The sequence below is a fragment of the Paraburkholderia sp. J67 genome (assembly GCF_905220265.1).
Lineage (GTDB): Bacteria > Pseudomonadota > Gammaproteobacteria > Burkholderiales > Burkholderiaceae > Paraburkholderia.
Map to the genome: position 1 here is coordinate 57,672 of NZ_CAJMZK010000011.1, position 57,671 is coordinate 115,342.

General features: G+C 65.1%; 44 protein-coding genes and 1 pseudogene (2 of these 45 cut by a window edge). 33 read left to right on the plus strand and 12 right to left on the minus strand.

Features of this window, described 5'->3' with window-relative positions; genetic code table 11:
- The 3 genes from leuC to leuB all read left to right on the plus strand — a co-directional run.
- Nucleotides 1-563, plus strand: partial view of a 3-isopropylmalate dehydratase large subunit gene (gene leuC / locus U5782_RS20730; RefSeq protein WP_322045758.1) — the 3' end only. Its footprint begins 847 nt before the window's first position; the window shows 563 of its 1,410 coding nt (coding positions 848-1,410); the start codon falls outside the window, past its left edge; its stop codon occupies nt 561-563.
- Nucleotides 564-574: 11 nt separating this feature from the next.
- Nucleotides 575-1,225: a 3-isopropylmalate dehydratase small subunit gene (leuD, locus tag U5782_RS20735; protein ID WP_322045759.1), complete on the plus strand. Its 651-nt coding sequence runs from the start codon at nt 575-577 to the stop codon at nt 1,223-1,225.
- A gap of 74 nt (nt 1,226-1,299) precedes the next feature.
- Nucleotides 1,300-2,367 carry a 3-isopropylmalate dehydrogenase gene (gene leuB / locus U5782_RS20740; RefSeq protein WP_322045760.1) on the plus strand — a complete coding sequence of 356 codons (1,068 nt, stop codon included), beginning with the start codon at nt 1,300-1,302 and terminating at the stop codon, nt 2,365-2,367.
- 79 nt (nt 2,368-2,446) lie between these two features.
- Here the strand turns inward: leuB and U5782_RS20745 are convergent, their stop codons facing one another.
- Nucleotides 2,447-2,617, minus strand: a complete 171-nt coding sequence (locus U5782_RS20745; protein ID WP_322045761.1) for a hypothetical protein — start codon at nt 2,615-2,617, stop codon at nt 2,447-2,449.
- An 89-nt stretch (nt 2,618-2,706) separates the two neighbouring features.
- Here U5782_RS20745 and asd point away from each other — a divergent pair, with 89 nt between their 5' ends.
- The 14 genes from asd (at nt 2,707) to U5782_RS20815 (ending at nt 18,993) form a co-directional block, all read left to right on the plus strand.
- A complete protein-coding gene (gene asd / locus U5782_RS20750; protein ID WP_322045762.1) occupies nt 2,707-3,828 on the plus strand; it encodes an aspartate-semialdehyde dehydrogenase in 1,122 nt (373 codons plus the stop codon).
- 206 nt (nt 3,829-4,034) lie between these two features.
- The gene (locus U5782_RS20755) at nt 4,035-6,383 is read left to right on the plus strand and encodes a FimV/HubP family polar landmark protein (protein WP_322045763.1); all 2,349 of its coding nucleotides are present in this window, start codon (nt 4,035-4,037) and stop codon (nt 6,381-6,383) included.
- Between the two features lie 14 nt (nt 6,384-6,397).
- Entirely contained in the window at nt 6,398-7,201 is an 804-nt protein-coding gene (truA, locus tag U5782_RS20760; RefSeq protein WP_322045764.1) for a tRNA pseudouridine(38-40) synthase TruA, read from the plus strand.
- Nucleotides 7,202-7,292: 91 nt separating this feature from the next.
- Complete coding sequence (locus U5782_RS20765) at nt 7,293-7,973, plus strand: phosphoribosylanthranilate isomerase (RefSeq protein WP_322045895.1); 681 nt, start codon at nt 7,293-7,295, stop codon at nt 7,971-7,973.
- A 62-nt stretch (nt 7,974-8,035) separates the two neighbouring features.
- Nucleotides 8,036-9,229, plus strand: a complete 1,194-nt coding sequence (gene trpB, locus U5782_RS20770; protein ID WP_322045765.1) for a tryptophan synthase subunit beta — start codon at nt 8,036-8,038, stop codon at nt 9,227-9,229.
- Between the two features lie 21 nt (nt 9,230-9,250).
- Nucleotides 9,251-10,138 (plus strand): site-specific DNA-methyltransferase, encoded by an 888-nt coding sequence (locus U5782_RS20775; RefSeq protein ID WP_322045766.1) that lies wholly within the window; start codon nt 9,251-9,253, stop codon nt 10,136-10,138.
- 75 nt (nt 10,139-10,213) lie between these two features.
- Entirely contained in the window at nt 10,214-11,029 is an 816-nt protein-coding gene (trpA, locus tag U5782_RS20780; RefSeq protein WP_322045767.1) for a tryptophan synthase subunit alpha, read from the plus strand.
- 128 nt (nt 11,030-11,157) lie between these two features.
- Nucleotides 11,158-12,030 carry an acetyl-CoA carboxylase, carboxyltransferase subunit beta gene (gene accD, locus U5782_RS20785; protein WP_027816929.1) on the plus strand — a complete coding sequence of 291 codons (873 nt, stop codon included), beginning with the start codon at nt 11,158-11,160 and terminating at the stop codon, nt 12,028-12,030.
- Between the two features lie 192 nt (nt 12,031-12,222).
- Complete coding sequence (gene folC, locus U5782_RS20790; protein ID WP_322045768.1) at nt 12,223-13,533, plus strand: bifunctional tetrahydrofolate synthase/dihydrofolate synthase; 1,311 nt, start codon at nt 12,223-12,225, stop codon at nt 13,531-13,533.
- Between the two features lie 49 nt (nt 13,534-13,582).
- The gene (locus U5782_RS20795; protein ID WP_322045769.1) at nt 13,583-14,521 is read left to right on the plus strand and encodes an SPOR domain-containing protein; all 939 of its coding nucleotides are present in this window, start codon (nt 13,583-13,585) and stop codon (nt 14,519-14,521) included.
- Nucleotides 14,522-14,528: 7 nt separating this feature from the next.
- A complete protein-coding gene (locus U5782_RS20800; protein WP_322045770.1) occupies nt 14,529-15,023 on the plus strand; it encodes a CvpA family protein in 495 nt (164 codons plus the stop codon).
- Between the two features lie 128 nt (nt 15,024-15,151).
- A complete protein-coding gene (gene purF / locus U5782_RS20805; RefSeq protein WP_322045771.1) occupies nt 15,152-16,696 on the plus strand; it encodes an amidophosphoribosyltransferase in 1,545 nt (514 codons plus the stop codon).
- Nucleotides 16,697-16,866: 170 nt separating this feature from the next.
- On the plus strand, nt 16,867-18,072 hold the full coding sequence (locus U5782_RS20810) for an O-succinylhomoserine sulfhydrylase (protein ID WP_322045772.1): 1,206 nt from the start codon (nt 16,867-16,869) through the stop codon (nt 18,070-18,072).
- 51 nt (nt 18,073-18,123) lie between these two features.
- Complete coding sequence (locus U5782_RS20815) at nt 18,124-18,993, plus strand: MOSC domain-containing protein (protein ID WP_322045773.1); 870 nt, start codon at nt 18,124-18,126, stop codon at nt 18,991-18,993.
- 15 nt (nt 18,994-19,008) lie between these two features.
- Here U5782_RS20815 and U5782_RS20820 read toward each other — a convergent pair whose 3' ends face one another.
- Nucleotides 19,009-19,815 (minus strand): AraC family transcriptional regulator, encoded by an 807-nt coding sequence (locus U5782_RS20820; protein WP_322045774.1) that lies wholly within the window; start codon nt 19,813-19,815, stop codon nt 19,009-19,011.
- A gap of 62 nt (nt 19,816-19,877) precedes the next feature.
- Nucleotides 19,878-20,219, minus strand: coding sequence for an FKBP-type peptidyl-prolyl cis-trans isomerase (locus U5782_RS20825; RefSeq protein ID WP_065059993.1), 342 nt, complete (start codon nt 20,217-20,219; stop codon nt 19,878-19,880).
- A gap of 237 nt (nt 20,220-20,456) precedes the next feature.
- On the opposite strand from U5782_RS20825, the gene U5782_RS20830 reads away from it, so the two are divergent.
- On the plus strand, nt 20,457-21,218 hold the full coding sequence (locus tag U5782_RS20830; RefSeq protein ID WP_322045775.1) for a HAMP domain-containing sensor histidine kinase: 762 nt from the start codon (nt 20,457-20,459) through the stop codon (nt 21,216-21,218).
- Nucleotides 21,219-21,323: 105 nt separating this feature from the next.
- Complete coding sequence (locus U5782_RS20835; protein ID WP_322045776.1) at nt 21,324-22,778, plus strand: hemolysin family protein; 1,455 nt, start codon at nt 21,324-21,326, stop codon at nt 22,776-22,778.
- Between the two features lie 23 nt (nt 22,779-22,801).
- On the opposite strand, the gene treY is transcribed toward U5782_RS20835, so the two are convergent.
- The 8 genes from treY to U5782_RS20875 all read right to left on the minus strand — a co-directional run bounded on the left by treY (nt 22,802) and on the right by U5782_RS20875 (nt 42,347).
- Nucleotides 22,802-25,690: a malto-oligosyltrehalose synthase gene (gene treY / locus U5782_RS20840; RefSeq protein ID WP_322045777.1), complete on the minus strand. Its 2,889-nt coding sequence runs from the start codon at nt 25,688-25,690 to the stop codon at nt 22,802-22,804.
- Nucleotides 25,687-27,912, minus strand: a complete 2,226-nt coding sequence (gene malQ / locus U5782_RS20845; protein WP_322045778.1) for a 4-alpha-glucanotransferase — start codon at nt 27,910-27,912, stop codon at nt 25,687-25,689. Before malQ ends, treY begins: the two co-directional genes overlap by 4 nt.
- A complete protein-coding gene (treZ, locus tag U5782_RS20850) occupies nt 27,909-29,819 on the minus strand; it encodes a malto-oligosyltrehalose trehalohydrolase (RefSeq protein ID WP_322045896.1) in 1,911 nt (636 codons plus the stop codon). Before treZ ends, malQ begins: the two co-directional genes overlap by 4 nt.
- Nucleotides 29,820-29,897: 78 nt before the next feature.
- Nucleotides 29,898-32,117, minus strand: coding sequence for a glycogen debranching protein GlgX (gene glgX / locus U5782_RS20855; RefSeq protein WP_322045779.1), 2,220 nt, complete (start codon nt 32,115-32,117; stop codon nt 29,898-29,900).
- A gap of 68 nt (nt 32,118-32,185) precedes the next feature.
- On the minus strand, nt 32,186-34,402 hold the full coding sequence (gene glgB / locus U5782_RS20860) for a 1,4-alpha-glucan branching protein GlgB (RefSeq protein WP_322045780.1): 2,217 nt from the start codon (nt 34,400-34,402) through the stop codon (nt 32,186-32,188).
- Nucleotides 34,395-37,826 carry a maltose alpha-D-glucosyltransferase gene (treS, locus tag U5782_RS20865; protein WP_322045781.1) on the minus strand — a complete coding sequence of 1,144 codons (3,432 nt, stop codon included), beginning with the start codon at nt 37,824-37,826 and terminating at the stop codon, nt 34,395-34,397. Before treS ends, glgB begins: the two co-directional genes overlap by 8 nt.
- Entirely contained in the window at nt 37,823-41,329 is a 3,507-nt protein-coding gene (locus tag U5782_RS20870; protein ID WP_322045782.1) for a maltotransferase domain-containing protein, read from the minus strand. The genes treS and U5782_RS20870 overlap by 4 nt, the downstream gene beginning before the upstream one ends.
- 361 nt (nt 41,330-41,690) lie before the next feature.
- Nucleotides 41,691-42,347, minus strand: a complete 657-nt coding sequence (locus U5782_RS20875) for a DUF1345 domain-containing protein (protein ID WP_322045783.1) — start codon at nt 42,345-42,347, stop codon at nt 41,691-41,693.
- A 293-nt stretch (nt 42,348-42,640) separates the two neighbouring features.
- On the opposite strand from U5782_RS20875, the gene U5782_RS20880 reads away from it, so the two are divergent.
- The 5 genes from U5782_RS20880 to U5782_RS20900 all read left to right on the plus strand — a co-directional run bounded on the left by U5782_RS20880 (nt 42,641) and on the right by U5782_RS20900 (nt 47,843).
- The gene (locus tag U5782_RS20880; RefSeq protein ID WP_322045784.1) at nt 42,641-43,234 is read left to right on the plus strand and encodes a sugar dehydrogenase complex small subunit; all 594 of its coding nucleotides are present in this window, start codon (nt 42,641-42,643) and stop codon (nt 43,232-43,234) included.
- A gap of 76 nt (nt 43,235-43,310) precedes the next feature.
- Nucleotides 43,311-44,912 carry a GMC family oxidoreductase gene (locus U5782_RS20885; RefSeq protein ID WP_322045785.1) on the plus strand — a complete coding sequence of 534 codons (1,602 nt, stop codon included), beginning with the start codon at nt 43,311-43,313 and terminating at the stop codon, nt 44,910-44,912.
- A 49-nt stretch (nt 44,913-44,961) separates the two neighbouring features.
- Nucleotides 44,962-46,431 (plus strand): cytochrome c, encoded by a 1,470-nt coding sequence (locus U5782_RS20890; RefSeq protein ID WP_322045786.1) that lies wholly within the window; start codon nt 44,962-44,964, stop codon nt 46,429-46,431.
- A gap of 113 nt (nt 46,432-46,544) precedes the next feature.
- The gene (locus tag U5782_RS20895) at nt 46,545-47,279 is read left to right on the plus strand and encodes a metallophosphoesterase (protein WP_322045787.1); all 735 of its coding nucleotides are present in this window, start codon (nt 46,545-46,547) and stop codon (nt 47,277-47,279) included.
- A gap of 129 nt (nt 47,280-47,408) precedes the next feature.
- Complete coding sequence (locus tag U5782_RS20900) at nt 47,409-47,843, plus strand: hypothetical protein (protein WP_322045788.1); 435 nt, start codon at nt 47,409-47,411, stop codon at nt 47,841-47,843.
- Nucleotides 47,844-47,857: 14 nt separating this feature from the next.
- On the opposite strand, the gene U5782_RS20905 is transcribed toward U5782_RS20900, so the two are convergent.
- A complete protein-coding gene (locus U5782_RS20905; RefSeq protein ID WP_322045789.1) occupies nt 47,858-48,709 on the minus strand; it encodes a LysR family transcriptional regulator in 852 nt (283 codons plus the stop codon).
- A gap of 98 nt (nt 48,710-48,807) precedes the next feature.
- Between U5782_RS20905 and U5782_RS20910 the strand changes: the two genes are divergently transcribed.
- The 9 genes and pseudogenes from U5782_RS20910 to U5782_RS20950 all read left to right on the plus strand — a co-directional run.
- Entirely contained in the window at nt 48,808-49,200 is a 393-nt protein-coding gene (locus U5782_RS20910; protein WP_322045790.1) for a tautomerase family protein, read from the plus strand.
- Between the two features lie 408 nt (nt 49,201-49,608).
- A complete protein-coding gene (locus U5782_RS20915) occupies nt 49,609-50,817 on the plus strand; it encodes a competence protein CoiA family protein (RefSeq protein ID WP_322045791.1) in 1,209 nt (402 codons plus the stop codon).
- Between the two features lie 663 nt (nt 50,818-51,480).
- Entirely contained in the window at nt 51,481-51,819 is a 339-nt protein-coding gene (locus U5782_RS20920) for a hypothetical protein (RefSeq protein ID WP_322045792.1), read from the plus strand.
- A complete protein-coding gene (locus U5782_RS20925; RefSeq protein WP_322045793.1) occupies nt 51,816-53,126 on the plus strand; it encodes a DNA cytosine methyltransferase in 1,311 nt (436 codons plus the stop codon). The genes U5782_RS20920 and U5782_RS20925 overlap by 4 nt, the downstream gene beginning before the upstream one ends.
- Nucleotides 53,127-53,133: 7 nt before the next feature.
- Nucleotides 53,134-54,219 carry a hypothetical protein gene (locus U5782_RS20930; RefSeq protein WP_322045794.1) on the plus strand — a complete coding sequence of 362 codons (1,086 nt, stop codon included), beginning with the start codon at nt 53,134-53,136 and terminating at the stop codon, nt 54,217-54,219.
- A 95-nt stretch (nt 54,220-54,314) separates the two neighbouring features.
- Nucleotides 54,315-55,067, plus strand: a complete 753-nt coding sequence (locus U5782_RS20935; protein WP_322045795.1) for a hypothetical protein — start codon at nt 54,315-54,317, stop codon at nt 55,065-55,067.
- A gap of 1 nt (nt 55,068) precedes the next feature.
- Nucleotides 55,069-56,691 carry a hypothetical protein gene (locus tag U5782_RS20940; protein ID WP_322045796.1) on the plus strand — a complete coding sequence of 541 codons (1,623 nt, stop codon included), beginning with the start codon at nt 55,069-55,071 and terminating at the stop codon, nt 56,689-56,691.
- 365 nt (nt 56,692-57,056) lie between these two features.
- Nucleotides 57,057-57,263: pseudogene (locus U5782_RS20945) on the plus strand (IS110 family transposase); the annotation flags it as partial.
- Between the two features lie 43 nt (nt 57,264-57,306).
- A protein-coding gene (locus U5782_RS20950) for a LysR substrate-binding domain-containing protein (protein ID WP_322045797.1) crosses the window boundary here: on the plus strand, nt 57,307-57,671 show its 5' portion. The gene runs 154 nt beyond the window's last position; 365 of the gene's 519 nt are visible here — the first part of the coding sequence; its start codon is at nt 57,307-57,309; its stop codon lies off the right edge, out of view.

Here is a 57,671-nt window from a genome sequence, read left to right on the forward strand (position 1 = left end):
ACATCGTGCCGCAAGTGACGTGGGGCACTTCGCCGGAAATGGTCACGTCGATCGACGGTCGCGTGCCCGATCCCGAGCGCGAAAAGGACCCGGTCAAGCGCGATGCGATGGAACGCGCACTGCAATACATGGCGCTCGAACCGAACATGCCGATCGAGTCCATCAAGCCGGACAAGATCTTTATCGGTTCGTGCACGAATGCGCGTATCGAAGACCTGCGCTCCGCCGCTTATGTCGTGAAGAAGCTGGGCCGCCGCGTGGCTGCAAACGTGCGTCTCGCGATGGTCGTGCCGGGTTCGGGTCTCGTGAAGGCGCAAGCCGAGCGCGAAGGTCTGGACAAGGTGTTCACGGACGCGGGCTTCGAATGGCGTGAGCCGGGCTGCTCGATGTGTCTCGCCATGAACGCCGACCGTCTCGAGCCGGGCGAGCGTTGCGCGTCCACCTCGAACCGCAATTTCGAAGGCCGTCAGGGCGCGGGCGGACGCACGCACCTGGTGAGCCCGGCCATGGCGGCCGCAGCGGCCATCGAAGGCCATTTCGTCGATATTCGCAAGCTCGGTTGAGGCCACGCATCATGGAAAAATTCATCGTACACACGGGCCTCGTGGCGCCGCTCGATCGCGAAAACGTGGACACGGACGCGATCATCCCGAAGCAGTTCCTCAAGTCGATCAAGCGCACCGGCTTCGGCCCCAACGCGTTCGACGAATGGCGTTATCTCGACCACGGCGAGCCGGGTCAGGACAACTCGAAGCGTCCGCTCAACCCGGACTTCGTGCTGAACCAGCCGCGTTACCAGGGCGCTTCGGTCCTGCTCACGCGCAAGAACTTCGGCTGCGGCAGCTCGCGCGAACACGCACCGTGGGCGCTCGACCAGTACGGCTTTCGCGCCATCATCGCGCCGAGCTTCGCGGACATTTTCTATAACAACTGCTTCAAGAACGGCCTGCTGCCGATCGTGCTGAGCGAAGCAGATGTCGATCATCTGTTCAACGAAACGTACGCATTCAACGGTTTCCAGCTGACGATCGACCTGGAAAAACAGGTTGTGCGTACAACGGACGGTGCGAAGGAATATCCGTTCGACGTCGCCGCGTTCCGCCGCTACTGCCTCTTGAACGGCTTCGATGATATCGGCCTCACGCTGCGTCACGCCGACAAGATCCGCCAGTACGAAGCCGAACGCATCGCGCGCCAGCCGTGGCTGAACAACCGCGTCATCTGAAGCATCTGACGCGCGGCGGCTGACCAGGCAGAAACAGGCGCCGCGCATAACGAAACACAGCGAGGAACACCAGGATGAAGATTGCAGTGCTGCCGGGCGACGGCATCGGTCCCGAGATCGTCAAGGAAGCCGTCAAGGTGCTGAACGCGCTCGACGAAAAGTTCGAGCTGGAAGAAGCGCCCGTTGGCGGCGCGGGCTACGAGGCGAGCGGTCATCCGCTGCCCGAGGCGACGCTTGCGCTGGCGAAGTCCGCCGACGCGATCCTGTTCGGCGCGGTGGGCGACTGGAAGTACGACTCGCTCGAACGCGCGCTGCGTCCCGAGCAGGCGATTCTGGGCCTGCGCAAGCACCTGGAACTGTTCGCGAACTTCCGCCCGGCGATCTGCTATCCGCAACTCACGGGTGCCTCGTCGCTCAAGCCGGAAATCGTTTCGGGCCTCGACATCCTGATCGTGCGCGAACTGAACGGCGACATCTACTTCGGCCAGCCGCGCGGCACGCGCGAATCGCCGGACGGTCTGTTCCAGGGCGCACGCGAAGGCTTCGACACGATGCGTTATTCGGAGCCCGAAGTACGCCGTATCGCTCACGTGGCATTCCAGGCCGCGCAAAAGCGCCAGAAAAAGCTCACGTCCGTCGACAAGGCCAACGTGCTCGAAACCTCGCAGTTCTGGCGCGACATCATGATCGATGTCTCGAAGGAATATGCCGATGTCGAGCTGTCGCACATGTATGTCGATAACGCCGCGATGCAACTGGTGAAGGCGCCCAAGGCGTTCGACGTGGTGGTCACGGGCAACATGTTCGGCGATATCCTTTCGGACGAAGCCGCCATGCTCACGGGCTCGATCGGCATGCTGCCCTCGGCTTCGCTCGACAAGAACAGCAAGGGTCTGTACGAGCCGTCGCACGGTTCGGCGCCGGATATCGCGGGCAAGGGCGTTGCCAATCCGCTCGCGACGATCCTCTCGGCCGCCATGATGCTGCGTTTCTCGCTGGGCCGCGAAGAGCAGGCTCAACGCATCGAAAACGCCGTGAAGAAGGTGCTCGAGCAGGGTTATCGCACCGGCGACATCGTCACGCCCGACTGCAAGAAGGTCGGCACGGTGGAGATGGGCGACGCCGTGGTCGCGGCGCTGTAAGTCGCAGGAAAGGGCATGCCTTCACAGGCGTGCCCTTTTTATTTGGCGCACGTTATGTCGAGTACTTGAAACGTGCGTCCTAAATAGCGGAAAGTGCGGTTTTTGCCGCGCAAATTAACTGTTTCGTGTATATTGCTTTGATGGCGACGATCTCCCCGATCACGACTGTTCCGAACATCCACGGCGAAAAAACTGCCCGTGCGATTTCGCTCGCCATCATCACGAAAACGATTACGAAAACGATCATCACGCGTTGATCGCTCGTCGTGCCCGCTCATCTTCCCCGCGCGGCCACGCCGGGCGAGCGAAGCGGGGAAGTGTCCAAATCAAGGGTTAGTCATGAACGTAGGTCTCGTAGGTTGGCGCGGCATGGTCGGCAGCGTGCTGATGCAGCGCATGCAGGAAGAACGCGATTTCGACCTGATCGAACCGGTGTTTTTCAGCACCAGCAACGCAGGCGGCGCGGCTCCGTCGTTCGCCAAAAACGAGACGAAGCTCAAGGACGCGAACAGCGTTGACGAGCTCAAGAAGTGCGACGTCATCATCACCTGCCAGGGCGGCGACTACACCAACGAGGTGTATCCGAAGCTGCGCGCGGCGGGCTGGAACGGCTACTGGATCGACGCCGCTTCGTCGCTGCGCATGAAGGACGATGCGGTCATCATCCTCGACCCGGTCAACCTCGACGTCATCAAGGACGCACTGGTCAAGGGTCAGAAGGACTTCATCGGCGGCAACTGCACGGTCAGCCTGATGCTGATGGCGCTGGGCGGCCTGTTCCGCGAAGGCCTCGTCGACTGGATGACGGCCATGACCTACCAGGCTGCATCGGGCGCGGGCGCGCAAAATATGCGCGAACTGCTCTCGCAGATGGGCGCGCTCAACGCGGCTGTCGCGACCGATCTGGCGAACCCGTCGTCGGCGATCCTCGACATCGACCGCAAGGTGCTGGCCACCATGAACAGCGACGCGATGCCGACCAGCCAGTTTGGCGTGCCGCTCGCGGGCTCGCTGATTCCGTGGATCGACAAGGATCTTGGCAACGGCATGTCGAAGGAAGAGTGGAAGGGCGGCGCGGAAACCAACAAGATCCTCGGCAAGCCCGCGATGGGCCAGCCGGGTTCGATCCCGGTCGACGGTCTGTGCGTGCGTATCGGCGCGATGCGCTGCCACTCGCAGGCGCTCACGATCAAGCTGAACAAGGACGTGCCGCTCGACGAGATCAACGGCATCCTCGCTTCGGCCAACGACTGGGTCAAGGTCGTGCCGAACGAGCGTGAAGCTTCGATGCGCGATCTGTCGCCGGCTCAAGTGACCGGCACGCTGTCGGTGCCGGTCGGCCGCCTGCGCAAACTGGCGATGGGCGGCGAGTATCTGTCGGCGTTTACGGTCGGCGATCAGCTGCTTTGGGGCGCGGCTGAACCCCTGCGTCGCATGTTGCGGATTCTGCTGGACAAGTGAATGAATTAAACTACGCGCCTAATGACGCGTAGACAGGGCAAAAGCGCCGCGCCAGTCGCGGCGCTTTTTTATTTTCGCGGCCATCTTGCATGGCTTGTGAGCCCGACCCCATGAATTTCCGTTTGATCGACCGCGAGAGCGGTGTGCCAGGGCATCTGATGATCGTTCGACTTGACTCTGTTCCCGCTGATCGAGGAACCCAAAACATGAAGGCGCGGCGCGCCATGCACGCAGCCGTGGCTGCGGCGGTGCTTGCGCTTGCCGGTACGGCCTATGCCGCCAGCCCGGATAGTGCGTCGCCCGCTGAGGCGTCGAGCGCGGCTGCCGCTGCGGCCTCGGGCGCTTCCGCTGCTGCACCGGCGTTGCCCGTGATCGGCCAGTACACCGTGCAGCCGGGCCAGTCGCTGCATGACGTTGCAGTCGATCTCACCCAGTCGCACGACAAGACGACGCTCGCCCGCGCGAGTCAGGCGGTCTTTGACGCCAATCCCGCCGCCTTCATGAAGCACGACGCAAGCCGCCTCCGGGTGGGCGCCGTGCTGAACGTGCCGGGCACGCCCGATATCGCGAGCGGGGCCTCGGGCGTGACGCCCGTGTCGGCGCCGTCTTCGGCTAGCGCATCTGAGACCACCGCTGCGACCGCGGCAGCGGCTTCCGCCCTAGCCGCAGCGAACGCAAGCGCCGGTGCGGCGAGCCATGCCGTGAGCGCGTCCGCGCCCGAAGCGGCTGCGAGCGCGGCGATCGCGCCGACGGCTTCGGCTGCATCGGCGTCCACCGCGAGCGACGCTCATTCGTGGAGCGGCGCGATTCAGGCTGCTCCTTCGAGCGCAGCTTCGGCGTCGGCTCCGGCGCACGTCACGGTATCGAGCCTGCAGCAACTGCTCGCGCTCAAGAGCCGTGTGCTGATGGCGTTGCAACAACATGGCATCGGCAAGCCGGCGCAGGTCGCTGGCGCGGCCCCGGCAGGCGCGCATGGCGGCACGACGGCTGGCGGCGCAGCGCCGGGCGCGCAGAACGCGCAGCCCGATGTGCTGCCGATCACCTGGGGCGTTTTGGCGGCGGTCGTGCTGGCCTTCGTCGCGCTTATCGTGCGCCTGCTCACGCGTAAGCGTCGCAAGAGCGTCGCCGCCGTCGATGAGCCGGTGGCTTCCGTTGTTCCTCCTGTTGTTCCGGCTGCGTCGGAACTGGCGCGCGAAGACGAGCACGAGCAGGAAGTGCAGGAAGCCGCGCACGAGGAACCTCCGGTCCTGCATGAATCGCTGTCGCCGTCAGGTTTCGCCGAGCAGTCCGAGATCTCGTCGCTGCATGACGAACCGCATAACGAGCTGCACAGCGAGCAGCCGCACGCCGAGACGCCGCAGCCCGACGCAGCGCTCGACCATGCAACCGAGGCCGCTAGCTTGTCGGCTGCAGTCGAACTGGGCGCGGAAGCGCTGCCGCCGACTCTGTTCGAGGCATCGCACACCGAGACCACGGACGATCATGCGGAGCTGCACGCCGAGCACAACGAACACGAGATCGTCTCGCACGTCGCCGAACCGGCCGAGCCGGAATCGCTCGTCGACACAACGGAATCCGCGAGCCTGGACGCAGCCGAGCTGGGTGCGTCAGCACTGCCGTCGGAAGGGCTGGAGGCCGCGCGCGCTACCAGTGAAGCGGAAGAGCTGGCCCATCACCGGGTCGAAGAGTCGCCAGCAAGCGAGGCGCTCCCCCTTGCCGCCGAACATGCAGCGAATGAACTGACTCTGCCGGTCGACGAAGTCGAGCCGTCGCAAATCGATCACGTCGATCACGTCGATCACGTCGATCACGTCGATCACGTCGCAGCGCAGGCCGAGCCGCAGACGAACGACCTCCCCGAAGCCACGGAAGCCCCCATTGCCGAAGCCCAGGCGAAGCCCGCCGAACTCACGCTGCCCGGCGAGCCGTCGGAGCCCGAAGCGCAGCACGCAGCACCCGTAGTCCCAGAAGTCCCCGTAGTTTCCGAAGAACAAGAAATGGCCCAACTGGAAGTACCGAAAGAGTTTCCGAAGTCCGCAGTGGACGCGCTAGGCAGTCTCGATATGCTGCCGCCGCGCATCGATTTGCCTGAATTCCCGCCGCCATTCGCCCGTAGCATGGAGCCGCTCGCCGCGCCCGCGACTATCGCGCGCCAGTCGCTGCCGCTCGCCGAGCCGCCTGCGCCGCCGGTCGGGCAAGCCATCGAAGCCGGCACCGCTGGCGTGGGGTCGATCGCGGGGCTCGCCGCCGGCATGGGCGCGTTGCCGATCGGCGCGCCGCCCGTGGGCGCACCGCCGATCGCACCGCGTTTCGGCACGTTGTCGCTCGATTTCGATCTGAACCTGCCGCCCGATTCCGCAGAGCCGCTGCCGGTCTTTACGCCCGAGCAACTCTCGCGCATCGCGCGCAACAAGCTCGACCTCGCGCACGAATACATCGAGCTGGGCGACCTCTCGGGCGCGCGCGCGCTCATCAATGAAGTGATCGAGTCGAACGACCACGCCACGCGCAACGATGCGCAGGCGCTGTTGTCCACGCTCTCGCCGCTGTCCTGAGCGCCGCCTGCCGTATGCGTATCGCGCTAGGAATCCAGTACGATGGGGCCGCGTTCTGCGGCTGGCAATCGCAGCCGCACGGCAAGACCGTGCAGGATGCGCTCGAGCGCGCGCTGCGCGAGTTCGCCTGCGTGCCGCTACCCACCGTGGTCGCGGGCCGCACCGATACCGGCGTGCACGGTCTCGGGCAGGTCGTGCACTTCGACACCGACCTCGACCGCACGCCGTTCTCGTGGGTGCGCGGCACCAACGCGTTTCTGCCTTCGACGGTCGCGGTGCAATGGGCGCAGCCCATGCCCGACGCCTTCCATGCGCGCTTCGCGGCCTTCGAACGCACCTACTACTACGTGCTCTACGTCAACGCGGTCCGCTCGCCGATGCTGGCGAGCCGCGCGGGCTGGATTCACACCCCGCTCGACGTCGACGCGATGCGCGAGGCGGCCCAATACTTAATCGGCAAGCATGATTTTTCGGCATTCCGTTCGTCGGAATGTCAGTCGAAAACGCCTGTCAAGCACCTGTATCAGATCGATATCCGCCCGCTTGGCGACTTCATCCACTTCCGTTTTCGCGCCAATGCCTTCCTGCACCACATGGTGCGCAACCTGATGGGTTGTCTGGTGGCAGTGGGGCGCGGGCGCTATCCGGCTTCGTGGATGGCCGAGGTGCTGGCGGGGCTCGATCGCTCCAAAGCCGCGCCGACCTTCATGCCCGACGGTCTCTATCTCGCGCAAGTAGGTTATCCTGACGAGTTCGCCGTTCCTGCGCCGCACACGGCCAGCGTGCCGTGGAGCACGGTCTGGACCGATCCGGCCTGATTCCGGTGCGCGGTTGGCCTATCGCCGCGTAATGCGTGCAATGTCGCCGATCGCGCTATCAATTAACACGATTCACATCGAGTCACCCGTCATGACGTCAGTCGAGCAAACCGTCGCGCAGCACCGCACTCGCATCAAGCTCTGTGGGCTGTCGACGCCCGAAGCGGTTGCGCACGCCATCGACGTCGGCGCGGATGCCATCGGCCTTGTGTTCTACCCACCGAGCGCGCGCTCGGTCAGCGTCGCGCAGGCCGTCGAGTTGACGCACGACATCCCGCCGTTCGTTTCGGTGGTGGGGCTCTTTGTGAACGCCACGCCGCAATGGATCAGCGAGGTGGCCAGCAACGTCTCGCTCACGCTTCTGCAATTCCACGGCGACGAAACGCCGCAGCAGTGCGAGGCGCTGGCCACGGTTGCCGGTTTGCCCTGGTTGCGGGCGCTGAGAGTGGCGGCGGATACTCAACAGGCCGATTTGATAGAATCGGCGAATAGTTATTCATCAGCCAGCGGCCTGCTGTTCGACACCCATGTCGACGGTTACGGCGGCGGCGGGAAGGTCTTCGATTGGTCACTTATCCCCGCAGGGCTCGCGCGTCGGGCCGTTTTAAGTGGTGGCTTGAACGCGCAAAACGTCAGTGATGCGATTCGCCAGGTGCGTCCGTACGCCGTCGATGTCTCCAGTGGCATCGAGGTTCCGGGCGCGAAGGGCGTGAAGGATCACGCCCGCATGGCGGCGTTCGTGCGCGCAGTGCGCGAAGCGGACGCGGGATAATTTCTTGGGTCAGTCAGCCCTTGCATACAGCAAGGCGCCCCGACTGGCCGAGCGAGTGACTTATGTACAATTTGCCCGATGAACGTGGCCATTTCGGCCAATATGGCGGCGTGTTCGCTGCTGAAACCCTGATGCAGGCGATCGACGAACTGCGCGTGGCTTACGCGAAGTTCAAGGACGATCCCGAGTTTGTCGCTGAATATCAGCACGAATTGAAGCATTTTGTCGGCCGCCCGTCGCCGATCTATCACGCCCGTCGCTGGAGCGAGATGGTGGGCGGCGCGCAGATCTTCCTCAAGCGCGAAGACCTGAACCACACCGGCGCCCACAAGGTGAACAACGTGATCGGCCAGGCGCTGCTCGCCCGTCGCATGGGCAAGCCGCGCGTGATCGCCGAAACCGGCGCAGGTCAGCACGGCGTGGCTACGGCCACCATCGCAGCGCGCTTCGGTATGGAGTGCGTGGTCTACATGGGCGCCGAAGACGTGCGCCGCCAGGCCGCCAACGTTTACCGCATGAAATTGCTGGGCGCGACCGTGGTTCCGGTCGAGTCGGGTTCGCGCACGCTCAAGGACGCGCTCAACGAAGCGATGCGCGACTGGGTCACCAACGTCGAAAACACCTTCTACATCATCGGCACCGTGGCGGGCCCGCACCCGTACCCGATGATGGTGCGCGACTTCCAGCGCGTGATCGGCGACGAATGCCGCGTGCAGATGCCCGAAATCACGGGTCGCCAGCCCGATGCCGTGATCGCCTGCGTGGGCGGCGGTTCGAACGCGATGGGTATCTTTTACCCGTACATCGACGATAGTTCGGTGCAGTTGATCGGCGTCGAGCCGGCTGGCGACGGCATGGAAACGGGCCGTCACGCGGCTTCGCTCGCGGCCGGCACGCCGGGCGTGCTGCACGGCAACCGCACCTATCTGCTGCAAGACGAGAACGGCCAGATCATCGAGACGCATTCGGTCTCGGCGGGCCTCGACTACCCGGGCGTCGGCCCTGAGCACGCGTGGCTCAAGGACAGCGGCCGCGCGCAGTACGTGACCGTCGACGACGAGGAAGCGCTCAAGGCGTTCCACGACTGCTGCCGTATCGAAGGCATCATTCCGGCGCTCGAATCGAGTCACGCGCTCGCCTACGCGGCGAAGCTCGCGCCGACGCTGCCCAAGGACAAGGTTCTGCTGGTGAACCTGTCGGGTCGCGGCGACAAGGACATGCACACGGTCGCCGAGCGATCGGGCATCCAGTTCTAAGCGCCCGGAGCAACGTAAAAGATGCGTGACGAGTTCGATGAGCCGGAAGTGCCGGCGCCCGTGAGTGAGGCAGGTGAAGCTGCTGTGAGCCTGCAATCCTTGCCCACGGTGCCCGATACCATCCGGCTCCTGAACCGCGATTTTCTGACCGATGCGGCGAACTTGCCTGATGCCTCGATCGACCTGATCGTCGCCGACCCGCCATATGGGCTCGGCAAGGACTACGGCAACGACTCCGATATGCGTTCGGGTGAGGATTTTCTCGCCTGGACCTACGAGTGGCTCGATCTGGCCATCCCGAAGCTGAAGGCCAGCGGCTCGCTCTATGTGTTCTGCACCTGGCAGTACGCGCCCGAGATCTTCGTTTATCTGAAGTCGAAAATGACCATGATCAACGAGATCGTCTGGGATCGTCGCGTACCCAGCATGGGCGGCACGACCCGCCGCTTTACCTCGGTGCATGACAACATCGGCTTTTTCGCAGTCTCGAAGGATTATTACTTCGATCTCGATCCCGTCCGTATCCCGTACGATGCCGCCACGAAGAAGGCGCGTTCGCGCAAATTGTTCGAAGGCAGCAAGTGGCTGGAGCTCGGCTACAACCCCAAGGACGTCTGGTCGGTTTCGCGGCTGCATCGCCAGCACGCGGAACGTGTCGATCATCCGACCCAGAAGCCCCTGGAAATCGTCGAGCGCATGGTGCTCGCGAGCTGCCCGCCGGGCGGCCGCGTGCTGGACCCGTTTATGGGCAGCGGCACCACGGCAGTCGCCTGCGCGCGTCAGAAGCGCGAATTCGTCGGCTATGAGATCAATGAAAGTTACTGCGCGATCGCGCGTGAACGCGTGAGTCTGGTCGCAGAAGCGCCCCCCGCGTCCGCTACGTCCGCGAGCGTTGCGGCAGGCGCCTGAAGCGCCGCCGCCGTCCGGATGTCGCGATTGATGGCGATCGCGACGCGCAGTCACACCGAATCTGAGGACCCTGAAATGTCCCGCATCAACAGCAAGTTCGCGGCGCTCGCCGCTGCCAGCAAGAAAGGCCTGATCCCGTTCATGACGGCAGGCGACCCCGATCCGGCCCGCACGGTCGAGTTCATGCACGCGCTCGCCGCCGGCGGCGCCGATGTGATCGAACTGGGTGTGCCGTTCTCCGATCCGATGGCCGACGGCCCCGTGATCCAGCAGTCGTCGGAGCGCGCGCTCGCGAAGGGCGTCACGCTCAAGAGCGTGCTGGCGGACGTCAAGCGCTTCCGCGAGACCGACAACGACACGCCGGTCGTGCTGATGGGCTACGCCAACCCGATCGAGCGCATGGGCGCCGACGCCTTTGCGGCCGCCGCGCAGGAAGCGGGTGTGGACGGCGTGCTGGTGGTCGACTATCCGCCCGAGGAGTCGGCGGATTTCGCCGCGAAGATGAAGGCGGCTGGCATCGATCCGATCTTCCTGCTCGCGCCCACGTCGACCGATGAACGCATCGCGGAAGTCGGCCGGATCGCCAGCGGCTACGTCTATTACGTGTCGCTCAAGGGCGTCACGGGTGCGGCGAATCTGGACGTCGCGAGCATCGCGAGTAAAATCCCGGCGATCAAGGCCCGCGTGCCGCTGCCCGTTGGGGTGGGCTTCGGTATTCGCGACGCCGAAACGGCCGCCGCCGTGGCCGAAGTCTCCGACGCGGTCGTGATCGGCAGCCGCATTGTGCAGCTGCTCCAGCAGGCGTCGCCTGACACCGCCGCAGAAACTCTCACGCAATTCATTTCCGACATTCGGGCAGCGCTAGACGCCGTCTCGGACAAGGGGAGATGAGCGCGAAATGAGACTGCTGTAAAATCCAGTTTTCGCCATGCGCGGTCGGGGTCGGAACCCGGTCGAAATGACGTTGCCGTATTGAACCGGACGCCGCGCCCGCGCATCACGATGAAGGAAGAATACAAATGAGCTGGCTCGACAAACTGCTGCCGCCGAAGATCAAGCAAACGGATCCGAAAAGCCGCAAGAGCATTCCGGAAGGTTTGTGGATCAAGTGCCCGAAGTGCGAAGCGGTCCTGTACCGCAACGACGTCGAAGCAAATCTGCACGTCTGCCCGAAGTGCGATCACCACATGCGCATCAACGCGCGCGAGCGTCTGGACGGTCTGCTCGATCCGGAGGGCCGCTATGAAATCGGCCAGGAGATCGTGCCGGTCGACGCGCTGAAGTTCAAGGACAGCCGCAAGTACCCGGATCGCATCAAGGAAGCGATGGACGACACCGGCGAAACCGACGCCATGGTCGTCATGGGTGGCGCGATCCACACACTGCCTTGCGTGGTCGCCTGCTTCGAGTTCTCGTTCATGGGCGGCTCGATGGGTTCGGTGGTCGGCGAGCGCTTTGCCCGCGGCGCGCAGAACGCCCTGGAGCAGCAAGTGCCGTTCATCTGCTTCACGGCTTCGGGCGGTGCGCGCATGCAGGAAAGCCTGCTGTCGCTCATGCAGATGGCCAAGACCACGGCCATGCTGACCAAGCTGTCGGAAGCCAAGCTGCCGTTCATCTCGGTGCTGACCGACCCGACGATGGGTGGCGTGTCGGCCAGCTTCGCATTCCTGGGCGACGTTGTGATCGCCGAACCGAAGGCGCTGATCGGCTTTGCCGGCCCGCGCGTGATCGAGCAGACGGTGCGCGAGAAGCTGCCGGAAGGCTTCCAGCGTTCGGAGTTCCTGCTGCAGAAGGGCGCGATCGACATGATCGTCGACCGTCGCAAGCTGCGCGAGGAAATCGCCCAGCTGATGGCGATCATGCAGCGCCAACCCGCCGACGCGGTGGCCTGAGCTTAGCCTCCAGCCGCTGTGAGGTTCGAGCGCGGAACTTCAGGGTTCCGCGCCTTGTCAGACGCGCCGCAAGCGAAAGCAAGCGGCGCGTTGTCATTTCCGCGATAATGCCGTGTTTTCGTAGCGGACGAGTCCGTCACGCTAGCCTCACTTAATCGCGCCGCACTTCCTGAATCATCCCGATATCGTCCGATGAGTACCTTTCCCACCCTCGACGCGTGGCTCACGCATCTCGAAACCGCGCATCCGGTTGGCATCGACATGGGCCTTGGCCGCATCAGCCAGGTCAAGGACGCGCTGAACCTGACGTTCACCTGCCCGATCTTCACGGTCGGCGGCACCAACGGGAAGGGCTCCACCTGTGCGATTCTGGAAACGATCCTGCTGAAGGCGGGCTATCACGTCGGCTGCCACACGTCGCCGCATCTGCTGGCGTTCAACGAGCGCGCGCGCATCGACGGCCAGCAGGCCAGCGACGCGGACCTGCTGCCGCACTTCGAGGCCGTTGAAGCCGCACGCAACGCGCTGCCCACGCCGGTCTCGCTTACGTACTTCGAATTCACCACGCTTGCGATCATGCATCTGTTCGCATCGCGCGGTCTTGATGCCGTGATCTTCGAAGTGGGTCTGGGCGGCCGTCTGGACGCCGTGAACATCCTCGACACCGACTGCGCGATCGTCACGAGCATCGACCTCGATCACACCGAATACCTGGGCGACACGCGCGAGAAGATCGGCTTCGAGAAGGCCGGCATCTTCCGCCCGGGCAAGCCGGCGATCTGCTCGGACCCGCTGCCGCCGCAGTCGCTGATCGACCATGCCGAAGCGATCGGCGCCGAACTGTGGCTCTTCGGCCGCGATTTCCGCTATGAAGGCGCGCCCGGCAACGAGCGCCAGCAATGGAGCTATGTCGGCCCGACGCAACGCCGTTCGGCGCTCGCCTACCCGGCGCTGCGCGGCGCGAATCAGCTGATCAATACGTCGGCGGCGCTCGCGGCGCTGGAGTCGATGCGCGATCGCCTGCCGGTCTCGGCCCAGGATATTCGCCTGGGTCTGGCCAACGTCGAATTGCCGGGCCGCTTCCAGGTCCTGCCGGGCAAGCCTGCGATCATTTTCGACGTCGGCCATAATCCGCACGCCGCCGCCGTGCTTGGGCAAAATCTCGGCAGCATGGGCTATTTTCCGTACACGTACGCGGTTTTTGGCGCCATGCGCGACAAGGACATCGCGGGCGTGATCGGCCATCTGAAGGGCGAAATCGACCACTGGTGCGTGACCGGCCTGCCCGGTCCCCGTGCGGCGTCGGCGCAACAGCTCGAGGACGTGCTGCGCGACGCGGGCGTGGAAGAGGGCGCAGATAGCAGCGTCACGCGCTACGAAACGCCCGCCGAGGCGTTTCAAGATGCGCTAAAACGGGCTACCGAAAATGATAGAATTGTCGTCTTCGGGAGTTTTCTGACTGTCGCCGGCGTCATGGCCTGGCGAAAGTCACAGCAGCACTGATCGCGCGGCACCCTGCAAGCCGCCACGCACAGGCCAAAAGCAGCCATACATGGGAATTTTCTCGTTCGGCAAGAAAGACGACGCGCCCCGCCGACGCGGTGCCGACACGGGCTCCACCACCACCCGGCGGAGCAGTCAGAACACGCGCGTGGAGCGGCGTAGCCGCCGGCCGGATCGCACGCGCGACGCCGAGGCGATGCTCCTCGACCCCACGTTGCCCGAAAAGCAGCGCGCCCGCCGCCGCCTCGTCGGTGCGATCGCGCTGGTGCTGGCCGCCATCGTGATCCTGCCGATGGTGCTGGATTCGCATCCGAAGCCCGTTACCGACGACATCGCCATCGACATCCCGAGTCATCCCGCGCCAAAGAACGCCGCGCGCGACGACGACGTGGACAGCCAGGCAGGCGTCGCTCCCGACAATCCGGCTGCTGCTGACGTTGCGCCGGGCGCCTCGGGTCTCGCGGCGGCCAATGTCGCCAATACGGCGAACCAGAACACGCAAACGGCTAAAGCGGCTCAAGCGGCCCAGTCCGCTCAAAGCGCACCGTCCAAACCCGCGCCTGCCGCACAGGCGCAGACGCAGTCCAATTCCACGACACAGACCGCACAGGCGCAGAAGCCAGCCGCGAAGCCCGCGCAGCCGGCCGCTCCGGCCACGGCGCTCGCCTCGCGCAGCAAGCCTGCCGCCACGGACAACACGAGCGACGACAGCGCCGATGGCGACGCGGCCACGCCCGCCACGCCGCCGGGTGCGCGCTTCGCGGTGCAGCTGGGCGCGTTCCCGGACGCCGCCGCCGCGAATCGTTGGGTCGCCAAGTTGAAAGCCGCGGGCGTACCCGCATATACCGAACAACGCAAGGATACGGACGGCACCACGCGCACCCTGTTGCGCGCGGGTCCGTTCCCGGATCGCGCGGCCGCCTCGGAGGCGATCGCCAAGGTGCGCGGCGCGGGCCTCGCGTCCGGTTCGAACGGCAACGCCGAATAAGCCGTCCATGTTCACGGCATTCGACTACGCTGTAATGGCGGTGATGGGGCTGTCCGCGCTGCGAGGCGCGTGGCGTGGCTTCATCGGCGAAATTTTCGGGCTGATCGGCTGGATCGCGGCCTTTGTGGTGGGATGCCGCTTCGTGGACCGTGTGGTGCCCTTCATTCCCGCGCATTGGCCGGGCGGGGCGCTGACCCAGTGGCTGATCGCCTTCGCGCTGATCGTGATCGCCGTGGTGCTCGTCGCGGGTGTGGGCAATGCATTGCTGACCCGGCTGGTCCAGGTGAGCGGGCTGGGCGGCGTGGATCGCTCGCTTGGCATGCTGTTCGGCCTCGTGCGAGGCGTCGTGCTGGTGCTGATTCTCGTCGTCCTCGCGGGACTGACCGAGCTGCCCCAGCAGGACTTCTGGCGCAAGGCGCTGCTGCGGCCCTATGCCGAGCAGGGTGTGCACGAACTGAAACCGCTGTTGCCCGAGACGCTCGCGGCCTACGTTCACGTCTGATCAGAAGCTGATCGCGTGACGCAAGCCCGGCCCGAAGACAAGTAATGCCCCTTCGCGGCGCTTCGCGCCGGCTCTGCCGGCCGCCGTCACCGCGTCGTTACCGATTTCGCTTTTTTGAAGGACCTGCCATGTGCGGCATCGTAGGCGTAGTTTCCCGTTCTCCCGTCAATCAGCTCCTCTATGACGCGCTGCTGCTGTTGCAGCACCGTGGTCAGGACGCGGCCGGCATTGCCACCGCGAACGGCAGCACGTTCCATATGCATAAGGCCAACGGCATGGTGCGCGACGTGTTCCGCACGCGCAACATGCGTAGCCTGCCCGGCACCAGCGGCATCGGCCAGGTGCGTTACCCGACGGCCGGCTCGGCGTCGAGCGAAGAAGAAGCCCAGCCGTTCTACGTGAACGCGCCTTTCGGCATCGTCCTCGCCCACAACGGTAATCTCACCAACTGGCAACAGTTGAAGGAAGAGATGTTCCGTGTGGATCGCCGCCACGTGAACACCAGTTCCGATACCGAAGTGCTGCTCAACGTGCTCGCGCACGAAGTGCAACTCGCGAGCACGGGGCTGGAGCTCGATCCGGCCGCGCTCTTCAAGGCGGTCTCGGGCGTGCACCGCCGCCTGCGCGGCTCGTACGCCATCGTCTCGCTGATCGCCGGCTACGGTCTGCTCGCGTTCCGCGACCCGTTCGGCATTCGCCCGCTGTGCATCGGCAAGCAGGAAACGGCGGAAGGCACGGAATGGATGCTGGCGTCGGAATCGGTGGCGCTCGAAGGCATCGGCTTCGAATTCGTGCGTGACGTGCGTCCCGGTGAAGCGGTGTTCATCGACTTCGACGGCAAGTTCCACTCGCAGCAATGCGCCGAGTCGCCCACGCTCAACCCCTGCATCTTCGAACTCGTGTACCTCGCGCGTCCGGATTCGGTGCTCGACGGCGTGCCGGTCTACAACGCGCGTCTGCGCATGGGCGACTATCTCGCCGAGAAGATCCAGCGCGAACTGCCCGACGTGAAGATCGACGTAGTCATGCCGATTCCCGATTCGTCGCGTCCCGCGGCGATGCAGGTGGCGAACAAGCTGGGCGTCGAGTATCGCGAAGGCTTCTTCAAGAACCGCTACGTCGGCCGCACCTTCATCATGCCGGGCCAGGCGATGCGCAAGAAGTCGGTGCGCCAGAAGCTCAACGCCATGGGCATCGAGTTCAAGGGCAAGAACGTGCTGATCATCGACGACTCGATCGTGCGCGGCACCACCTCGCACGAAATCGTGCAGATGGCGCGCGATGCGGGCGCGACCAAGGTGATCTTCGCGTCGGCGGCGCCGCCCGTGAAATTCCCGAACGTGTACGGCATCGACATGCCCACGCGCGGCGAACTGGTGGCGCATGGCCGCACGGACGAGGAAGTGGCGCGCATCATCGGCGCGGACTACCTCGTCTATCAGGACGTGGATGCGCTCAAGAAGGCCGTGCGCGATATCAACCCGGAACTGGGCGACTTCGAAGCTTCGTGCTTCGACGGCGAATACATCACCGGCGATATCACGAGCGCGTATCTCGACAACATCGAGACCGCGCGCCTCGCACCGCAATCGCAGTCGGATCGCGACGCCGCGAGCGACGCGATGGACGGCGGCACGCGCTCGCAGCTTCACCTGCAACTCTCGGTGGAGTGATGCACGCGACGGCGGGTACGGGTCGCTGCCCGCGCTCGCCGTGATCGCACTCGAAGCCCGCTTCCGGCTCAGCTCACGCTGACGCAAGCGGGCTTTTTTGCGTCTGCGCCGTGCGGGTTGGGTGAGGCGCGCAGACATGAACGACGGCTCTGGTTACGGAAAATACGGACATGGACGATCACCTCAACTTCGACACGCTGGCGGTCCGCTCGGGCACGCTGCGCAGTGAGTTCAACGAACATTCGGAAGCGCTCTATCTCACGTCGAGCTTTTGTTTCGGTAGCGCCGCCGAAGCGGCCGAGCGTTTCGCCAACTCCGAAACCGGCTATACGTACGCGCGTTTCACGAATCCGACCGTCACGATGTTCCAGGACCGTCTCGCCGCGCTCGAAGGCGGTGAAGCCTGCATGGCGACGGCCTCGGGCATGGCCGCGATCATGTCGGTGGTGATGGCGACACTACAGCAGGGCGATCACATCGTCAGCTCGCGCAGCCTGTTTGGCTCGACGCTCGGCATGTTTTCGCAGATATTCCCGCGCTTTGGCATCACGACGACTTTCGTCGATCCGCACGATCTCGATGCCTGGAAAAGCGCTGTGCGCCCTGAAACGAAGCTGTTTTTCCTCGAAACGCCGTCGAACCCGCTCACCGAGATCGCCGATATCGAAGCCGTGAGCAAGATCGCGAAGGCGGCGGGCGCGCTCTTCGTCGTCGACAACTGTTTCTGTAGCCCGGCGCTGCAACAACCGCTCAAGTTCGGCGCGGATGTCGTGATGCACTCGGCCACCAAGTTCCTCGATGGTCAGGGCCGCGTGCTCGGCGGCGCGCTGGTGGGCTCGAAGCAGTTCATCCAGGAGAAGGTGTTTCCGTTCGTGCGCAGCGCGGGCCCGACGCTGTCCGCGTTCAACGCCTGGGTGCTGCTCAAGGGCATGGAAACGCTCTCGCTGCGCGTGGAGAAGCAATCGGACAACGCGCTCGAGATCGCGCGCTGGCTCGAAGCGCATCCGGCCGTGAAGCGCGTCTATTACCCGGGCCTCGAATCGCATCCGCAGCACGAACTTGCCAAGCGTCAGCAGAAGAAGGGTGGGGCCATCGTTTCGTTCGAACTGAAAGGCGATACGCCCGAAGCACAGCGTGCGAATGCCTGGCGCGTGATCGACAACACGAAGGTCTGCTCGATCACCGGCAATCTGGGCGACACGCGCACGACCATCACGCATCCGGCCACCACGACGCACGGTCGCATTGCGCCGGAGGCGCGCGCGGCGGCAGGCATCACGGAAGGGTTGATCCGCCTCGCGGTGGGCCTCGAAGATCCGCAGGACGTGCGCACCGATCTCGCGCGCGGGCTCGATGGCGTGCAATCAGGCGTGTGATAGCGCAGGCGGCGCGTCGTTGTTATTTTTCTTGTCTTGAGTGAGTGCATCATGGCGGTGATTCGTGGCTTGTTCGTCTATCCGGTGAAATCGTGTGGCGCGATCGCGCTCGATCGCGCGCAGCTCGAATCGCAAGGGCTGATGTGGGACCGTCACTGGATGGTTGTGGACGCAACGGGACGGTTTGTCTCGCAGCGCGAATTCGCGGCGATGGCGCGCATCGTTCCGGCCTTCGAGGAAGACGGCGTGAGGCTCTCGATGGACGGCATGGATGCCTCACTGCTGCTGCCGTTCGCGCCGCGCGGCGACGAGGCGCGCATGAGCGCGACGGTGTGGAAAGACACGTTCGAGGCGCTCGACGAAGGCGATGAGGCGGCGCAGTGGTTCACGCGCGCGCTGGGCGTGCCGGTGCGCCTCGTACGTTTCGCGCAGGATGTCACGCGGCTTGCGAGCAAGAAATGGACGCAGGACCAGGACGCGCCCACGCAATTCGCCGATGGTTTTCCGATCCTCGTCGCAAGCGAGTCGTCACTGGCCGATCTCAATGCGCGCCTGGCGGCCAAGGGTGCGCCGCCGGTGCCGATGAGCCGCTTCCGGCCCAATATCGTGGTCGATGGCGGCGAGGCATTCGACGAGGACTTTATCGATACGCTTTCGATCGAAGGCGAAGCCGGTCACGACGACGTGGTGCTGCGCTTCGTGAAGCCGTGTTCGCGCTGCCCGATCACGACCATCGATCAGCACACGGGCGAGCGTGACGCGCACTGGCCGGACGAGCCGCTCGATACGTTGCAGACGTTTCGCGTCGACGCGCGTGTGGACGGCGGCCTCACGTTCGGGCAGAACGCGACAGTCTTGAGTGGTGCGGGCAGACGCCTCGCAGTCGGGGCGCAGGCGCAGTGGGAGTATCGCTTCGAGTGAAGCGAACAGCGTGATTCAGTGCGAGGGCAGCGCGCGCCATTGGCCGGGCGCGAGCCCGAAGCGCCGCGTAAAGGCGTGCGTGAAGGCGCTCTGATCGCCGAAGCCCACTTCGAGCGCGATCTGCGTGAGCGAGCAGCGCGGGTCCGCAAGCAGCGCGAGCGACGTGTCCAGACGCAGACGCTGAAGATAGCGATGCGGCGTCTCGCCGAACGCTTCGATAAAGAGCTGATGAAAGCGCCGCATGCCGAAGCCGCAATGCGCGGCGAGATCGGCGATACGCAGCGGTTCCGCCAGATGTGCGCGCAGCCAGCGGTCGATGCGCGTAAAGTCCAGCCCGGCCGCTGCCGCCGATACCGGGTCGCCAGCGATACCGGTTTGCGCGATCACGGCGGCGCACAGGCGAGCCGAAGCGTCCCAATGGAAGCGTCGCGCGCGCAAGTCGGCATCGTTGTCCTGCTCATGCAAGGGCAGCGAGGCGCGCTGCGCGATCTGGCGCACGAGCGTCGTAAGTGCCGGGTCGATGCGCACGGCCCGCGCCGAATCGAACAGCCGTTCAGGCACCGCGAGCGATGCTGCCGGCAAATCCAGCACCAACTGGCAGTTCTCGCCGATCCCCGAATATTCGTGCTGCGCGCCGGCTGGAATCAGCCAGGCGGAGCATTCGTCGATGCGCTCGCCCACGCCGTTGACCGACATCTCCATCGAACCGTCGAGCCCGAGCACGATCTGGTGAAAGTCGTGCAGATCGGTGGCTTCGATCGCGCCGTAGCGGCGCAATTCGACGCCGGGGGCGGTAACGGGAGTGTGATGATGCGGATTCATGGCGAACGCACGGACTCGTCAAACGGCGCTCATACGGAGCACCGTTTGACGCTGACGCCAGCTTAGACGTCGAGCAGTTCCACTTCGAACACGAGCGTTGCGTTCGGCGGAATCACGCCGCCTGCGCCGCGCACGCCGTAGCCGAGTTGCGGCGGAATCGTGAGCTTGCGCACGCCGCCGACCTTCATACCCTGGACGCCTTCGTCCCAGCCCTTGATGACCATGCCGCCGCCCAGCACGAAGGCGAACGGGTCGTTACGGTCCTTGCTCGAATCGAACTTCTGGCCGTCCGTCAGCCAGCCGGTGTAATGCACGCTGACCGTCTGGCCGGCGGTGGCTTCTGCGCCGGTGCCTTCGGTCAGGTCTTCGTACTTGAGGCCGGATGCGGTGGTCACGATGGACATGGAATACTCCTGAATCGGATTGGGTAAAAGCGCTATTGTAGGCGCTTTGCAGGCTCGCGAGGCATGGCCGGCGCGTCACGTGAAGGGATTGAAAGGCGGGCACGGCACATGCGGCTCGACGGGGCGCAAGGGGACTGGGCGCGCGATGGCGCCGCGGCTTCGCGCCCCTGCCTATAATGAGGCCCACGCCCAGCCAGATGGGCCAGCCTGCCCAGGCGGGCGATAGAAGAGGAAACGATGGCGTCGACCACCCCTACCCGTACCGAACGCACGGCACGCCTGTGTGCCGAGGCCGCGCTTTTCATGCGCGATTACGTGCTTTCGCGCGTCTCGCACGATTTGCGCAGCCCCCTGAATGCCATCCATAGCTGGGCCTATGTGCTCGACCGCAAGATCGACAGCGCCGACGCCACCGCGCAGCGCGCGCTCGGCGGCATCCGCACGGGCGTGGAACAGCAGGTGCACCTGCTTGAAACGCTAGTCGATACCACCCGCGCCGAAACCCGCAAACTCCAGATCGAGCGCACGTCGTTCGAACTCGACGCGCTGATCGACGAAATCGTTGCCGATGTGCGCGCCGCGCTCGCCGACGCGCGCGACGTGACGATCGCGGTGGAGGGCGTACCCCGCGCCGCCACGCTCGATGCCGGGCGCGAGCGCGTGGCCCAGGCGCTCTGGCTGCTGCTGGCCTTCGCCACGGAAGCCGCCGCGCAGGGCGGCACGGTCACGCTCGCCGTAAGCGCCACGGCCACGGCGGCGCAGTTCGAAGTGCGCTGGCAAGCCAGCCCCGCGTCGCTCACCGACGACGCCCTGACGCATCTGTTCGAACCGTTTGCCCGCGCCCAGGCTCGCGAGCCGCAGGAACAGGGACGCTTTCCGTGGGTGCTCGCGCTCTGCCAGCGCGTCGCCGAAGCCCACGGCGGCCGCTTCGAAGCGCAACCGCTCGTGCAAGGCGAGGCGGCATTGCTCACGCTGAACGTGCCATCCAGCGGCGCCTGATGTGCCGAACGCCAGTCGATGCGCCCGCGCGAGCGGGCCGTCGATGCCTTACAGCGTTCTTTCACCCCTTATACTGAGCGCTTCGCTTTTCCGGAGCCCCAAGTCTTGATTCAGCTCTTCGCCCTGGTCGGCGCGCTGTTGCTCGTTGCCCTCAACGGTTTCTTCGTCGCGGCCGAATTCGGCCTCGTCAAGCTGCGCGCGACGCGCGTGCAAAGTCTCGCCGCGGAGCATGGCCTGCGCGGACGTCTGCTCGCCAAGGTGCACGGCCAGCTCGACGCTTACCTGTCCGCCTGTCAGCTCGGCATCACGCTGGCCTCGCTCGGTCTTGGCTGGATCGGCGAGCCTGCCTTCGCGCAATTGCTCGAACCCGTTTTCGAACTGGTGGGCGTGAGCTCGCCGGCGCTGATCCACGGCATTTCGCTGGTATTCGCCTTCACGGCGATTTCGTTCCTTCACATTGTGGTGGGCGAACTGGCGCCGAAGTCGCTCGCGATCCGCGAAGCCGAGAAAATATCGCTGTGGGCCGCCACGCCGCTCTACGGCTTCTACTGGACGATGTATCCGGCGATCTGGGTGCTCAACTCCAGCGCCAATGCGGTGCTGCGCCTGGCGGGCTTGTCGGCCGACCACGGCAGCGAGGCGCACTATTCGACGGAAGAACTCAAGCTGATCCTGCGTAGCCGCCGCGCCGCCGCCGAAGCCGAAGCGCAGGCCGCGTTGCGCTCGCACAGCGATACCGGTGCGCACGCAGGCGCGAAAGGCCGCGAGGCACGCGGGCGCCCGGCGCGCGAGGCGGCCGCCGTGCACGCACACGGCGCCGCCGCCAACGCGAACTCGCTGAGCGTGGACGAATGGAACACGCTGGCCCACTCGCTCGACTTCTCGCGCCTGACCGTCTCCGACCTCATGCGCCCCGCGCACGAGATGGTGGGGCTGCGTCGCGATCTCTCCTTGCGCGAGAACATGCAGATCGTCGCTCGCCATCGCTTTAGCCGCTATCCGCTGTTCGAGGATGCATCGGGCGAACAGGTCGCGGGACTCATTCACCTGAAGGATCTGTTGCTCGCGCGCGAGGCCGGTCACACGCTCGACGACCTCGGCAAGTTCGTGCGCCCGGTGCAGTACGTGAAGCCCGAAGCGCCCGCGCTCGCGCTATTCCGGCGCTTTCGCAAGGGTGCGCCGCACTTCGCGCTGGTCGGACGCAAGGGTATGCGGCCGAGCGGCTTCCTCACGCTCGACAATCTGCTGGGCGCACTGGTGGGCCAGATTCACGACGAGTTCCATCAGGCCGATACCGACTGGACCCGCATGGACGACGGCACGCTGATGGGCCGCGGCAGTCTGCCGGTGGTGTCGCTGGAGCAGGCGCTGGGTATCGACATCGACGAAGGACGCGCCGAATCGGTGGGCGGCCTCGTGATCCACGCGCTCAACGATCTGCCGACCGAAGGGCAACGCGTGTCGTTCGACCGCTTCGACATTGTCGTGAAGAAGATGAAGGGCCCGCGCATCATCCTGGTCCGCGTGTACCCGAAGGATCTGGAAGACGAGGGCGGTTGATCCTCAGTTGAGCGCGGTTGACCTCAGGCTCGCGTGAGATTCGTGAGGACTGCAACCGGCAACGCAGCCAGCACGTCGCGCAGATAGAGCAGGTTGGCTTGATCGCCTGACGCGCCGTCCTTGCTGGCGCTGTGGTCCGCATCGGCCAGCCAGTCGTGCAGCGCCGATGCCGGGCAATCCTTCGGCAGCGCGATGGCGGTATCGCCCCAACGCGCGGGCGCGACCAGCGGCAAGTCGCCGTCGAGTAACTTTGCCGCGTGCCGTGTGCCGACGATGACCGCCCAGCGATCGCCGTGACGGCGCACGAACGCGATCGCATGCGCGGCCAGCGCGCCGCGCACGTCGAGCGGCCAATATTCCCCTTCACGCAGCAGACCCGTAGCGCGCTCGCGCAGTGCGAGCAGCCGGTGGATCACGGCCTGCTTCACATGCGCGTCGCGCCAGTTCGCGAGCTTGATGGCAGGCGAAGTGTCGTCGAGCGCTGCCGCGCGCTGCGCATAGTCCACGGGCCTGCGATTGTCGGGATCGACGAGACTGAAATCCCAAAGCTCCGTGCCTTGATAGAGATCGGGCACGCCCGGCGAGGTGAGGCGCAGCACGGTTTGCAATAGCGTATTCACGGCGCCAGCCGGTGCTACGCGCGCGACGAAAGCGGCCAGCGCAGGCAGGAAGCCGTCACGTTGCTGCGGCGCGAGGATGTCGAAGAGAAATGCCTGGCACTCCGACTCATAGGCTTCGTCGGGCAGGAGCCAATTGGTGCGTAGTTTCGCTTCGCGCAACGCTTTTAGTTGCCATTGCGCGACGCGTTCGGCCAGCGCGCGCACACCCGCTTCATCGGCGGGATCGAGTTGCGGCGGCCAGCAGCCCACGAGCGTCTGATAGAGCATTGCCTCGGCGGTGGGGCCGGGCGACCACGGCGCGGTGTCGGCGTTCGATGGGGTGCCGTTGCGCCGCTGTGGCTGGTTGAGCATCGACCAGGCGCGCAGCGTCGCGTCCCACTCTGGCGCGATCTCGCTGAGCACGGCGAGGCGAGCGCGCACGTCCTCGCCGCGCTTGTGGTCGTGGGTGGCGGTGGCGAGCAGCGCATAAGGCGTGCGGCGCTGGCGCTGCACGTTGGCAGCGTGAAATTCGGCCACGCTGAGCGAAAAATCGTCGGGATCGGTGCCCACGTCGTTACGCGAGAGCAGGCGGCCGTAGCGATAAAGCGCGGTATCTTCGGTCGCCTTCGCTGCAAGCGGCGCGGTGAGTTGCGAGAACAACGCAAGTGCCGTGCGCTGCGCGATCAGTGCGTGGCTCAAGGGCGCGGCTGGCGGATTCTGTCCGCCATGTTTCGCGTTGCTTGCGCTGGCATTGCTCACGCGCGTCGCTTTCGCCGCATTGCCGTTCGCGGCGTCCGGCGCGCGTGCGCCGAGCCAGGCATCGACCTGCTCGAGCGCGCCGAGATTCGCACGCGGCAACGCACGGCGCGCAGCTTCCAGCGCGACATTGAAATAGCGGCTGTCGAGCGCGCCGCGCAAACCATTGACCGGATAGATCCGATACACCGGAAAATGCATGGCCAGTTGCGCGACGGTGCGAAGCACGCTCGCATAAGTGAAGTCGCGCGTGCCCGGCTGCTCGCGCGCGATACGGTGCAGCGCGCGCGCCGCATGATCGAGTTCCGCCGCGAGCGACACGTTCAGCACTTCGCGGCGCGCGTCGAGCGCCACCTGCGCGAATGTCGCGTCCTCGCCCGAGATCGCGGCCCACGTTTGCGCCAGCGGCGCGGCCCCTGCCGGATCGTGCAGCAGGGCGCCCACGTCGTTCATGAAGTCGTAGCCAGTCGTGCCTTGCACGGGCCAGTCATCGCGCAGCGCCTCGCCGCGCGCAAGGATCTTTTCGACGACGATATACGGCGCGCCCGCGCGCAACGTCGCGAGCCGCTGGCGCAGCCGCTCGCAGTATTCGCGCGGATCGGCGAGTCCGTCGATGTGGTCGATCCGCAGGCCGTCGATCACGCCGTCCGCATAGAGGCGGAAGATGAGCTTGTGCACCGCTTCGAATACGTCATGACGCTCCACCCGCACGCCCGCGAGTGCGCTCACGTCGAAGAAGCGCCGCCAGTTCACCTCGTCCGCCGCCGTGCGCCACCACGCGAGCCGGAAATGCTGGCGCTCCAGCAGTCGGTGCAGGCGGTCGCGTGGCACGGGATCATCGCTTCGATAGGATTCCAGAACGAATTCGATCGCGGCCGTCCCTTCGCGCTCGACGAATTCGCGCAGGGCGTCGCGCGCGGCGGCGGCGCGTACCTGATCGTCGGGCTGCGTGGTGAGGCCCTGGAACGACGCGGCGAGGGCGCTCAGATCGGCGCGATTGGCCGATTGCAGCAGCGCCGCATAGTCGATCGGACAGATCGGGCACACGTGCGGCCCGTATTGCACAAAAAAGCGCGTAGCAAGCGCGTCGAACTTCAGTTCGATACGGCCGGCCGCGAGTTCTTCGCCGTACTGCGCGCCCAGAAACGGCATCAGCACCTTGCCGCGCAGCGCCGGGTCGGGCGAGTGCCAGTCCACGTCGAAGTGGCGCGCGAACGCGCTATGCCGCCCCCATTCGAGAATATCGAGCCACCACGCGTTGTGCGCGCCGCCCACGCCCATGTGGTTCGGCACGGTGTCCACGACGAGACCCATGCCGCGCGCGTGGACGGCATCGGCGAGGCGTCGCAGCGCCCCTTCGCCGCCGAGCTCCGCGCTCACCGTACCGTAGTCGACCGTGTCGTAGCCGTGCATCGAGCCGGGCTGGGCCGTCGTGATCGGCGAGAGATACAGATGGCTCACGCCGAGCGTGGTGAAGTAGTCGAGTTGCGCGAGCGCGTCGTCGAAGGTGAAAGCGTGATGAAGCTGCAGGCGCAGCGTGGCGCGGGGAAGTGTCATGGCGTCGGCGGTACGGGGGGCGAGGCGGATTCCGCGCCCGTGCTGCGCCTTGCTGCATCCGCCGTACCCGCGCATTCGCGTGCGTGCACGATCGTCTCCACGCGCGCGGCGAACGCGGGATCGGCGAACAGGACGTCGACGGGCAGCGGCAGGCGCTGCCGCCAGTTCGGATGTTCGTCGATGGAGCCGGGCAGGTTCGGCTGATCGGCCATGCCGAGCAGGTCTTCGAGCGGGCAGGTCACGAGCGGGCTCGCACTGGCGGCCACGTAACCGAGCGCGCCATCGACGGGCGGATCGTCCGGCGGCGGTTCGGCCGCTTCGCGTGGCGCGAAGCCGGTCTGCTGGAGCGCGTGCCAGAGCGCGGCGCGGTCGGCGTCGCGCTGTGCGTGTTCGAGCGCGACCGGGTCGCGCCCGTCCGCGCGCGGCAGGGTCTGGCCGATGCGGTTGCGCCAGTCGATATCGGCGCCTTGCCACCAGCCCGCGACCGTCGCCAGATCGTGCGTGGTGGTGGTGGCGATGCCGTGCGCGTCGTAGCGCGCGGGCGGCAGAAAGCCGTGCCCCTCGCGCTCGAACCAGAGCACGCGAATGCCATAGAGTCCATGCGCGGCCAGCCGCTCGCGCAGGCCCGGCGGCACGGTGCCCAGATCCTCGCCGATCACGATCGCACGATGCCGCCACGATTCGAGTGCGATCAGGCGCACGAGATCGTCGAACGGATAGCGCAGATACGCGCCGTGCTTTGCGCTCTCGCCCTCGGGCACGAGCCACAGCCGCCGCAGCCCGAGGATATGGTCGATGCGCACGCCGCCCGCGTGGGCGAACGCGGCGCGCAGCATGTCGATGAAGGCGCGAAAGCCGTTGTTGTGCATCGCGCGCGGCGAGAACGTGGTGAGCCCCCAGCTTTGTCCGGCCTGGTTGAAGATATCGGGCGGCGCGCCCACCGAGACGCGCTGCAACATGTCGTTGGGCAGCGACCAGGCATGCGAGCCCGCACCGTCGCAACCTACGGCGAGATCGGCGACGAGACCGATCGCCATGCCCGCCTCGCGCGCGGCGCGCTGCGCCTGCGAAAGCCCTTCGGCGGCGAGCCATTGCAGGAAGCGATAGAAGTCCACTTCGCGGCGACGCTCCGTTGCGAAAGTCGTCACCGCAGGGCTGCGCGGGTCGCGCAGCGCTTCGGGCCAGTCGCGCCAGTGGTACGCACCCGAGTCGCCGCTGAGCATGGCTTCCTGAAGCGCCTCGAAACGCGCGTGATCTTCGAGCGCCTCGCCGCCGCGCGCGCAGAAGGCGTCGAAGGCGGCGGCGCGCGGCGAACGGCTCGTGCGTTCGGTGGCGTCGAAGCGCTCGAACAGCACGCGCAGGACTTTGAGTTTGAGCGGCGCGGCGCGCTGCCAGTCGATCAGCGACAGCGCTTCGAGTTCGCGCCCTGCATCGCCAGTCTGCGCCGCGTCGGCGGCTTCGCGCGCGGCCTGTTCGCCGAATACCGCGGCCGGGTCGATATGCGTGACGTTGAGCCAGAGTCTGGAGGAAGGCGAATACGGACTGAAGTGGCCGGGATCCGCGCAGAACATCGCGTGCGTGGGACTGACCGCGAGCGCCTGCGCGCCGTGCCGGCCGCTTTGCGTGGCGAGCGTGGCCAGCGCCGTGTAATCGCCGATGCCGCCATCGCCTTTGCGTCGGAGTCCATACAATTGTGCGGCGACGCCCCAGAGCGGCGGGACGTGCAGGGCATCGTCGCCATGACGCGCGCGCCAGGCATCGGCTACGTTATGACAGCGCGGCGGCGCGACGGCAATCGTGAGCCGGTGATCGTTGACGCTGAGCGTGTGATAGCCCGGCTCCGGGAGCGGAGCGAGCAGCGCGGGTGCGCCCTTGGGCGAGGTGAAGCGGCCTTCGATATGCTCGCCGTTCTCCAGGTCGATGCGATAGTGACTGCCGGTGCGAACCGCCGAGGCGGGCAATTCGATCGCGCTCTCGTATTCGGCGGTGATGAGCGGAGGCAGGCGGCGCGACGACTGCTCGGCGTTCAGGACCGAAACGCTATGGCGCAACTGCGTGGCGTTCGCGCAGGGCAAGCCCGCGCATTCGAGCAACGCTTCGAGCGTGCTGTCCGGCACGCGCTGTGTGATGCCGTGGGCGTCCGACCATTCGACTTCGAAACCCGCGCGCTGGGCCAGTTCCGCAAGCGCTTCGCCGTGGCGCGCGCTATTTGTGCTGTTCATGCCAGCGGCTCCTCGCGCCGCACCGCGCGCGCGTCGTGATGCAGTGCGTAGTCGGGCACGTTGCCGGTCAGCCATGCGATGCAGGCGCTTTCGGGCAGCACGCCGTTGTCAGCGTAGTCGCGCGCGCGCGGTGGCGTTTCGAACACCACCATGCCTTCGGGGCGAGCATCGAGCCGCACGCCGTCGTGGCCGAGATTGAGCGCGATCGTATAGGTCTCGCCATCGTCGAGACGCCAGCGTGCTATCAGCGCGCGTTGGCCGTTGCCCTCGTCGTCGGCGATCACCGTCGCGCCGAGCGCGCGCGCGTGGCGCAGACGTGGCGTCAGCAGACGCGCACGCACCGTGAGCGCGGATTGATAGAAGTGCATCCAGTCGCGCCGTTCGTCGTCGAGCGGCGCATCGGCGGGCGGCGACGAGCGGATGAAGGTCTGCGGATCGTTCGGATCGGGAATTTCCTCGCGCCGCTTCGCATCGCCGAAGGCGCTAAAGGCCTTGAATTCGCGGCGACGACCTTCGCGCACCGCATCGGCGAGATCGCCTTCGAAACCCGTGAAAAACAGGAACGGCTGCGTCGAGCCATATTCCTCTTCCATGAACAGCAGCGGAATCTGCGGCGAGAGCAGCAGCAGCGCCGTGGCCGCGCGCAGCGCATCGTCGTCGGCGAGCGTGCGCAGGCGCTCGCCGAACGCGCGGTTGCCGATCTGGTCGTGATTTTGCAGAAACATCACGAACGAGGTGGGCGGCAGATGCCCGCTTGGCTCGCCGCGCGGCTTGCCGTCATGGACCGGCGACGGATCGCCCTGATAGACGAAACCTTCGCTCAGTGCGCGTGCGAGCTTCTGGATCGGGTGATCGGTGAAGGCGCGGTAATAGCCCTCCGATTCGCCGGTGAGCATGACATGCAGCGCGTGATGGGCGTCGTCGTTCCATTGGGCGCTGAAGTGCGTCTCCAGCAGATTCGCTTCGTTATGCTCGTTTTCCAGCACCAGATGCACATGGCGGCCCGGCTCCACGCGCGCCTGCACATGATCGGCGAGTTCGCGCAGCCAGTCGGGATTGTCGATCGCGTGCACGGCGTCCAGACGCAGGCCGTCGAAGCGATATTCGGTGAGCCAGTAGAGTGCGTTGTCGCTATAGAAGTCGCGCACTTCGGGGCGCGCGAAGTCGAGCGCTTCGCCCCACGGCGTATGCGTGCCCGCCTTGAAGAAGGGTTTCGCGTACTGGCCGAGCCAGTTGCCGTCCGGCCCGAAGTGGTTGTAGACCACGTCGAGAAACACCTGCAATCCGAGTCCGTGCGCCGTATCGATCAACGCCTTGAGTTCGTCGGGTGTGCCGTAGGCCGCATGCGGCGCATAGGGCAGCACGACGTCGTAGCCCCAGCCACGCTCGCCGGGATAGTCGTTCAGGGGCATCAGTTCGATGGCCGTGATGCCGATCGCCGCGAGCGCGGGCAAACGCTTCATCACGCCGCGATAGCCGCCGAGCGCGCCCACATGCAGTTCGTAGAGCACGGTTTCTTCCCACGGACGGCCCTGCCATTGCGCATGCTGCCAGGCGTAAGCGCGTGCATCGAGCACTTCGCTCGGGCCATGTACGCCGTGCGGCTGGAAGCGCGAAGCGGGGTCGGGAACGAGTTGCCCGCCGTCGATGCGGTAGCGATAGCGCGTGCCGGGCCCGCATAGCGCCTGCGCTTCGAACCAGCCATTGTGGGACGGCGTCATGTCGAGCGGGGCGGGTGCCTCGTGCGCATCGTCGCGCTCGAATACCACCTGCACGGCGCTGCATGAAGGTGCCCAGAAGCGAAAGCGCGTATGCGGCTGCGCGAGCGCCGCGCCCGTCAACTGCGCGCCGAATGGCAGACAGTGCATGAAATGGCGGGCATGCGGTTCGTGCGACGGGTGTTGCATGGGCTGATCGCACGGATTGTGCTGATCGTGCGGATTGTTCAGATCGTTCGGATGCAGGGTCATGGCCAGTTCCTGTGGCTATCCAGCAGCGTGTTCATCCGGGCCCGTGGCCGGCGCTGCGGCGGGCGGCTGGCGCGGGTCGGGTGGCGGCGTTTTGCCAGCACTTGCGGCATTTGCCGTCGAGTCGTGTCCGGCGTAGCGCGTATGCCGCGCGCACAGCACCACGAGCGTGTGCGCGGCGACCTCGAACGTCCCGTCGTTTAGCGCATGTGGCGGCTCATCGGGATGCGCGGTGTCGAGCGTCACGAACCACGCGAGGCGCGGCGCAGGCGCCGTGAACTTCACCGCATGCGTCGAGGCGTTCAGCATCATTAACAATACTTCCATTTCGCCGTCGAGTCCCGGTCCCGCGCGCCGCACCGCAAACGCGCGCGCCTCGGGGTCCTGCCATGCCGCGGGCGAGAGCGGCTCGCCGTGCTCGTCGAACCAGTCGATGTCGTGGATGCCGGGCAGCACCTCGCGGTCGCCGAACAGAAAATGCGTCTCCCGCAGCAAGGGATGGTCCCGGCGCAACGCAATGGCGCGCGCGGCGAATGCCGTCATCGCCTCGCCTTGCGGCGTCGCCGCGAGTGTCCAGTCGAGCCAGGAAATCTCGTTGTCCTGGCAGTAGGCGTTGTTGTTGCCATGCTGGGTGCGGCCGGTTTCGTCGCCGGCGAGCAGCATCGGCGTGCCGAGCGCGATGCACAGCGTCGCCAGCATCGAACGCGTGACGCGGGCGCGCGTGTCGAGAATGGCGGGATCGTCGGTCGGGCCTTCCACGCCCCAGTTCGCGCTCCAGTTTTCGTTGTGGCCGTCGCGATTGTCTTCGCCATTCGCTTCGTTGTGCTTGTGTTCGTACGACACCAGATCGGCGAGCGTGAAGCCATCGTGCGAGGTCACGAAATTGAGCGAGGCCCACGGACGACGCTTGCGCCGGTCGAACAGGTCGGCCGAACCCGTGAGGCGCGCGGCGAGGTCCGCGCGCTGGCTGGGCGCGCCGCGCCAGTAACGCCGCACGCTGTCGCGAAAGCGGTCGTTCCATTCGGCGAAGCCCGGCGGATGGTTGCCCAGTTGATAGCCGCCGGGGCCCACGTCCCACGGCTCGGAAATCAGCTTGACCTGCGCGAGCACGGGGTCCTGGCGCAACACGTCGAAGAATCCGCTGGCGGGATCGAAACCATGCGCTTCGCGGCCGAGCGTCACGCCCAGATCGAAGCGAAAGCCGTCGATGCCGTACGAGGTGACCCAATAGCGCAGCGAATCCACCACCATCTGCAAGACCCGCGGATGCGAGAGATTGAGCGTGTTGCCGCAACCGGTGTCGTTGATGAGGTGGCGTTCGTCGCCAGGCACGCAGCGGTAATAGCAGGCGTTGTCGAGCCCGCGCCAGGAGACCGTCGGTCCGACTTCGCCGCTTTCGCAAGTGTGGTTGTAGACAACATCGAGCAATACCTCGATGCCCGCCGCGTGCAACTGGCGCACGGCGATGCGCATTTCGTCGGTGTCGTAGCCTGAGAGATACGAGGGCTCCGGCGCGAAGAACGCTGCCGTGTTGTAGCCCCAGTAGTTGCGCAGCCCGCGCTCGACCAGAAAGCGCTCGGTGAGAAACGCGTGCACGGGCAACAGTTCCACGGCGGTGACGCCAAGCTTGTGCAGATGGTCGATGAAATACGGCATGCCGAGCGCGGCGAAGGTGCCGCGCGTATGCGTGCGCAGATCGTGACGCATCATCGAGATGCCGCGCAGATGCGCCTCGTAGATGACGGTCTTGCTCCAGGGCGTGTTAGGGCGCACGTCGCGCGACCAGTCGAAGGCGTCGTGGCTCACGACGGCCTTGGGCATCGCGGGTGCGGAGTCGCGGCGATCGAGCGAGAGGTCGACACGGTTCGAATGCACGCGATAGCCGTAGAGCGTATCGGACCAGCGGAACTGGCCGACGAGCTTGCGCGCGTAGGGGTCCAGCAGCAACTTGTACGGATTGAAACGATGGCCTTGATGCGGCTGATAAGGCCCATGCGCGCGCAAACCGTAGACGGTGCCCGGATGCGCGCCAGGCAGATAGCCGTGCCAGATTTCGTCGGTGCATTCGGGCAGCGTGTAGCGCGTGCGCTCCTTGCGCCCGGTCGGATCGAACAGGCAGAGTTCGATGCGCCACGCGTGCGCCGAGAACACCGCGAAGTTCGTGCCCAGCCCGTCCCATGTCGCGCCAAGCGGATAGGGTGAACCGGGCAGCAGCCGGTCGGGCAGGCCGTTAGACATATCGATGCTCCTTCTCGTGTTTCTTGTATTGCATCGGATTGCTGATTAAATGCGAACTGGGCTGCGGATCAGCGTCGCAGCCTTAACACCAGGGTGCCGAGCGGCGGCAGCACGAGCGCCACCGATTGCGGCTTGCCGTGGCTTTGCACCGGCTCGGTCGATACCATTCCTCCATTGCCCGTGTTCGAACCGCCATAGACTTCGGCGTCGGTGTTGAGCGCTTCTTCCCACTGTCCAGGCTGCGGCATGCCGATCCGGTAACCGTGGCGCGGCACCGGCGTGAAATTGCAGACTACGACGATCTCGCGGCCCGTGCCGTCCACGCGCCGCCACGCAAGCACGCTGTTTTCGCTGTCATCGGCGACCAGCCATTCGAAACCGCCCGGCTCCGTGTCGAGCACATGGAGCGCCGGTTCGGTGCCATAGAGCCGGTTGAGATCGCGCACGAGCGTCTGCACGCCGCGATGCAGCGGATCGTCGAGCAGGTTCCAGTGCGGCGTGCCATCGTGATCGAATTCGGCCATCTGCCCGAACTCGCCGCCCATGAACAGCAGCTTCTTGCCCGGATGCGCCCACATGAAGCCGAAATACGCGCGCAGGTTCGCGAACTTCTGCCAGCGATCGCCTGGCATCTTGCCGAGCAGCGAGCCCTTGCCGTGCACCACTTCGTCATGCGAGAGCGGCAGCACGAAACGCTCGGAATACGCGTACACCATCGCGAACGTCATCATGTGATGGTGATAGCGCCGGTACACGGGGTCTTCGTGCATGTAGTGCAGCGTGTCGTGCATCCAGCCCATGTTCCACTTGAACTGGAAGCCGAGACCACCGTCCTCCAGGCGCGCGGTGACGCCCGGCCATGCGGTCGACTCCTCGGCGATGGTGATGACGCCGGGGCGTTGCGGCACGTACTGCGTTTCGTGATTGAGGCGCTTGAGGAACGCGATCGATTCCAGATTTTCGCGGCCGCCGTAAACGTTCGACACCCATTCGCCTTGCGCGCGCGAATAGTCGCGATAGAGCATCGACGCGACGGCATCCACGCGCAGGCCGTCGACGTGATAACGCATCAGCCACGCGAGCCCGGAGGCGATCAGGAACGCGCTCACCTCTTTGCGGCCGAGGTTGTAGATCATCGTGTTCCAGTCGGGGTGGTAGCCTTCGCGTGGGTCCGCGTGCTCGTAGAGCGGCGTGCCGTCGAATTCGATCAGGCCGTGCGCATCGTTCGGAAAATGCGCGGGCACCCAGTCGAGGATCACGCCCAGTCCCGCTTCATGCGCGCGATCGACGAATGCGGCGAAGTCGAGCGGCGAGCCTAGCCGTGCCGTGGGCGCGAATTGCGAGAGCGGTTGATAGCCCCACGACCCGCCGAACGGATGCTCGGCAACCGGCAGCAGTTCAATGTGCGTGAAGCCCATGCCCTGCGCGTAGGGAATCAGTCGATCCGAAAGCGCGCGCCAGTCGGGGGCGGGTGCGTCCGCGCCCTGGGTGGGTAGCCACGAGGACGCGTGCACTTCGTAGATCGACATGGCGGCGCGCGCATTTTGCCGCTGTGCGCGCCCTTGCAGCCAGTCGTGGTCGTTCCAGGCGAATTGATCGAGCGCTTCGACGGGCGCGACGATCGACGCCGTGGCAGGCGGCGCTTCGGTCTGGAATGCGCACGGATCGGACTTGAGCGGCAGCACCTGGCCGCCCGCGCCCAGAATTTCGTACTTGTAGCGCGCGCCCGCGGCCACGCGCGGAATGAACAGCTCCCACACGCCCGCTTCATAGCGCAGCCGCATGGGATGGCGCCGGCCGTCCCATGCGTTGAAGTCGCCCACCACGGACACGCGCCGCGCATTCGGCGCCCACACGGCGAAGCGCACGCCGGGCACGCCGTCGCACACGTCGGGACGCGCACCGAGGCATTCGAGCACTGCGTACGGGTCGCCATCGGCGAGACGGCGCAGCGCGTCTTCGGAAAGCTGTGGGCCGAATGAATAGGGGTCCTCGACTTCCTGCGTCACGCCATGCCAGTCGATGGCGAGCCGGTACGATCCCGCTTCGGCAAGCGGCCCTGCGAAGAGGCCTGCCGGATGCACGCGAGTGAGTTCCGCCAGGGTATGGGCGCGGTCGCGCGCGAGCACGCTGACCTGTGAAGCGTTCGGCAGCCACGCGCGTACATAAGGCGCGCCATCGACCCAGTGCAACCCGAGCACGGCGAACGGATCGGCATGACGCGCCTCCACCAGCGCGTCGATGTCGTGAGGGGGCAGGCCGGCGTCCGGGGCGCGCTCAGGCATGTCCGCTTCCTCCCGTATGCGCGTGTCCGTGGACATGGTTGGGCGTGAGGCCGAGCACGCGGCTCGCGAGCGCAGCAAGGCCACGGATCGGCAACGCGAGCCACGAAGGCCGGTTGGCGGCTTCGTAGCGGATCTCGTAGGCCGCCTTCTCGATCAGGAACAGGTCGAGCAGCGCCTGCTCGTGCGTGGCGCTCACGAGCGAGATAGGCGCGTTGGTCGCGGCCGCGCGGTACTGGCTCAGGAAGGTTTCGGCGGCGTGGCCGCGGAAGCGCTCGAACAGTGTGCGCTTGCGGTCGGCGAGGGCTTGCGGCGCGCTTTCTGTCGTGGATTGTGCGGCGGCGCCCGCATAGGAGAGCGAGCGCAGGAGGCCCGCGACGTCGCGCAACGAACACTGCTTCGCGCGCCGATAGTCGAGCGCCCGCGCGGGTTCGCCTTCGAAGTCGATCAGATAGGCGTCGCCTTGCGCGAGCAGCACCTGGCCCAGATGGAAGTCGCCGTGAATGCGAATGCGCGCCGCGGACGCATCGGGCGGCACCAGCGATTGCAGTGCCTCGATCAATGCGTCCCGGCGATCGATGAGGCTGCGCGCGAGTTCGCGCGCGTCGTCGTCGAGCGTGTGGTCGTCGTCGCCCACATGTTGCGCGACGATGTCGAGCGCTTCGACGAGCATCGCTTTCGTGTCGGCGACCCACTTGCGCACGTCGTCGGGCGTGGCGGCTTCGGGTGCGAAGGCCGGGTCGTCGGTCGGCTGCGCGAGCGCCGCGTGCAACTCGCCCAGCCGCTTGCCGATCGCGCCGATCACGGTGGCGTAGTTCTGCATGACTTCTTCTTCGTGGGCCGGATCGGTGCTTTCGCCGTCGTCCGCGGAGAGCGCCAGTTCGTCGATCGTGCGGCGCAGATAGTCGAGCGCCCACGCCCACGCATCGCCCTGATTGTCGATGAAGCCTTGCAGGATCGCGAGCGTATGCGGCACGCCTTGCGGATCGACGCGTACCACTTCGCCATACAGTGGCGCGGTGTTCGCATAGCCGAGCTTCGTGAGGTAGCGGCTCATTTCGGCTTCGGGATGCACGCCTGCCATCAGGCGGCGCACCAGCTTCAAAACGAGCGTTTCCGCGATGATGAGCGAGCTGTTGCTTTGCTCCGCCGCGAGCCAGCGTATTTCGGGTTCCTCACCGAGTTCGAGTTCCTGTAGACGCTCGGTCGGTTCGAAGTGGATCGTGCTGCCTTGCACGGTCGGTACGGCTGCGCGTTCGCGCAGCTTGCGCAGCACGCCATAGGCGAACCAGGGCAGCGAGAAGGCATCTGTGAGGTAGCCGATCGTGCGTCCGCGCCGCACGCGTGACAGGGCGAGCTGGATATGCAACGGCGTCGTGGTGTCCGCGCCCCAGGTGATGGCGATGGGCAGCACATAGCGCTCGCTCGTGCCATCCGCGAGTTCGGCTTCGAGTTCGGTGAAGGCGAAGCCCGCGCCCTGGATGGTCGTGAGCGCGGCCAGCCGCACGCCGCGCAGCGGTTTGTCCTTGGACGCAAACCAGCGCCGCCGCGACAGATACGATGGCAGCACTTCCGATTCCAGCAGCCGCACGTTCTCGGGCGTCGCGCCAGTTTGACCTTCGCGAATCACTACGGTCACGAATTCCGGCAATTGTTCCGAAGCGGGCTGGCTCCACGACGGCCGTTGCGTGCCGGGGCACAAAAGGAACCACAGGAAGCCATACGGCGGGAAGGTCAATAGATAGGGTAACTGACCAATCGGCGGGAACACGGAATCCGCCGTCATTTCGACCGGCGCGGTGCCCGCAAATTCGGACAGATCGAGTTCGACCGCTTGCGGCGCGCGCGAGAGATTTGCCACGCAGAGGATCGACGGTTCGCCCGGCATTTCGCGTAGATACGCCAGAATCTTGCGGTTGGCGGGCCGCAGGAAGCGGATCGTGCCGCGCCCGAAGGCCTGCTTTGCGCGGCGCGTGGCCAGCATGCGGCGCGTCCAGTTGAGCAGCGAATGCGGATCGCGCGTTTGCGCTTCCACGTTGATCGCGTCGTAGCCGTAGAGCGAGCCCATCAGCGGCGGCAGCACCAGTTGCTCCGGATCGGCGCGCGAGAAGCCGCCGTTGCGATCGGACGACCACTGCATCGGCGTACGCACGCCGTCGCGGTCGCCGAGGTGAATGTTGTCGCCCATGCCAAGTTCGTCGCCGTAGTAAATCACCGGCGTGCCCGGCATCGACAGCAGCAGCGAATTGATCAGTTCGATACGGCGTCGATCGCGCTCCATGAGCGGCGCGAGACGGCGGCGAATGCCCAGATTCAGGCGCGCGCGCCGGTCGCTCGCATAGGTGTTCCAGAGATAGTCGCGCTCGGAATCGGTCACCATCTCCAGAGTGAGTTCATCATGATTGCGCAGGAAAATGGCCCACTGGCAGCTTTCCGGCAGATCGGGCGTCTGCTTCATGATGTCGATGATCGGGAAACGGTCCTCGCTCGCGATGGCCATATAAAGACGCGGCATCAGCGGGAAGTGGAACGCCATATGGCATTCGTCTTCGTTGCCGAAGTACTCCTGCACATCTTCCGGCCATTGATTCGCTTCGGCCAGCAGCATGCGATTGGGGTAGTGCTCGTCGATGGTCGCGCGAATCTGTTTGAGGATCGCGTGCGTCTCAGGCAGGTTTTCGTTGTTGGTGCCTTCGCGTTCCACGAGATAGGGCACGGCGTCCAGCCGCAGGCCATCGATGCCCATGTCGAGCCAGAAGCGCATGACGTGCAGCACTTCGCGCAGCACGGCCGGGTTGTCGAAGTTGAGGTCGGGCTGGTGCGAATAGAAGCGGTGCCAGTAGTAAGCGCCCGCGACCGGATCATGGGTCCAGTTCGACGCTTCGGTGTCGATAAAGATGATGCGCGTGCCTTGATAGCGCTGGTCCGTATCCGACCATACGTAGTAGTTGCGATGGTTCGAACCGGGTTTCGCGCGTCGCGCGCGCTGGAACCACGGATGCTGGTCCGACGTGTGATTGATGACGAGCTCGGTGATCACGCGAATGCCGCGTGCGTGCGCTTCCTGAATGAAGCGTCGCACGTCGGCGAGCTGGCCGTAGTCGGGGTGGACGGTGCGGTAGTCGGCGATGTCGTAGCCGTCGTCGCGGCGCGGCGAGGGGTAGAACGGCAGTAGCCAGACGGCGGTCACGCCCAGGCCCGCGATGTAGTCGAGCTTCGCAAGCAGGCCGGGGAAATCGCCCACGCCGTCGTTGTTCGCATCGAAGAACGACTTGACGTGCACCTGGTAAATCACGGCGTCCTTGTACCAGTACGGGTCGTCCGAGAGCAGCGATGGCTTGCCGCGCTTTTGCGTGACGTGCGCTTCGTGGCCGTTGTCGTCGGCCGGTGCGGTGGGGTCGTGTGTCACCGAGGGGTCGCGTTTCATGTCGCTCCTCCGGGCGGGAAGTCGTCGCCCAGTTCGGGGTGGCCTTCGAGTTGCGCGTCTTCGGCCTCGGGTGGGGGCGTTTCGCGCGGGAGTCCGTCGATGGGCGCGATGCGCCAGATTGCGAAGGGTTTTGTATTCGGGTCCAGCCGCACGTGCTGCCAGCGGCCCTGCCATTCGAAGCGCTCGCCCGTCATCTCGTCGACCACGGCGAGGCGCGCGTGATCGTCGATCTGCCATTGCTGGAACGTGGCCCAGGACAGCTCGATATCGGCGCCCTGTTCGTTGAAGGCATCGAGGTTGATGGCCACGACGATGACGTTGTCCCGCGCGGGGGTGGCTTTTTCGAAGCAGAGAATCGATTCGCTGTGCGCGGGCAGGAAGGTGACGCCAAGATGCGTCTGCAAGGCGGGGTTCGCGCGTCGCACGCGGTTGAGCGCGGTGATTTCCGGCACTATGTTGCCGGGGCGGTTCCAGTCCCACGCGCGCAGCTGGTATTTTTCGGAGTCCAGATATTCTTCGCTATTCGGCAATGGCCGGGCGTCGCACAGCTCGAACCCGCTATAGACGCCCCAGATCCCTGCGAGCAGCGAGGCGAGCGCGGCGCGTATCAAATGGATCGAGCGCGCGCCGCTTTGCAGATAGCGCGGATTGATGTCCGGCGTATTGACGAAGAAGTTGGGTCGATAGAAGTCGCGCACCTCGCTCTGCGTGAGTTCGGTGAGGTAGGCGATGAAATCGCGCTTCGACTCGCGCCACGTGAAATAGCTGTACGACTGCGAAAAGCCGAGCTTCGCCAGCCGGTACATCAGGCGTGGGCGCGTGAAGGCTTCTGCCAGGAAAATCACGTCTGGGTGACGCGCGCGCACGTCGGCGATCATCCATTCCCAGAACGGCAGGGGCTTGGTGTGCGGGTTGTCGACGCGGAAAATCCGCACGCCCGTGTCCACCCAGAACAGGATTACGTCGCGCAGCGCGAGCCAGAGATCGGGCTTCGCGTCGTGCGCGTAGAACTCGGGGTTCACGATGTCCTGGTACTTCTTCGGCGGGTTTTCCGCGTAGCGCAGCGTGCCGTCGGGACGCCATGCGAACCAGCCCGGATGCGCCTTGAGCCACGGATGGTCGGGCGAGCACTGGATCGCGAAATCGAGCGCGATTTCGAGGCCGTGCGCGTGCGCCGCGTTCAGCATGCGGCAGAAGTCCTCCAGCGTGCCCAGTTGCGGATGCACGGCGGTGTGGCCGCCTTCTGCGCCGCCAATCGCATACGGGCTGCCCACGTCGCCGGGCTGGGCGGTCAGCGAATTATTGCGGCCCTTGCGATTGGCGACGCCGATCGGGTGGATCGGCGGGAAATACAGCACGTCGAAACCCATATCGCGCACGCGCGGCATCTTCGCGATCACGTCGTCCCAGGTGCCGTGGCGCGCTTCGTCGTCGCTCATCGAGCGCGGGAAGATCTCGTACCAGCTCGCGAAACGCGCGGCGGGACGCTCGGCGTCCACGCGCTGCACGGTGGCGTCGCGCGAGAGAAATGGGCGGTGATGCGCGGCGCGCACGGCGGCGGCCGTTGCGTGCGCCGCGAGCAGTGCGCAGCGCGTGTCCGTATCCGCGCCGATAAACCGTCTGACGATGTCGTCGAGCGCGGCGCGCGTGCGGGCGTGTTCCTCGCCGGGCACGTCCGAGGTTTCGGCCGTGGCGAGCACGAGCGCAAGCAGGCGGCTCGCTTCCTCGAGTTCGAGTTCGACGGGTTGATTGACTGCGCGCTTCTTTTGCAGATGATCGGCCAGCGAGGCGAAGTCGTCGCGCCACGCGATCACCACGAACTCGTAGCGGCCCACGCGATCGAGCGGAAAGTGGCCGCCCCACAGATCGTTGCCGGCGGGCGGCAGTGGCGTCATCGGTGTTTCGTGCCAGGCGGTTTCGTCGACGGCGCGCCAGAGGATCGCAGCGTCGATCCGGTCATGGCCTTCCGCGAAGATCGCGGCGCGCACCTCGCAGCGCTCGCCGACGATGCGCTTCGCCACGAAGCGCCCATGATCGACCGAGGGCGTGACGCTCTCGATGGCGATACGCGGCGCGGCGATCGCTTCCAGCACGCTCTTGTGGCCGCTCGTGGGCGACTTCGCGAGATCCTCAGGCGGTGCGAGCGTGACGAGCGGGGTGGCGAGCGCACGGAACATCCAGCATGCGCCCGCAGGTAGTGTGAAGCTGTCCGGAATCGCGCTGGCGTCGTGACGCTCGGGCGTGCGCGCGCCGCGCAAGCTCTGCGCGTCGAGCGGCGTGAAGCGGGTGAAATTGCCCGGTACGCCGTCGAGCAGATGCGCCATGTTCACGCGCACGGGCGCGGCCAGCGCGGGATTGACGAGTGTGAGCAGCGCTTCTTCCGCGTTGCGCAGATCGTCGCGGTCGCCGCGCAGCAGGGCGGCCACGGGGGCGCCAGCGCCGCTGAGCGTGCGCAGTTCGCCATTGGTTTGCAGGATGAAGGTCTCGCGTTGCAGGGCGTTGGCGTGGGCGATGTCGGCGGACAGGTCGATGGGCGCATGCGCCTTCACGTCTTGCCATGCGCGTGCACCGCCTGCGGGATCGTGGCCGCCGTGGCCGCTCGCATCGTGCACGCCGTATTCGAAGCCCATCGGCACGAGCCAGCCGGTGCCGAGCGCCGCCGCCGCGCGCAGCATGCGCCGATAGGCCCGCTCGACGGCGCGGGCGTCGGTGGCGCCTTCGAGATCGTGCGCGAGGCGCGCCCCGTAAGGCGCTTCGGGAAACGTGATGGGCGAGCCCACGCGCCGCACGACGGCATGCTCCTCGACCATCCAGCTCGCCGAGAAGTCCCACCAGCGCAGCGACGTGAAGGCGGCGTCGAAGCCCGCATGCTCGAGTTGCGCGATTTCCTCGCGCGCGAGACCGGGCGTGGCGGCCAGCCAGCGCGTCGTGGGATGGCTCGCGCGCACGGCGTCGAACACGGCGCGCAGTGCGCTGACCGGCACGCGATGCGGCGAATCGATACGAAACCCGCCGAGTCCCGCATCCACGAGGCTCGTCGCGAATTGCGCCCACCAGAGCGCGAGCGGCGCGCCCGCGCGCTCGAAATCGGCGTAAGCGACATTGGCGTCACGGTGGCCGTGGCGCGGGTCGAGGCGCGCATCCTCGGGCTCGAACGGATGAAACCATTCGGGATGCCCGACGTAGAGCGCACCGTCGGCGGCCGCGCGGTCGAGCGTGAGGTCCGCGAGCAGCGTGATGCCGCGCGCACGCGCAGCGCTCGCGAGCAGGCGCAACGCGTCGTCCACGCGTTCCTGCGAACCGAAGGCGGGATGCAAACGGGTGTGATCGGCGATGATGCGGTCGTCGCCCGAGGCGCCGGGCGCGAACAGGCCGCCGATCAGGACATGATCGAAGCCGAGCGACGCCGCGTGCGCAAAGTGCGCAGGCCAGGCGTCGAGCGGCCCGGCGAGGACGGAATGGACGAAGTAGATCCGCGGCGCATAGGCGTGAGGAGGTTCCATCGGTCGTATTCCAGGTAGGTCGGACGGCGTGGATGCAGGCCGATGGGACACCGGGTGCGATCACGTTGCCCGTGGGCTGCCGGAGCGGGCCGCGCGAGGCTCGCGGCGCGTCCTGTTCAGAGTAGTGCAAGAGCAGGCCGGAACCAAACCGCGAGCGACGCGTGGCGTCTTGGCGAAGGATTCAGCAAGGCCTGTGCCCAGGGCATGGGCGCGCGCGGGTGTGCCGCCGGGCGCGGCGTAGACGTGAGCGCGCAGCGCAACGCGCGTGCAGGTACGGCAACGATTGCGCGTGGGCCGCGCGAATTTTGCAAAAGAGCCCATCACCGCGCGCGGCTGCACGACGATGGGGCAACAACGGGTGTCAGTTCCCGACCATGCTCGCCGCGATGTTCACGCAGAGCCCGAGCACCGACACATTGAAATAGAACGAGAGAATCGATTGCGCGAGCACGCTGCGGCGTGCGCTGCGCCCGCGCATGCCGACATCGGCGGTCTGCGAGGCGCAGGCGATCGTGAACGAGAAGTACAGGAAGTCCCAGTAATTGGGCGTGAGTTGCTTGTCGGGGAAGGCGAGGGCGGGCGCATCGGGATCGGAGCCGTAATAGACGCGCGCATAGTGCAGCGTGAAGATGGTCGGAATCAGGAACCACGCGCCAATCAGCGTCATGCCGGTGAGCAGCGAATGCAGCACCTTCGAGGCTGTGCCGAGATCCTTCGTGGTGCCGAGTTCCAGCACGATGGCGACGATGCTCGCCACGGTCGCCGCGCACACGACGATCAGCACCGTGCCCGCGTTCTGGTCCTCGCGCTGGGCGTTGGCGCGCACGGCATCTTCGCTCGTGCGCACCATGTGTATCCAGATCAGCACGAGGTAGGTCCAGATCGCCGTGTCCCAGCCGACGAGGACGCGCGCCACTGGCCGGATCGTCGCGGGCACGAGTGCGCCGGCCACGATGCCGAGCACGATGCCGGTTGTCATATGCGGCCGGTTGCGCAGGACTTGCGGAAGAAGATTCATCGCATGGATCGCTCGGGTGGCGCGCGTGCACGACGGGGTTTATCGACGGGACTGGCACGCGCATTGTTGCAACGATTTGAAGCGGCTCGCCGATATGGCGTTATTTTAAGGATCGCGCCTTACGGTTTGTCTAACGGCGCCGCGCGGGGCTATATTGCTTGAGCGGCGTGGCATCTGGACCTTTCTTCGTAACAGCGGTGTGTCACGCGTACGATTGCAAACCTTTCCAGCCGTGTTTCCCGTCGTTTCCCGTTGCCCTCGTCGCCATGCCGACGGCTTCGTCTGGAGTACCCATGACCGATGTGAGGCAGGACGGGACCGCTAGCACTGCCGCCGCGCCTGGCCGCCGCCGCTTCGTGACGCTCGCCTGTGTGTCCGCCGTGGCGCTTGCCTTCACGCTGGTCGGCCGGCGCGTCGCGCCTTTGACGTTCGGCATGGCGCAGGCCTTGGGCGCTGCGCCGTCCGATCGCGGCTATCGTGCCTTCATCGCGCTTTCCCAACGTCTCACCGGACGCACGCGCCTCGATAACGTGCTCGGCCAGCGCATCTATGCCGCGCTCGCGCGTGCGAGCAACGAGTTCGAGCACAGCGTCGGCGCGCTCAATACGTGGTTGAAGGGGCACGGCGGCGTGCCATCGGATACCGTCACGGCCGCGCTCAAGATCGATCAGCCTGCGCTTGCCTCGACCGTGGGTGACATCATGCGCGCGTGGTATCTCGGCGTGGTGGGCGAGATGCCGAACGTGCAGGTGCTCGCCTATGAAAAAGCCTTGATGTTCGGCCCTGTCGACGACGTACTGACGATTCCTTCGTATTGCCGCGACCTGCCGTTCTACTGGACGCAGAAGCCTTCGGATTTCTCCGCCGCGAGCGTGGCGGCGGCGTAGCAGGTTAATCGCGCGAGCATACTCGAAGGTCGCGCCGGATCCTCACAACTCGAACGTCAGAACAAGCGAGAAGACGATGGCGATTGAGCACTCTGCGGATGTGGTCGTGGTCGGCTCGGGCGTGGCGGGGAGTCTGGTCGCGTATCGCATGGCTCAGGCCGGCGCCTCCGTGATCCTGCTCGAAGCCGGGCCGCGTCTCGCGCGTTGGCAGATCGTCGAGAACTTTCGCAACTCGCCCGTCAAGGCCGACTTCGCGACACCGTATCCGTCCGTGTCCTGGGCGCCGCATCCCGAGTATTCGCCGCCCAACGGCTATCTGGTGCAGAAGGGCGATTATCCGTACAACTCACAATATTTGCGCCTCGTGGGCGGCACCACCTGGCATTGGGCAGCGGCGGCCTGGCGGCTTTTGCCGTCCGATTTCCGGCTCAAGACGCAGTACGGCGTGGGCCGCGACTGGGCGTATCCGTACGAGACACTGGAGCCCTGGTATCAGGCCGCCGAAGTCGAACTGGGCGTCTCGGGACCGGATGCCGCGCATGATCTCGGCTCGCCGCGCTCGAAGCCTTATCCGATGCCTATGCTGCCGCTCTCGTACATGGATCAGCGCTTTTCCGAGGTGCTCAACGCCAACGGTTTTCGCGTGGTGCCCGAGCCAGTCGCGCGCAACAGCCGCCCGTACGATGCACGCCCAACCTGTTGCGGCAACAACAACTGCATGCCGATCTGCCCGATCGCAGCGATGTACAACGGCATCGTCCATGCCGACAAGGCCGAACGCGCAGGCGCAAAGCTCGTGCCCGAGGCCGTGGTGTACCGCATCGAGTCGGACAACAAAGGGCTCATCACGGCGGTGCACTACAAGGACCCGCGCGGGAACAGCACGCGCGTGACGGGCAAGTTCTTCGTGCTGGCGGCCAACGGCATCGAAACGCCCAAGCTCATGCTGCTTTCGACGAGCGCGGCGTTTCCGCACGGCATCGGCAACAGTTCGGATCAAGTGGGGCGCAACCTGATGGATCATCCGGGCACGGGCGTGACATTTCTCGCCAACGAAGCGCTGTGGCCGGGACGCGGGCCGATGGAAATGACCTCGGTGGTGAGTTTTCGCGACGGGGCGTTCCGCGCCGACTATGCCGCCAAGAAGCTCCATCTGTCGAATGCCGTGACGACGCTCGCCGTGACCGCTGCGCTTATCAAGAACGGCCTCACGGGCGCGGAATTCGATCGGCAGATTCGCGATCGCGCGGCGCGCACGCTCACCATCAACAGCTTCCACGAGCATCTGCCCGAGCCGCAGAACCGCGTGCTGCCATCGCGCGAGCACAAGGACGCGCTGGGCATCGCGCAACCGGAGATCTACTACTCGATCAACGACTACGTGAAGAAGAGCGCCGTCAATACGCATGACCTGTACGCACAGATCGCGCAGCTTTTCGGCGGGACGGAGGTGGCCTTCGACGACAGCTTCGCACCCAATAATCACATCATGGGCACGACGATTATGGGCACGAACGCGGCCGATTCGGTCGTCGATGCGGATTGCCGCACGCATGACCATGCAAATCTGTTCATTGCCAGCAGCGCAGTGATGCCGAGCGCGGCCTCGGTGAACTGCACGCTGACTGTGGCGGCGCTGGCGCTCAAGCTGGCGGACAAATTGCGTCACGAGTTGTGATGGGCGCTTTGACCCAGGCTGCGGCCAGCCTCTGGACAGGAAGCCGACGATGAACGAACGACAATCCCCCGCGCGTCGTGTCGCTTCGCATGCACGGCATACGCACCCGCTACAGTCGGCGCTCGACCTCTTCGCGCCGCCTCGGCCAGTGCGACGCGCGCGCAGCGCAGCCTTCGCCGTGCTGTTCTGCGCTTTCGCGCTGTATATCGCCTGGCATGCATCGCAGGAGACGGCCACGCGCCCCGTCGACGAACTGCCGTTGGCGGCCGCCCATGGGGAAGGCCCGGCCTCCGCTGCTGGCGCGGCTGTCGCTGCTGTCAATGCGCGGCCCGACATCGTCCAGCGCGGCGAGTACCTCACGCGCGTCGGCGACTGCGCCGCCTGCCATACCGCCGACCCGGCGCGCCCTTTCGCGGGCGGGTTGCCGATCAGCACGCCATTCGGCCGGATCTACACGCCCAACATCACGCCTGACACGGATACCGGCATCGGCCAATGGAGCGATGCCGACTTCATGCGGGCGATGCACGAAGGCATTCGCAAAGGCGGCGAGCGGCTCTATCCGGCGTTCCCGTATGTCGAGTTCACGCGCGTGTCCGGGCAGGACGTGCAGGCGATCCGCGCGTATTTGAAGACGCTCGCGCCGATCCACGCCACGCCGCCCGCGAACGAACTGCACTTTCCATTCAACCAGCGCTGGCTGATGCAGCTCTGGAATCTCTTCAATTTCGAAGAGGGGCGCTTCGTGCCGGATCCGCAAAAAAGCGCCGAATACAATCGCGGCGCCTATCTCGTGCGAGGGCTGGCGCACTGCGAGGAATGCCACACGCCGCGTAATTTGACGCAAGGTTTGAAGAAGAGCGAGCGCTTTTCGGGCGCGACCCAGGCGGGCTGGCAGGCCTATAACATCACGCCCGACCGCGCGGGCGGGATCGGCGGCTGGAGCGACGACGCGCTCGCGAGCTATCTGACGACCGGCGTGGCGACGGGCCATGCTAACGCCGCCGGGCCGATGGCCGCAGTCGTGCAGAACTCGACGCAATACCTGACGCCGGAAGACCTGCGCTCGATCGGCGTGTTCCTGCGCGCGCAGCCCGCCGTGGCGGGCGGCGTGACGCGCTCACGCGACTCGTTCGGGCAACCGGCCAACGACGACATCACCACGCTGCGCGGCACCCGCATCACGGCGGTGGACGGCGTACAACTGTTCGTGGCGAACTGCGCGAGCTGCCACAACTGGACCGGCGCGGGCGTGGGCGCCAGCGCGCCGGGCGCATATCCGTCGCTGATTCACAACAGCGTGGCGGGCGCCGCGAGCGCGGGCAACCTCGCGATGGTGATCCTGCACGGCGTGACACGCCGGACCCGGGACGCCGACGTGTTGATGCCCGGCTTCGGGAGCCAGCTCAGCAACGACCAGATCGCGGCGATCGCGAACTATGTGACGAAGACATTTGGCAATCCGCAGGCGGCGATTACGGCCGATCAAGTCGCGGCGCTGCGCGCCCAGCCGCAATGAGCGCGTGCGGGCCGGCCAGCTTTGTTTAAGGCGTATGAAGCGCCGCGGAAAACTGCAGACAAAAAGCGGGATGGCTCGCATACGTCGCGCGCACACAGGGCTATCATGAGGCGATGACGCTCACTCTCGTTCCTGAAGTTGTGCATCACGCGGCCAATGCGGCCGGTCGCGATTTCGTGATCGGCGACCTGCACGGCTGCGTGGACGCCTTGCGCTATCTGCTTCACAAAGTGGGCTTCGACGCCACGTGCGACCGCCTGTTTTCGGTCGGCGATCTGGTCGATCGCGGCGACCAGTGCGAGCAGGCGCTGAAGTTGCTCGACAAGCCGTGGTTCTATGCCGTGCTCGGCAATCACGAGGACACCCTGTGCGCCGTCGCCGAAGGGCGGCTCGCGCGGCATCGCTGGTATGGGATCGGCGGGGGCTGGGCGCAGGCGCTCCCGGACGACGCCCTGGCTGTGCACGCGAAGCGCTTGCGCGAACTCCCGCTCGTGCGCACCGTGGGTGAGGGCGCCGCGCGATTCAACGTGCTGCATGCGGAGTTCTTCGGCGACGACGCCGAACTCGACGCCGGCCAGTTCGACGCTACCGTGCGCGAACGCATGCTGTGGGGGCGCGAGCTTGCCCTCAATGCCGGCGCGCCGCCGCGCCACGCTCTCTCGCTCACCTATTGCGGGCATACGCCAATGCGCGAGCTGCGCCAGATCGGCTCACAGGTGTTCGTCGACACCGGGGCGTTCATTCCCGAAGGACGCCTGTCGATGATTGAGGCGATGACGTCGCGGCACTGGTCGATTTCCGTGCAGGACGCGCGCGCGTTGGGCGCCGCGAACATGGCGCTGCCCTGAGTTTTCCCGGATGGTTGGCTGGCCCACAAGCCGAAGATCGTCGATGCAGGTTGGGTATAATCGCCGCCCAATTCATCCGGGCCAGTCGAGTCATCTGACACGACAACGGCTCATCGACGGAGGCGCCGAGTGCGGGCAGTAGTGGTGATGGTCGCGGCAGGATGGCTCGCGACGGCGACGGCATGGGCCGCTGCCCCAACGGCGGGGCATGCCGGAAAGGCGCCGATTGCCGCGCACAAGACCGGCAAAAACGCGAAAGGCCCCGCGCATCCGGTTCGCAAGCATGGCGCGAGGGAAACAAATGCGTCGCGGCATGCGGGGCGATCCGGCCACACTACGCATGCGGCGCACGCAAAGCACGACGCGGTGGCGGGATCGAAGGCGACATCACAGGGTTTCGCGCACACGCCGCGTCAGGCGGCTGCGCGCAAGCCCTCGCAACCGGCTGTGGTGCGTCCGGCGCCACGCCACAAACTCATGGTCGACGCGCCCGCGCCGACGCCTGCGGTGGCCGTGAAGCGCGCTATCCCGCAACCGCATGAACTCCCGCCGATCCTGAGCTGAGCCGCGCTGCGTCGTCACGCGCTGCCGAGACTCGACGCGAGCAACTGTAGCGTCGCCGCCGAACGCGGATCGCGCACGCGCGAATGCAGCGTCACCCGCGACACGGGCAAGGGCGGCAACCCGTATTTCACGCCGACATCGACAAGCGTGCGCGGCGCCACCCGCCGCGCGAGCGCCGAGACGGCCAGACCCGCCTCCAGCGCAGCGCCGACCGCGGCCACGCCGCCACCGACGAACACCTCGTTCCACGCCGTCCCTGCCGAATCGAGCGCAGCAATGGCCGCCGCGCGCACCGCACAGGGGCCCGCGAGCAGCGCGAGCGGCAGCGGTGCCGTGGGCGACCATTGCCACTCGGGCGAAGCGAGCCAGACCAGGGGCTCGTCGAAGAGCAGGCGCGCATCGCCGCGTGGCGCCTCATCGGCTTCCTGCCGCACGATCACGGCGTCGAGCCGCCGCTCGTCGAACTGGGCGAGCAACTGCGCCGACAGACCCAGATGCAGGGCGATCACGAGACCTGGATCGTGCGCGCGTAGCAGCGCGAGCTGACGGGCGAGTTGCGCATCCGCGACGTGCTCGCTCAGACCTAGCGAAAGCCGACGTACATCGCCCGCCAGCGCGCCGAGCGCGCGTTCGTGCGCCCCCAGCAGATCGCGCGCGGCGCCGAGAAACGCGAGTCCATCGGGTGAGAGCCGTACGAGGCGCGGCGTGCGTTCGAGCAACTGTCGCCCGAGGTGGTTTTCGAGCCGCTTGAGCTTGAGACTGACGGCCGATTGCGTGGTGCCGAGCGCATCGGCGGCGCGTGTGAAGCTGCGTAGTTCGGCGACCAGCACGAAGGCGCGCACGGCGTCGAGATCGAGAGGTTTCATTTCCATTGGAAATGGATGAAATATGGAGTGATGTCTGTTTGTAATGATAGACGGCGACTAAGCTACTGTCATGTTCAATCAACCGGATGGAGCCTGACATGCCTTTCACCCGAATCGCCGTACGCGCCGGCAAGCCCGCAACGTATCGCAAGGCCCTCATGCAGGGCGTGCATCGCGCGCTCATGGAAGTGTTCAAGGCGCCGGAGGATGACCAGTTCATGGTCGTCACCGAGCACGACGCTGATAATTTCGTGTTTGGCCGGCATTACCTGGGGATCGAGCGGAGCGACGATCTGGTGATGATTCAGATCGCCGTGAGCAATACGCGCGGGCAGGATCAGAAGAAGGCGCTGTTTGCGCAGATTGCGGAAAACCTTGCGCAGGATCCGGGCGTGCGACGCGAAGACGTGTTCATTAATCTCGTGGATGTCGCGAGGGAGAACTGGTCGTTTGGGAATGTTAACAAACAATTGTCGCTGCCAAAGGGGTAGCTGTTGTGGCTAACCTTTAGCGCAAATCGGTGGCGCTCGTACCGTGGTCAAGGCGCGCTACGTTCACGTACGGGTGAAATGGACACACCTGGCTGATCACCACCCGCTATTCGTCGAAGACGCCGGAGAAAGACAAGGGGGGAATGAACCCGATTCGCCGGGCCCGACGTATCTCGGCGACGGTGCGCCAGGGCTCTTTGCTGGTGGCTTCGCTTCAGTAGCGTCATGTATTCGCCAACGGCGTCTTGGTGCAGAAGCCCAGTGCCTTCACCGGCGTTCGTCCGGGTCGGTATTGCGGCTGTTGTAAGGGGGGAAAGGTCACGAAACACCTTATTCGAAGAGTAGGCGTCAGCCGGCCGCGAGCCTGCTACCATTTTGCCGTCACGGCACGTTCGCTCAGGTTACTAGGTGAAGATCCCGTTTGCCCTTGATGAGACAGAACGCATCGTCGAAATCCGTGAGGTGCCGCCCTCCGTGGAGGGCACCTTTCGCTGCGCCGCGTGCGGTGAGCCCGTGACGCCAAAGCAGGGCGAGGTGCGGATCTGGCATTTCGCGCACCGGCCCGAGTCCGGCCGGACGACGGCGTTCGAGACGGCGCTGCATGTTCTCGCCAAACAGTTTCTTGTGGAAAGCGACACGCTGTGCGTGCCGGGTCTCGTGTGCCAGCTGGATGCGCGGGCAGGCGGCGAAGACATCACGCTGTGCGTCGAGCACACGCTCCACTGGGACGCGGTAGGGGAGGCGGAAGTCTGGGTCGAGGGCATCCGTCCGGATTTCCGGGGCGTCTGTGAAGGCCGGGCCATCTTTGTCGAGGTGACGGTCACGCACGAGGTGGACGCGCCCAAACGGGAGACGCTCAAGCGCCTTGGAGCGCCGACGCTGGAGATCGACCAGTCAGCGGTGCCGCGCAATGTGACGGCGCCTGAGCTGCGGCGACGGGTGCTGGACGCGATCGAGGGCAAGCGCTGGGTGTTCTATCCCGGAGAAGCCGAGGCCTGGGCGCAGCTCAATGCCCTACGCCAACAGAGCGATGCCGTGTCCCGTGCCGCATCCCATGCTGTGGTCGACCAACAGCGCCAGGGACAACGGCGACAGGAGGCAGCGCTCAACGCCGCACGCGCGGACACACAAGCCGAACGCCTGCGGATGATCGCAAGTGCGAATGCGGCATTTCGCAGCGCCACCTCCGAGCGCCAACTGGCGTTCCTCGAGCAGAAGCTGGGCAAGCCCGTGACGACGTGGCCGGCCAGTATTGGACAGGATGTGCGGGGCGCCGAGGCCATCCCGGCGTCCACGCGCATCTGGCAGGCTGATGTGTTCCGCCGGTACATCCACGGGCGGGGCGCGCGCTACCATCCGCGTGTGAGCGTCGAACCGGTGGCCGACTGGCTGGTCCAGCGTTACGCCATTGCCTCGACTGAACTGACCTCCGTTCGCGACGCAGTCTGGAATTTTCTTTCCGCGCTCGGGCGGGCGGGATATCTTCGCCGCGGCGAGCGACTGGAGTTCGACATCATCCGGGATGTGCTGGGTGACGATGCGGTCCTGAGGTCACAAGCCATGAGCCTTGGAGGTCGCCCCGCGCGGATGCGCCTGAGCAGACGACCTCGCATGTGAGTCGAAGTTTGGGTCGGCGGTACGCTCGCGGCCCTGCCGTAGACCGTATTGAATGTGTCACCGTTGCGACATTAAATTCGTCACAACGCGGCTGACGGCGGGCTCGCGCCAAGAAACAGCCGCGGCACGGAAATTCGCCAACATCCACGAATTTCCGGTCTCGACCCACAAGCGACTTTCAACTCGTCTGCATATCAACGGCCGTTGCCGAAAACAATGCCGCCAGTCATCGCTCGCACGGCCCCGAAGGGAGACGACGTCGCGTAAGGTCAGGTCAAATGCGGACGCCGCCATTCGTCGGGAGCGTCGCCGTAAATACAGGTTGTTGAGAACCAACGCAGACGCAGTCATCACGGCGCCGAGTACCTGTGCTCCGCCTGGCCTAACTCCTGTCAATGCCGACACGGTATCCGCCCCTGCCCAGCCCCCACAGGGAGGCCTCAATACCCACGCCGCGATACCCGCAGGGCCGCCTGCAGCTTTACCTGACGGGATCTATCGATCGCTTCTGAGCGCAGCCCAGCACGCCCAAGGACTCACAGACTGCCGATGGCTCGCCCGGGGCCGTCTCGATGCTCTCTTATGCGGAACGGATAGCGTAATTGATCTAGACAGATAACGATATCTGCGTGTAGGATATTCTTTATTTGCGAAAGTTGCGCCATGGAAGAGACGATCGTCGAGGCGACGCTCCGGGAGCTTCTGCTCGCCGGGTCCATTCATCCGGTGACGGCCTCAGGGCGCCCCGGCGGGTTCGTGGTACTCATCCGTTACGGCGCCTGTGAGCGTTTGCTGGGGGCGGCACGCGGGGGCGTGCGGATATTTCCCAATCTGACAACGCTCGCGACCTTTCTGCGAAAGCTCGGCGTGGCCGAATTCACGGTCGATACACGGGGTTATGAAAGCGGGCGCGTGCGCAAGGCGCGTCCGGACCGTGCTGCGGCGTTGCGCCAGACCCGCACCACGCCGCGGCAGGCAAGGCTGATTGAGGAAAATAAATGACCACGTTGAAGGTGGTGGATCTGTTCGCCGGAGCGGGGGGGCTGTCCGAAGGCTTCCGGCAGGCAGGGTACACAATCATTGCCGGGTCGGACAACGACCCGGATGCAACGGCGACCTATGCGACGAATTTTCCTGAAGCGCAGGTGATCACGGGCGACATCCGTGCACCGCATGTCAAGGCACGTATTCTGGAACTTGCGAAGCAGGCTGACGTCCTGGTGGGGGGGCCACCGTGTCAGGCCTTTTCACAGGTGCGAAACCATTCGCGCATGATTGACGATCCGCGTAACAGTCTCTATCGGGAATTCGTCGATGTGCTCAAACAGAGCCTGCCTCTGGCGTTCGTCGTTGAAAATGTCACAGGCATGGACCAGATGGGTGTGAGGGAGCAGATCACTGCTGACCTGTCTCTGGAGGGTGAGTACGTGGTGCATCCCCAGGTGCTGGATGCGGCCGATTTTGGCGTGCCGCAGACGAGAAAACGGCTGCTCTTCATCGGCGTGAGAACGCGAAAAGGCATGGCGCCACCGGTGCTCGAGGGCTCGGGAGCCGCCAGCTCGATCAGCCTGACGCGCTTCACCGGCAACCGCAAGCCGCGCTACCAGGTGGTCGTCCAGCAACATATCCGCAGCCTGCGCTCCGGACAGGCACTCGCCAACGACGATGATCTGTCCGTCGTGACTGCAGCTGACGCGATCGGGGATCTGGCACAGCTGCCTGTGGGCAACCGCATTGACGCGCTGCCGTACTCGGAACTTGCGCCCGCCCGCAGTGCGTACCAGCGCGCGATGCGCGAAGGTGCTGGCGCGCTGCTGGCCAACGTCCAGGTGCCACGCATCAACGCCGATACCGAGCTGCGCCTGAATGGCATTCCTCCCGGCGGCAACTTTCGCGACCTGGATGCGCAGCTGCTCGAACGTTACCTGACCGGACAGAAGTGGGGGCAGGATAATGGGTCCGGCAAGCTCTCGCGCAAGCACTTCTACGCCTACCGGCGCCTGCATCCGGATATCTGGGCATGGACGCTGAACACCAAAGGCGACTCGGTCTACCACTATTGCGTCGCGCGCGCCCTGTCCGTGCGCGAGTTTGCGCGCCTGCAGTCCTTTCCGGACCGGTTCGTCTTCCTGACGGATCCGAGAAGGGGGATGATTGAAGGCCGGCACAACGGTGGGCCTGCGCACTCGCGCTACCGCCAGGTGGGCAATGCGGTGCCCCCCCTGCTCGCGCGCTCAGTCGCAGCGCATCTGCGTATTCAGCTGGATAACTATCTGCGCAAGCCATCGCGCCACAAAAAAGCCGGATAACAACACAGTGTCAACCCCAGAAAAACAGGAAGACGACACGGCTGTCGTCGGGACGGTGACAGCCGCATTCGGGGCGAAGAATCGAGAACGGCTCATCGCACGTTATTTTGCGCAGCAGGCGCCAGGCCCGTGTGCCGCCTCCGAAGCGTGGACACATGTCTATCGCCTGCTGATGTGGACCGATCAGACGACGGGGCTGGCCCATTGCTACGAAAGTGATAAATGCCAGCCAGGCAAGCCCTGGTACGCGCGCTCGCTCGCCTTCCACGACTGGCTGTCCACCGCACTCCATGTGTTGCCGGCCAGGCTCGCCCATCACATGGACTGGCTGTTCCTGCGGGCCACCGAAGACCTCGCCGCCCAGGCGCTCGGACGCGTCGCCCGAACCGAACAGGCAACCCGCGAGCAACGTCTGCCCTATCAGGGACGCGGCTTTCCGCGGCCGGGCGAAGATCCCGAGCTTGTCGCGATGATCCAGGACACCCTGCAGGATCATCTTGCTTCGCCGCCGCCCGCCGCGCTATGGCAGACGCTCGTGCAGCAGATCCGCCAGTACCTGATGCTCGAAAACAAGCGCAAGAATCTGGTCGGCGAAGGTTTCGAGGATGTACTGGCGGCCATTGTGAGGCGCACCTGCGCACAGGCTGCACCGGATGTGGCTGCACGACGGCCGCTGCAGGACATTCCGGGCTTTAATCCGCCGAAAAAGAATGAGAAGCCAAACAAGGTGGATCTGGCGATCGTACGGCCTGGCATGCGCACGCTGGTCACCGCGAAATGGAGTGTTCGCGCGGATCGCGAGAAGCAGTTCGCGGCTGATTTCGGTGATTACGTTCAGGCAGAGTCTGACGGCAAGCCCTTCGAATACGTGTTCGTGACCAACGAATTTGATCCCGCACGGCTGATGCGGGCGTGCGACAAGCTGGCCACGAACGCGCCGATGTTCACGCACGTCGTGCACATCAATACCGCGGCGCTGAAGGCGACGTATCGTGGTTCGAAGGAGTCCTCCATGATGCGCGTGCTTGAGCTCATCGATACCGGCCGCCTGATCAGCCTGGAGCGCTGGTTGAACCTGCTGCAGACGAACTGATCACTGATGCGTGCGCAGCCGCACAGCAGCATGCCCGCGTCCACGCACATCAGCGGTACGCCTGCGCGCGCCACCTACCCAACAAGGAGACCGTCTTGCAAACCCTGAATCCATCCGGCGCCAGCCCGGCAGTCAGGAACAGTCCCGGCGCCATCGTGCGCAGCCTTCACGAGCAGTGCGCGCAGGTCGTGGCCCATTCCACGCGCGCGGACAACGAAGCGCTGCTTGGCGAGAGTTACGTGTTCGCCAGCGATCTCGACGTGTGGCGTGAAGCGATCGCTGCCGGACCGTCGGCGCGCATGCTCACCGATGCGGCAGCCGAATATGTCATGTCGATGCTCAATGTCTGTCAGGGCCAGTATCGCAACGCGTTCAAGGGACTGCGCATGGTGCTTGAGCTCTGCATGCAGAGCAGCTTTCTCTCCGCCCATCTCGTGCTGCGCGAAGAGTGGCTCAAGGGCAAAGCCGACACGATCTGGGCCACGCTGGTGGATGCCGATGACGGTCCGTTAAGTGTGCGTTTTGGCCGGGCGTTCTTCCCCGAACTGGATGGCCATATCACACATTTCCGGCAGTTGTGCCAGACGCTGTATCGCGAACTGTCGGAATGCATCCATGGGAATGTACCCAACCATATTCCGCTCCCCACCGGTCTGGTCTTCTCGCAGGAAAGCTTTGCTCTGTGGCACGAAAAAGCCCGTCTCGTGCGCCTTGTCGTGCATTTTTCCTTTGCACTGCGGCACCTGAAGTCCATTCCAGCATCGCGCCGTTCCGATGTCGCGGCGGTGTTGCTCGACCAGCTTGGTCATATTGAAGCCATCCGTACGGAATGCATCCGTGAAATCTGACATGAACGATTCGAAGAGTTTTGTCATCCGCACCGAAGACCTGCGCCCGGAAGAAGTGCTGGGTCTGTTCGTGCCCACCGAGCGCGATCTGCAACTCATTGCCGGACTGAAGTCTCCCAATCCCCTGATTATCGAGGGCAGTCGCGGAACGGGTAAATCCTTTCTGCTGCGCGTGTGCGAGCAGCAGCAGCTCAGCGAGTTTGCCGATACGGGCGTGGTGCCGGTGTATGTGTCCTTCATCAAGAGCTCGCTGCTGAGCACGAAGAATGACCTGCAGTTCCAGCACTGGATGCTCTCGCATCTGGCTTCGCGCGTGCTGCGCACCCTCTACCAGATGGGCCTGCTCGCGCGGCCGACCGCCGCCGCGATCGTGCTCGCAGGAGGCGCCATCGGACGCGCGGGCGAGCCGACGCCACTGGAAAAGATCACCCAGCAGTTTGAGGCTTCCTACAAGAAGCCGGGCGATGTCGTCAGCACCGATGTGGTGCCCGACGTGGAGTCGTTCAAGGATGCCATCCAGGATCTGTGCGAGGAGCTGGGACTGCGGCGCATCAACGTACTCTTTGATGAGGCTGCACATATCTTCCGCCCGGAACAGCAGCGACAGTTCTTCACGCTGTTCCGCGATCTGCGCTCCCCCTACATGACGTGTAACGCTGCCGTGTATCCCGGCGTCACGTCGTACGGTCCGTCATTCGAGGCAACCCATGATGCCCAGATTGAATCGCTGAACCGGGACGTGCATGGCTCCACCTACCGCGAGCAGATGCGTGAGATTGTGCTCAAACAGTCTGGCGCGGAGCTGCAAAGCGATATTGAGCGCAACGGGGAAAACTTTGATGCGCTTGCGCTCGCCGTGAGCGGCAACCCGAGACTGCTGCTCAAAACGGTAGGCCTGGCTGGCCGGCTGCGCTCCTCCGATGTGCAATCTGTGCTCAAGGACTTCTACCGTAACGCGATCTGGGCCGAGCACAGTGCACTGGCCGAGCGCTATCCCGGTCACAAGGAACTGATCGACTGGGGCCGAGTCTTCGTCGAACACATCGCGATTCCCGATGCCGCCCAGAAGAATGAGACATATAAAGGTGAAGCCAAGTCCGAGCGCACCACCTATCTCTGGGTACATCGTGATACGCCCGAAGCTGTCAAGGAGTCGCTGCGGCTGCTCACGTACACAGGTATCCTGACCAAGCTGGATGCCGGCGTGGTCGCGACCCGGCGTGAGGTCGGCGTGCGCTACGCCATTAACATTGGCTGTCTGGTCGCCCCCGCCGCCAATCCGGTTGCCCAGCTCTCCGAATTGCGACGCGGGCTCACGATCAAGCGCTTTACCGAGTACGGACAGAACTATCCGGTGTTCGTGGAAATCGCCCGCCGGGTGGGCAAAATGGTGGACGCGGACATGTCGGAGGCGTTGGAGCGCCTGCTTGATGAGCCGACCACTGTACTTGACCTGACCGAGCATCAGCAGGCGGCGCTGGCATCGGTGGGCATTACTACCGTCGGCGAAGCGTTGACCTCATCGGAAGCGACCTTCCAGAAAGCCATGTATATCGGGCCCGTTCGATCGCGAAAGATGATGAACATCGTCAGTGCAGCAGTTCTGGAGTTCCTGTCTGGCTGACGCCAGCCCCGGAGCCGCAGCGACCCGCTGACGCACTGGAACCTGCTGGCAGCAGCCTGCTGCCGGTCGACAGCCAGGTGCCTACAGCACGCGCAGCCAGCCAGCCGTCGGACAGGAAGCCGTCAATCCGGTGCCACTGGCCTGGCTGGCCGCTGCGCTGCTGTACCTGTCGGAGGCAACCTGCGGGGCAGGCACGGGCTCCGGCATCGCCATACCTCAGCCCATCATCATGGTGCCGTCCGTCATGCCGCTTTCCTTTGACCGTGTTAGGAACTTCAGCTCAGACCTGGTAACCTGGGCGGATGGAAAAACGCAAACCTTACCCGAGCGACGTGTCTGATGAAGAATGGAGTTTCGCAGCACCGTATCTGCGCACGCTGCTGATCCACGGCGCACGTAGCGTACTGACTCATGCGAAGGAGCCCGGCTCGAGGGTGGAGCAGATGAAGAAGCGGCGACCACTGAATGTGGTGATCGTCGCATTAGCAAATAAAATGGCGCGAACGATCTGGGCGGTACTCGCCCATGACAGGCCGTACCGGAAGGGATACGTGAGCGTGAAGACAGCCTGAACGCCGTGCGCCATGGAGTAATCAACGTTCAATCCGGGGATGAATGTCGAAAGGTTGCGCAGCAATCGAAGTTGAGGCGGATCCCATCGGGGCTGACTTTGTCGGCAGGGGCTTTGATTTTGGTGTTCGTCTCGGAGAGGATATTGAAAAGGACATGGTCATTACCAGGATCGGGCCTGATATTCGCATGGCCGTGGTCGGTTCACCATCGTACTTTGCCGATAAGACGGTTCCACGCAGCCCTGAAAAACTTAGCGAACATGCCTGCATTGCCTATCGAAGACCTTTGAGCGGTCGCATTCTCCCTTGGGAGTTTTCGAAGCGCGGGCGTAGCGTTCGCGTTCGCGTAGATGGGTCTCTGGTTTTCAATCGGCCATCAACCATCGTAACCGCAGCGAAAGACGGGCA

What these genes read in the sequence shown, in the direction of transcription:
- leuD (WP_322045759.1), top strand. Translation starts at nt 575, where the DNA reads ATGGAAAAATTCATCGTACACACGGGCCTCGTGGCGCCGCTCGATCGC.
- leuB (WP_322045760.1), top strand. Translation starts at nt 1,300, where the DNA reads ATGAAGATTGCAGTGCTGCCGGGCGACGGCATCGGTCCCGAGATCGTC.
- asd (WP_322045762.1), top strand. Translation starts at nt 2,707, where the DNA reads ATGAACGTAGGTCTCGTAGGTTGGCGCGGCATGGTCGGCAGCGTGCTG.
- U5782_RS20755 (WP_322045763.1), top strand. Translation starts at nt 4,035, where the DNA reads ATGAAGGCGCGGCGCGCCATGCACGCAGCCGTGGCTGCGGCGGTGCTT.
- truA (WP_322045764.1), top strand. Translation starts at nt 6,398, where the DNA reads ATGCGTATCGCGCTAGGAATCCAGTACGATGGGGCCGCGTTCTGCGGC.
- U5782_RS20765 (WP_322045895.1), top strand. Translation starts at nt 7,293, where the DNA reads ATGACGTCAGTCGAGCAAACCGTCGCGCAGCACCGCACTCGCATCAAG.
- trpB (WP_322045765.1), top strand. Translation starts at nt 8,036, where the DNA reads ATGTACAATTTGCCCGATGAACGTGGCCATTTCGGCCAATATGGCGGC.
- U5782_RS20775 (WP_322045766.1), top strand. Translation starts at nt 9,251, where the DNA reads ATGCGTGACGAGTTCGATGAGCCGGAAGTGCCGGCGCCCGTGAGTGAG.
- trpA (WP_322045767.1), top strand. Translation starts at nt 10,214, where the DNA reads ATGTCCCGCATCAACAGCAAGTTCGCGGCGCTCGCCGCTGCCAGCAAG.
- accD (WP_027816929.1), top strand. Translation starts at nt 11,158, where the DNA reads ATGAGCTGGCTCGACAAACTGCTGCCGCCGAAGATCAAGCAAACGGAT.
- folC (WP_322045768.1), top strand. Translation starts at nt 12,223, where the DNA reads ATGAGTACCTTTCCCACCCTCGACGCGTGGCTCACGCATCTCGAAACC.
- U5782_RS20795 (WP_322045769.1), top strand. Translation starts at nt 13,583, where the DNA reads ATGGGAATTTTCTCGTTCGGCAAGAAAGACGACGCGCCCCGCCGACGC.
- U5782_RS20800 (WP_322045770.1), top strand. Translation starts at nt 14,529, where the DNA reads ATGTTCACGGCATTCGACTACGCTGTAATGGCGGTGATGGGGCTGTCC.
- purF (WP_322045771.1), top strand. Translation starts at nt 15,152, where the DNA reads ATGTGCGGCATCGTAGGCGTAGTTTCCCGTTCTCCCGTCAATCAGCTC.
- U5782_RS20810 (WP_322045772.1), top strand. Translation starts at nt 16,867, where the DNA reads ATGGACGATCACCTCAACTTCGACACGCTGGCGGTCCGCTCGGGCACG.
- U5782_RS20815 (WP_322045773.1), top strand. Translation starts at nt 18,124, where the DNA reads ATGGCGGTGATTCGTGGCTTGTTCGTCTATCCGGTGAAATCGTGTGGC.
- U5782_RS20820 (WP_322045774.1), bottom strand. Translation starts at nt 19,815, where the DNA reads ATGAATCCGCATCATCACACTCCCGTTACCGCCCCCGGCGTCGAATTG.
- U5782_RS20825 (WP_065059993.1), bottom strand. Translation starts at nt 20,219, where the DNA reads ATGTCCATCGTGACCACCGCATCCGGCCTCAAGTACGAAGACCTGACC.
- U5782_RS20830 (WP_322045775.1), top strand. Translation starts at nt 20,457, where the DNA reads ATGGCGTCGACCACCCCTACCCGTACCGAACGCACGGCACGCCTGTGT.
- treY (WP_322045777.1), bottom strand. Translation starts at nt 25,690, where the DNA reads ATGACACTTCCCCGCGCCACGCTGCGCCTGCAGCTTCATCACGCTTTC.
- malQ (WP_322045778.1), bottom strand. Translation starts at nt 27,912, where the DNA reads ATGAACAGCACAAATAGCGCGCGCCACGGCGAAGCGCTTGCGGAACTG.
- treZ (WP_322045896.1), bottom strand. Translation starts at nt 29,819, where the DNA reads ATGCAACACCCGTCGCACGAACCGCATGCCCGCCATTTCATGCACTGT.
- glgX (WP_322045779.1), bottom strand. Translation starts at nt 32,117, where the DNA reads ATGTCTAACGGCCTGCCCGACCGGCTGCTGCCCGGTTCACCCTATCCG.
- glgB (WP_322045780.1), bottom strand. Translation starts at nt 34,402, where the DNA reads ATGCCTGAGCGCGCCCCGGACGCCGGCCTGCCCCCTCACGACATCGAC.
- treS (WP_322045781.1), bottom strand. Translation starts at nt 37,826, where the DNA reads ATGAAACGCGACCCCTCGGTGACACACGACCCCACCGCACCGGCCGAC.
- U5782_RS20870 (WP_322045782.1), bottom strand. Translation starts at nt 41,329, where the DNA reads ATGGAACCTCCTCACGCCTATGCGCCGCGGATCTACTTCGTCCATTCC.
- U5782_RS20875 (WP_322045783.1), bottom strand. Translation starts at nt 42,347, where the DNA reads ATGAATCTTCTTCCGCAAGTCCTGCGCAACCGGCCGCATATGACAACC.
- U5782_RS20880 (WP_322045784.1), top strand. Translation starts at nt 42,641, where the DNA reads ATGACCGATGTGAGGCAGGACGGGACCGCTAGCACTGCCGCCGCGCCT.
- U5782_RS20885 (WP_322045785.1), top strand. Translation starts at nt 43,311, where the DNA reads ATGGCGATTGAGCACTCTGCGGATGTGGTCGTGGTCGGCTCGGGCGTG.
- U5782_RS20890 (WP_322045786.1), top strand. Translation starts at nt 44,962, where the DNA reads ATGAACGAACGACAATCCCCCGCGCGTCGTGTCGCTTCGCATGCACGG.
- U5782_RS20895 (WP_322045787.1), top strand. Translation starts at nt 46,545, where the DNA reads ATGACGCTCACTCTCGTTCCTGAAGTTGTGCATCACGCGGCCAATGCG.
- U5782_RS20905 (WP_322045789.1), bottom strand. Translation starts at nt 48,709, where the DNA reads ATGAAACCTCTCGATCTCGACGCCGTGCGCGCCTTCGTGCTGGTCGCC.
- U5782_RS20910 (WP_322045790.1), top strand. Translation starts at nt 48,808, where the DNA reads ATGCCTTTCACCCGAATCGCCGTACGCGCCGGCAAGCCCGCAACGTAT.
- U5782_RS20920 (WP_322045792.1), top strand. Translation starts at nt 51,481, where the DNA reads ATGGAAGAGACGATCGTCGAGGCGACGCTCCGGGAGCTTCTGCTCGCC.
- U5782_RS20925 (WP_322045793.1), top strand. Translation starts at nt 51,816, where the DNA reads ATGACCACGTTGAAGGTGGTGGATCTGTTCGCCGGAGCGGGGGGGCTG.
- U5782_RS20940 (WP_322045796.1), top strand. Translation starts at nt 55,069, where the DNA reads ATGAACGATTCGAAGAGTTTTGTCATCCGCACCGAAGACCTGCGCCCG.